This is a genomic window from Paenibacillus sp. sgz302190 (assembly GCF_059820445.1).
The window spans coordinates 1-57,671 of sequence record NZ_JBZYAO010000043.1; the positions used below are offsets into that span (position 1 = coordinate 1).

Genomic DNA, 57,671 nt, shown 5'->3' on the forward strand with positions numbered 1-57,671 from the left:
GCGGCAACGTGTGGAGCTGACGAATACTAATCGGTCGAGGGCTTAACCTATACAATTTAACTCACACTTTACGCAAGTTTCGTATCTAGTTTTCAGGGTGCAAGTCAGCCTGAGGAGTTTGATTGATGTTTCCTGGCAGAAACATCCTGTTTGGTGATGATGGCGGAGGGGATCCACGCGTTCCCATCTCGAACACGACCGTTAAGCCCTCCAGCGTCGATGGTACTTGAACCGAAGGGTTCTGGGAGAGTAGAACGTTGCCAAGCACTATAAAAAGCCCTCTTGAGAGAAATCTCGGGAAGGCTTTTTTTGTATTTCCGGCAGGTCAGCCTGTATGCAAGTGAAACCCGGGCACAGCGCTATTCTCGTTGCATTTTGCACAATGAAAGACTCGGTTTATATCCCGGACAGCGTCTGCCATTGGACGGGAAAAATCCCCCTGAGTGGGCCCCAAGCATTGCACAAAATCCAGCGGAAGCGCCCATCACCGTGATTGAGTCCTTTCATAGCATAAGCTGCCCGGTCCGGTCCAGCCCTGATCTGCCGAGCAGTTTCGCGGGCCGGAAGCGGAGCGATGCCGCACCACTATACCTCGCATCCTTCTAATCACTGCATATAGCAGGAGGTATCTTTACTCGTAATTTTGATAAGTCCCATTTTGCGGAAAGGGCGGAAGCGAAAGAGCATCCAGAGGCGAGGCATCAGCATCCATATATGGAAGATGGCGAAATATTTAAGCCAAATTGTCGGAATCCAGGGATATAGTAAAAGGATTGCGACTAATCCGATCCAGAACAAGTGCAGCTGCACTCTGCTTACAAGCCGAATCGAGGCATTGCCTTCAGGCAAAATCCCGCACCAGAATATGCCCCACCTGAAAGACCAGCCTCTCATAGCGCTGCCGATTGTGTACTGAAAGAAGATACGTATCAGAAGCGCATGAAAGACGACGAGAATCGGGTAGCTAAGCACTAGCGGCAGCCAATCATGGAGGTCCAGATTATAGCAGAGGAGAAGGAGTAAGAATATAAAGTACAGGACTATTTTATAAATAGAGTGGTACATTCTTTTCATTAATTTATAGCTGTAAATCGTAGAATCTTTAGACAGATTCGGATCTTGATTGGACATGATGACCTCCATAAGGCAAGTAACAAAGCGGATATACCCTATATCGGCAAAATCCTTTAAAAATATGAGCGCCAAGCTAGTTTAGGAGAAACAAGATTTGGGTATACTAGCAGGAAAGAATCAGGGTTGAGGTGAGCCTAATGGAAGAGAATCAGATGGGGATCTGTATGATTTGCGAGCGGCAGCGTACCGGAGGTATTCGGATCATTTCCGTTTTTTTGTGCGATGATTGCAGCAGCGAGATGGTGCGAACCGATGTCAGAGACAAAAAGTACCCTTTTTTTGTGCGGCAGATGAAAAAGGTTTTCCTCACAGGCAAAGCGAGGACTTATATGTGAGGTATTCGTATGTTTTTAAAGCTTTCTTCGGGAAGCTTTTTGTTTTTTAGGCTTCTTTCCTCTACTATATAAAAAGAGCAGCGAGGAGAGGAGCAAGCTATAATGTCGAAGCAGCCGCTGGACCGGTCAAGGGCTCCGCTTTTTGAGGCGATGATTGCGCATGAGCGAACCAAGCCTGTCAGCCTCCATGTGCCTGGGCATAAATCAGGCAAGGGCGTTTTGCCGGAGGCGAGAAATCACTATGAAGCGATAATGTCCATAGATTATACGGAAATTACGGGGCTTGACGATCTGCATCAGGCCGAGGGGGCGATTTTGGAGGCGGAGCGGCTGGCCGCGGATTGTTTTGGGGCGGAGGAGACTTATTTTCTCGTCGGAGGCAGCACGGCCGGCAATTTGGCCATGATTACGGCCGTATGCGGCCGCGGCGACTTGATTCTGGTGCAGAGGAATGTGCACAAATCGGTCATACACGGGCTTATGCTTGCAGGCGCAAGGGCTGTGTTTGTGTCGCCGGTGTGGGACCCGGGAATGGGGGTTGCGGCGGGAATTCATATCGACGATGTGAAAAAGGCGCTGGCGGATTATCCCGAGGCAAAAGCATTGCTCGTAACGAACCCCAATTACTATGGCATGGGCATAGATTTGAAGCCGATCGCCGAATTGATGCATGAGCAGGGGAAGCCTCTGCTGGTGGATGAAGCCCATGGAGCGCATTACGGCTTTCATGAGGAACTGCCGGCTTCGGCTTTGTCGAGCGGCGCCGATGTTGTCGTGCAGTCCACACATAAGATGCTGACCGCCATGACGATGGGCGCGATGCTGCACGTACAGGGGCCCCGGGTGGACCGGGCTGCGTTGAAACAGCGTTTGGCCATGCTTCAAAGCTCCAGTCCTTCTTATCCGCTCCTGGCTTCGTTGGATTTGGCGCGCAAACGCATGCATACGGAAGGAAGAGCTTGGGTGAAGCAAGGGCTTCAGACGGTCAAGCGGTTTAGAGCCCTGCTGGATGAGCTGCCGCAGTTGGCATACGGCTCGCATGATTTTCCAAGCTGTGGCGGGAATGGGTATACGACGGCCGATCCATTTAAAATATGCATCTACGATGCGACAGGCACATTGTCAGGGCCGGAGTTAAGAGATGCGATGGAGGAGCAAGGCTGTTTTGTGGAAATGGCGGATGCCAGGCAGGTGCTGCTGCTGTTTACTCCGGCATCAACGGAAGCAGATGTAAACCGCGTATATCAAGTTTTATGCAACATTTGTTCAAGCGGCAAGCTGCGTAAGCAGGAACTTCAAGCCGCTATCTCGAATATAAATAACTTACCCTCATTCATGCCAAATTCGCTGCCTGTCGCGTTTGATTTGCAAAATTTGCGGAATGAAGGTCAACCGTACATGGATACAAGCTCCGTCGCCGTCCAACATGCAATAGGCAAGCGCTCCGCGGAAATGGTTATTCCCTATCCGCCCGGAATTCCGTATCTTTACCCGGGTGAAGTCGTTACGGCAACAACAGCAGAAGCTTTGCAGCAGTTGGCGAGCAGCGGGATTCGATTTCAAGGAACAGCATTCGGACAGACACAGAGGCTTAAGATATACTCGTAAACCATCACAGGCAAGTGGTACAGCAGATGCAGGAGGGTCAGAGTGAAAGGAATATTTATTACGTTTGAAGGTCCGGACGGCGCGGGAAAGACGACGCAGCTGCGCATGTTGGGAGAAGCGCTGCGGGAGCTCGGACACGACGTTGTAGTAACAAGGGAACCGGGCGGTACGTCAATCAGCGACAAGGTCCGCAGTCTTATTTTGTCGCCTGAGAATCAAGAGATGACGGATCAGGCCGAGGTACTGCTCTATGCGGCTTCGCGGGCGCAGCATGTTCATGAATTGATCCTGCCGGCTCTTGCGCAGGGGCGTATCGTGCTTTGCGACAGGTTTATCGACGCCAGTGTCGCCTATCAGGGCTACGGGCTTGGCGTCGATGTAGTTATCGTCAAGACGATCAACCATTACGCGAGTTCAGGTTTGCAGGCGACACGAACGTATATTTTGGATGTGCCGGTAGAGATAAGCCAGTCGAGGCTTCATCAGCGGGCGTTCGGCTCGGGTGCGGAGCAGCAGTTGGACCGAATCGAGCAAAAAGGTTTTGAGTATCACAACCGGGTACGGGCCGGATTTCATCAAATTGCCGCCGATCAGCCGGAGCGAGTCAAAGTCGTAGATGCCAATCGGGGCGAAGAAGCGATCGCCGAAGATATTTTGGCTGATTGTAAACGTTTGCTGAAGGTACATCTTTCCGGCTAAGGCAATAAACCCAAACATAGTTTATAATGAAGAGGAGGAATCACCCATGAAGCTGGTCGTTGCCGTTGTTCAAGACAAAGACAGTAACCGTCTTTCCAATGCGCTCATCAAAGAAGGATTCCGCGCCACGAAGCTGGCAAGTACGGGCGGCTTTCTGCGAGCCGGAAATACTACATTTATTATAGGAACGGAAGATGAGAGAGTACAAGAGGTGCTGCAAGTTATTCGCGCCAATTGTAAAATTCGGGAGCAGCTTGTCACACCGGTATCGCCTATGGGAGGAACGACGGATTCCTACATTCCATTTCCTGTGGAAGTTCAAGTGGGTGGCGCCGCGGTGTTTGTTTTGCCGGTCGAGCGGTTCGAGCATTTTTAAGCAGGAACGATTTTATTTTAAATACAAGGATGGATGAGCCTTGAAAATTAACCCGGGGTGGCAGCCCATTGGAAAAAACGTCAAAGTAACCGATAACGTCCCGACTCCACAGACGGCACCCCGGAATTTCTCCGACTTGATGCATCAGAACGACGAGAAAGTGACGCAGGAGCAGCTGACGAAAATGATGCAGCAGATTTCGCTGCAGGGCGATCGTCTGGCCCGATCCATGACGGTGAGGGAGCTGCGCCAGTACAGGCTGCTCGTCAAGCAGTTTCTGGAAGAGACCGTTCGCCGCGGAGTCAGTTTGCGAGATACGAAAGGCTGGGACCGCCGCGGCCGTTCGAAGCGGTATAAGCTGCTGGAGGAAATCGACCTTGGGCTCTTGGCTCTGGCGGACGAGCTTCTGGAAAGCGAGCAGGGACGTATCGACATTTTGCATAAAATCGGGGAAATCCGCGGTATGCTGATTAACCTGTTATTTTAAACGGAGAGAACTAATATGTCCTTTCATGCCATTCATGGCCAAGCTGCGGCCAAGCGGCTGCTGCAAAACGGCTTGCGGCAGGACAAGCTGTCCCATGCCTATATATTCAGCGGGCCTGTAGGAACAGGCCGCACCGAAATGGCGTTTGCGCTGGCGAAGGCCATTTACTGCAAAAACAAGTCCGACGATGCGTGCGGCGAATGCCTCGAATGCCGTAAAGTCGAGCACCGCAATCATCCGGATTTGCACGTGGTGGAGCCTGACGGGGCTTCGATCAAAATTGAGCAGATCCGCGAGCTGCAAAAAGAATTCGCCTACAGGGCGACGGCCTCGGGCACTAAAATATACGTTTTACAGCAAGCCGACAAAATGACGGTACAAGCGGCTAACAGCTTGCTGAAGTTTCTGGAAGAGCCGACTTCGCGCGTGGTCGCCATTCTGATTACGGAGAACGGCAATGCGCTGCTGCCGACGATTCAATCCCGTGCGCAGTGGATTTCGTTCACGCCGATGCCTCGCGACGAGATGATCGCCGCCCTTTTGCAGGAGGGCCATCCTGCCGGGCTGGTGCATCCTGCTGCCTATTTGACGGCAGGATTGAAGGCCGCCAGAGAGCTCATAGGCTCGAATTGGTTTGCAGAAATGAGAAGCGTAGTGTTACAATTAGCGAAGGAGACGCTGACCCGTTTCCCTTCTTCGATGATTACCGTGCAGCAAAAGATTATGAAAACAGAGCTGGCGGATCACGTGTCGAGCCTTTTCGACCTGCTGATTCTCTGGTTTAAAGATATGGTACAGCTGCGCCTGGAGCGCAGAGATAAGCTGATTTACCATGATCAGCTGGACTGGATGGGCTCCCTTGCATTCAGTCGGGACGTGTCAGATTGGGTGCGAATGATGGAGCAGGCCGTAGATCTGCAAAAACGTCTGCGTTTTAATGCCAATTCACAGCTGGTTATGGAAAAAATGCTCGTGGAGATGCAGGGGGTGTAACATGTTGTATTCGGTAGTAGGCGTCCGCTTTAAAAAAGCGGGTAAAATATATTATTTTGATCCGATCGATTTGCCGATCGAAAAAGAAAATGCCGTTATTGTTGAAACGGCGCGCGGTGTGGAATACGGGAAAGTCGTCGTCGGCAAAAAAAACGTCAAAGAAAACGATGTCGTGCTGCCGCTCAAAAAGGTAATCCGGATCGCGGATCATACAGATGCCGATTTGGTCGAAGAAAATAAGAAAGCTGCCAAGGACGCGTTTCAAACGTGCCAAGAGAAGATAAAAGATCACAATCTGAAAATGAAGCTCGTCGATGTGGAATACACGTTTGACCGCAATAAAATTATTTTTTATTTTACAGCGGAAGGGCGCGTCGATTTTCGCGAGCTGGTTAAAGATTTGGCGAGTATTTTTCGGACTCGCATCGAGCTGCGCCAAATCGGCGTCCGCGACGAAGCCAAAATGCTTGGCGGCATTGGCCCCTGCGGGCGAATTCTTTGCTGCTCGTCGTTTTTGGGCGATTTCGAGCCGGTTTCCATCAAGATGGCGAAAGATCAAAACCTTTCGCTCAATCCAACGAAAATTTCAGGCTTATGCGGCCGTTTGATGTGCTGTCTGAAGTACGAGCATGACAACTATGAAAGCGCCAAGGAGTCGCTTCCGACAGTCGGAAGACACGTGATCACTTCTTTAGGAAACGGCAAGGTGCTCGGACTGAATTTGAGCGAGCGCACCGCTAAAGTTCAATTGTTTGATCTTGGCAAGGTAATGGACCTGCCTTTCGATGATGTGGTAGAACAAGAGTAGACGTCTGATTTACGGGTTCGCGGATGAACGGCCGGACAGGCATGCATGGCTACTAGAGGTGAAATCGTGGATAAACAAGATATTTTCGAGCAGATCGATGAAATCGAAGACAGGATGGGTGCCACCTATGCCGAGCTCGGCGCTCTTAAGAAGAGAGTCATAGCCCTGCTTGAAGAGAACAAGCGGCTCAGCATAGAGAATGCTCAGCTGCGAAAGCTGATCCGGCAGGAGGAAGCCGATGCCGAGCAGCCGGAAGGAGCAGGCATAGAGGAAGTTCCGGTCATTGGCGCAGGATACGATAACCTGGCGCGTCTTTATAATGAAGGCTTTCATATTTGCAATGTTTATTACGGGCACCTTCGAACGGAAGGGGACTGTCTGTTTTGCTTATCCTTCTTAAATAAATAGCTCGTTTGACCGTAGGGAGACAATTCCTTACGGTTTTTTTCGATCAAGAGGATCATGAAAGGAACTGAAAGCCAAAACTTATGACTCAAGTATCTTTATTACCTACGGAACGAATCGACGATTTATTGACGCATGATTTAAAAATAATCCAGAGCGATCAAGTGTTCAGCTTTTCGTTGGATGCTGTGCTGCTCGCGCGATTTTGCTCGGTATCGCCCAAAGGCCGCATGTTGGATTTGTGCACGGGCAACGGCGTCGTTCCGCTTCTGCTCAGCACACGCAGCGGCGCGGAGATTTGGGGCGTGGAAATTCAGGACAGACTGGCGGATATGGCGGCGCGCAATGCGCTGCTGAACGGATTGGAAGAGCGTCTGCATATGATCCGGGGGGATTTGCGGACGATTCACCAGACGCTGGGGCACGGAGGATTCGATGTCGTCACCGTCAATCCGCCTTATCTGCCCGTACCCAATGGCGAACAGAACGTGAACGAACATATTGCGGCGGCAAGACATGAAATCCACTGTACGCTGGAAGATGTCATAGCGGCCAGCGCCAGGCTGGTGAAAGCCGGAGGAAAAGTGGCGATGGTGCACCGGCCCACCCGGTTGATTGATATTTGCTGCCTGATGAGGCAATACCGCATAGAGCCGAAACGGATTCGCTACGTGCATGCCCGCGCCGGCGAAGAAGCGATGATGATTCTCATCGAGGGCATGAAAGACGGCAAGCCGGAGATTCGCACGCTCCCGCCGTTAATCGTCTACACGGAAAAGGAGCAGTACTGCGAAGAACTGATGGAAGTTTATTACGGAGGCAGGGCCTCTTTACAGTAAATGAGGGAACCCAAGTTGAGCCAGAATGTAAATGTGCAAAAAAGCTACGCGGCCGACCAAGGAGGCGCGGGAACGCTGTATCTGGTCGCCACGCCGATCGGCAACCTCGAAGACATGACCTTCCGCGCGGTCCGCACGCTGAAGGAAGTGCATCTGATTGCCGCCGAAGACACGCGGCAAACGCGCAAGCTGCTGACGCACTTTGAGGTCGCAACGCGACTCGTCAGCTATCACGAACACAACAAGCAGGCAAGCGGACCGGAGCTCGTCCGCTTGCTGCTTGAGGGGCAGAGCATCGCGCTGGTCAGCGATGCTGGGCTTCCGGCCATCTCGGATCCAGGTTACGACCTGGTGAGGATGGCCGTAGAGCAAGGCGTGCCGGTGGTGCCTATCCCCGGCGCGAATGCGGCCCTGTCGGCGCTGATTGCATCAGGCCTGCCGACAGACCGCTTCACCTTCGTCGGTTTTCTCCCCAGGGAGAAAAGGGAGCAGACGAAGGTGCTGGAGGAGCTGCAGCAGGTGCGGGGCACCCTGCTGTTCTACGAATCGCCGCACCGCGTCGAGAAAACACTTGCCCGCATGGCGGAAGTGTGGGGGGCGGAGCGCCGGATTTGCCTCGCCCGCGAGCTGACGAAGCGGTACGAGGAATTTGTCCGCGGCACGATCGCGGAGTGCCTCGGGCATTTGACGCAGCATCCGCCGCAGGGCGAATATTGCGTCATCGCCGAAGGCGCATCGGAGGCGGATGCGCAGGCGGCGGGCGCCGCTTGGTGGGAGGCGCTCGGGCTCGGCGAGCACGTCGAGCATTACGTCGAGCGCGGCAGCGAGCGCAAGGAAGCGATGAAGCTCGTGGCGGCGGACCGCGGCTTGTCCAAGCGGGACGTGTACAACGCGCTGCTGGAGCGCTAGGAGTCTGGCGGGCGGAGTTACTGTCATTTTACTATGCCTTCTACGTGGTTCATCGGACAGACTCCCAGGAGTCCGTCTGATGAACTCCGCCCGCCAGACCCCTGGCCGGCGACGGGCTGCCCCGGCCGGAGCTTCATCCTCGGTGGTCTCTCGGTTTTCGCATCCGGTTTTCCGCCTCCGGCTCCGGCCCGGATTCCCGGAAATATTCCGGACAAAAAAAGATCTCTAATCCGCGGCCGAAGCCGACAAATTAGAGATTAGAGGAGATATGAAAAAGGTTAGAATTACCTAAAGGGAATGTGATATTTCTATTATATACTATTTTTCTTATTTTGTCACAGGTGTTGGCATTTCTGATAAACAAATATGGCAAACAATTTTTCCTTTGAAATAAGTAACGTTCTCGGCGTTGCCGCAGAAAATACATGCAGGCTCATATTTCTTCAACATAATGCGTTCACCGTCAACATAAATTTCCAATGCGTCTTTCTCGCCAATGCCAAGCGTACGGCGAAGCTCGATTGGAATAACAACGCGTCCTAATTCATCAACTTTTCTCACGATACCGGTGGATTTCAACATATATGAAGGTCCCCTTCCCAATTATGAAGTCTATTAAAGTTTATCGTCATGTTTCGACAATATTTTCATTACTTATGATACCAACCATTCCCAAAATAGTCAACCATATTTTCTTAAAATTATACCTCTAAACGTAAAAAATTTCAATTTTCAGCTTTAGTTCATAAAACACAAACCCCTTATACAATAAGGATTTGTAAGTAATATCTTACATAGGCTAGCACAAAAAAGCGAAAAAATATCGTTAACCCCGGACTGGCATCATACTTTGAAAACTGGAATCTATAATTCGACTATTTTCGACAAATCATGTCGAAAGTTCCGGAATGAATTTGTCGAAAGAATGTCGAAATAATAATAGAAAGGTTGTGGCCCCGTATGAAAGAAGAAAAAGTGTTTAAAGATCCGGTTCATAAATACATTTATGTGCAGGACGACACGATCTGGGATTTGATCAACACCCGGGAGTTTCAACGATTGCGCCGGGTCAGACAGCTTGGCACCTCCTATTTGACTTTTCATGGCGCCGAGCACAGCCGTTTCTCCCATTCCCTTGGAGTCTATGAAGTGACCCGAAAAATCATTTCCCAATTTGAACGCAACCATTATGAAGACTGGCCGAAGGAAGAACGGCTGCTCTGTCTTTGTGCGGCTCTGCTGCACGATCTGGGGCACGGCCCCTTTTCCCATTCCATTGAAAAAGCGTTCGGCACGCGCCACGAGGATTGGTCCTGCCGGATCGTTCTGGGGAATACGGAAGTCAACGAAGTGCTGCGCCGCGTATCCCCCGATTTTCCCAAGCAAGTCGCCGGGGTCATCTGCAAATCGTACAGCAAGGAAATTGTCGTGAGCCTTGTATCCAGCCAGCTTGATGCCGATCGCATGGATTACTTGCTGCGGGACGCTTATTTTACGGGCGTGAACTATGGTACGTTTGATTTGGAGCGGATTTTGCGCGTGATGAGGCCGTACAAGGGCCATATCGTCGTCAAAGAGAGCGGGATGCACGCGGTCGAGGATTATTTGATGTCCAGATACCAAATGTACTGGCAGGTTTATTTTCACCCCGTTACCCGCAGTGCGGAAATTTTACTGAACAAAATTTTTCAGCGGGCCAAATATTTATATGAAGAGCAGTACGCGTTCGCTTTCATGGTCGAGCCTATTTTGCATCTGATTCAGAACAAGCTGTCCCTGGAAGATTATATCCTGCTTGACGAATCGGTGATGCAGACGATGCTGGTGTTTTGGAGCTCGGAGAGCGATGCGGTTTTGTCCGACCTGTGCAAAAGGTTCCTGAACCGCAAGCTGTTCAAATACAGCGCGTTTGAAGACGTCGACCAAAAGGTGTTTCAGCATATGGAGCAGGCGATGCTTGAGCTGGGACTCGATCCGGCCTCTTATATGGAAATCGATTCTCCGTCGAACCTTTCCTATGATGTATACAGGCCCGGTGAAAACGATGAGAATTTGCCGATCCTGCTGCTCAATCACAAAGATCAATTGACGGAAATTACGCAAAAATCGGATATCGTCCGCTCGATCAGCGGCATTCACAGAGGAAAGCACCGGGTTTATTACCCGGAGGAGATCGTTCACCGTTTGAGCGCATCCGCTTACCCGGACGTAAGGGCATTGATCGGACTGCGGGAATAGAACAAACAATCACGAAGGAGCTTAAACCATGCTGACAGATACACATGCTCATTTGAATGCGAAGCAATTTGACGAGGATCGGGAGGAGATGATTCAGCGGGCGCTGGATGCAGGCGTTACGCGGATCGTAAATATCGGTTTTGACCGCGAGACGATTCCGACGTCGATCGAGTTGGCGGAGCGGTACGATTTTATTTACTCGACGGTAGGCTGGCATCCGGTGGAGGCCAAGTTCATGCAGCCGGGAGATCTGGAATGGATCGAGGAGCTGTGCAAGCACGAAAAGGTGGTCGCCATCGGAGAAATCGGCCTGGACTATTACTGGGATACTTCGCCGAAGGATGTGCAGGATCGCATATTCCGCGAACAGATTCGTTTGGCGCGCAAGCTCGGCATGCCAATCGTCATTCATAACCGGGATGCGCACCAGGATGTTTTGCAGGTGTTAAAAGAGGAGAAGGCGGCGGAAGTGGGAGGGATCATGCACTGCTTCTCGGGCAGTTGGGAGACGGCCAAGCAGTGTCTGGATATGAATTTCCACATTTCGTTCGGCGGGCCCGTCACGTTCAAGAACGCCAGACAGCCCAAAGAGGTGCTGGCGCAAGTGCCGCTTGACCGGCTGCTCATTGAGACGGACGCCCCTTATCTGACTCCGCATCCTTACCGCGGCAAGCGCAACGAAACGGCGTATGTCCGGCTTGTCGCCGAAACCGCCGCGGAAATTCGCGGAATCAGCCTGGAGGAACTGGCGGCTATTACGACAGGGAATGCTATTCGGCTGCTAGGTCTCAAGTAGAGCGGCGCGATATTTGCGGCGGAGCACAACGCCGCAGATGAACGAGACCAGCAGGAGGCTGCCTGCAGGGACAAGCGCGTATACGGCCGCAGAGCGCAGCAGGAGCGGAATCGTAAGCACACAGATTTGGGCAAGCAGCACGCACCAGATGAGAAAAGCGATCGATCCGGCTTTCGTCATCCGGTTCAGCGGGTACATTTCCAGCCAAAACGTATAGCGGTGCGCACGCTCGATGCCGGTCAATTGAACGGTGGAAATCAAAATCACGATGAGAAAAGCGGCTGCCCTGGCCACATCGCCGGAGACAACGAAGATGGCGAGCGCCCCGAGCAGTGTAATCCGCTGAACGATGCCGAACAGCTCCGTGCGCAGCAATGTTTTGGCATACAAGTATAAATAGGATGCGTCCTGCTTGAAAGGGATATAGCGCGTAATTCCGCTAATCCAGCTGCGGCGCGCAATCCTCGTCGGCAGCTGGGGCACATCGACGAACCAGTTGAAGAACATGTACAGACGAGCCTGCTGCTGCTTCTCTTTGGCAATGAGATAATCCCAGCCGATCGTATAGACGGCCGCAAAACGGGCTGCCGCCAACCAGAGCAAAATCAGAACGAGCGCGGCTGCGCTCGCCCAAAAGAAGCTGCGGTCGAACTGCACGGCGACGATAACGAGCGACGCTACCCAGCGGAATACGACGGAGGCCGTTCTTGCATAGGTGTGAACGAAGCGGCTCTCATACCAACCGGCCAATATGTTGGCGAATTTGACCAGCAGGATCAGCATCAGCATCAGGACGAACGGCTGAGCGGCCGCACCCTCGCAGTGACGGTACAGGGGCCACAGCACGACAAGCGCAATCAGCGACCAGAAGGCTTGCAGCGTAAAGCTGTAAAGAAGCGCGCTGCGAAAGTAAGCGCCCATCTGACGCTCGATCCGCAGCAGGAACATGCGGTCCGCGTCCCGGACCAGCGTTCGAATCGGGCTCGACCCGAGCAGCGGAACAAGCAGCAGCAAAGCGATCCACAGATACGGATAATTTGTCGGAAGCTGCTGCAACGTTTTGGCATAATAATAGGAAGAAATAATGACAAGAAACAACATGAAGCCGACAAAGTTGCTGCGCGCCGCGTAGAGCCAGTACCCCGAAGCTTCCTTTAAATACCGCCCCAGGCGCTGCTGCCATAAACCAGTGATATTGACCTCCATGTCCTTCATACCGAATCACCTTGAACCAGCTCGTAAAAAATGTCGTCGAGCGACGCTTTGGCAAGCCCGGTTTGCACCCGCAGTTCGCCCAAATCTCCCTGGGCGGCCATTTTGCCGCGATGCAAAACGACATAGCTGTCGCAATATTTTTCAATCGTTGACAAAATGTGCGAGGAGATGAGGAAGCTGGCTCCTCTTCGCTTCATGCGGACCATAAGCTCAAGCAGCGAGCGGATGGCCAGCGGGTCAAGCCCGAGAAAGGGCTCATCGATAATGTACAAGGCGGGCTCGATCAAAAACGCATTCATGATCATTACCTTCTGCTTCATGCCTTTGGACAGATGGCTGGAAAAGCTGTTCAGCTTGTCCTTCATTTGGAACTCTTCCAAAAGCGCCTGGGATCGGGTCAGGAACTGCTCCTTGGTCAGCCCGTATGCCATGGCCGTCAGCTCCAGATGCTCGCGGATGGTCAGTTCCTCGTAAAGCTCGGGCGATTCGGGAACGTAAGCGTACGCTGCTCGGTAGGCGAGCGGGTCTTCCGCCAGGGTGAGGCCGCTGACGCGGATCGTGCCTTTTTGCGGATGAAGCAGGCCGAGAATATTTTTGATTGTCGTGCTTTTGCCTGCGCCGTTGAGTCCGATCAAGCCCATCATTTCACCTTGGCGGATTGAAAAAGTAAGTCCGTGCAGGACAGGTTTTCCTGGAAGATATCCCCCGTAGAGGGAGTCGACTTGTAGAATGGGGTTCATCGAAAGGCCTTCCTTTTCAGCAAATTATTGGCATTTTTGAACCAATTTCACCCATCCCCATTATAAACAAAATTGCTATTAAAGCCTAATTTAAACGTAAGAATTGCGAAAAAAAGCGTCAGAATACGTTATAATGAGAAAAACGTACTAAAGACCAAGATTTATAGCCGGAAATGTTTATTATTTCCGAATTCCGCCCTTTTTAGCGGGCGATAATCCCTTTACAGGTTTAGATTTACAGCGTAATATACTTTTCATAATAACTTAATAACCAATTTGCCAAATTTCCATTCGCTGAGTTCCATTTATGGGAACGGGGGAACCGCTGCAAACATTCGGAAGCACATGCAACCGCCGAATGCCAGCAGAATGAATATCAGGGGTGAATCCAACGACAACGAGCAAGCAGCTTGTTGTCCAGGTAGGGCGACTCTCACGTCCGAATCCGTCAGCTAACCTCGTAAGCGTACCGAGAGAGGTAACGATTGTCGTGTCTGGTTGTATTTTTCTATGCATACAAGGCCACGGGAAGAGTCCTCTTTCCGCTGGTCTTTTCATTTTTTCGAGATAGTGCAGGCTAGATGATCATAGGATGAAAAGCGAAGGAGGTGGGACTACCGCAGCAGCGTCCGGTAATGGCCGCGTTGTTGTCGGGTGAACTCCGCTGCAAAGCTGGAGAGGCTTATTAAGTTAATCACAAACTGACCTTAGTCGCGTCTAATTTAATCATGCGTAACACACGGGCGGCGAGGCTTTGAAGGAGGACCGAAGAAGTGGGCAACATCTCTTTAACCGAGACCCATGTAAGTCGATCATCCAGCATGTCCTTGGCACTACGATGGAAGCATGAAAACTTGCGTTTGATTTTAAGCCTAGGTATGATTTCAATCGCTATGACTTTCATGTTTTTGGTGTTGTTGTACGGTACGGCTACCAAGAGCGTATCCGTAGTTGTGAATGGACAAGAAACCGTTGTGCATACGAAGCAATGGGTCCTGCAACGCCTACTGGATGAACAAGCCATTAAGATTGGTGAACACGATCAAGTTTCTGCAGCGCTCACGACTCCGATCAAGGGCGGAGAGAAATTCGTGATCGATCATGCGTCACCGATTCAATTGACTGCTGATGGAAAGACCACCACTGTTTACACAACTGCAAGAACGGTTGAAAGTGCATTGCAGGATTTACATATTGCACTTGGGGAGCTTGACCGAGTCACTCCTGAACCGGCATCTTCGCTTTTACCCGGCGATACAGTCAAAGTTGTCAGGGTAAAGAAAGAGCAGAACGAAACAACGGAACCGATCGCGTTCGATACCGAGAAGAAGAACGATGCATCGCTGCTCAAAGGCAAGGAACAGGTCGTCCAGGAAGGCAAAGAGGGCGTTCTGTTGAAAAAAATGGAAAAAGTATTCGAAGACGGCGTTTTGGTTTCCGAAGCAGTTGTAGATGAACAGGTTCAAACGGAAAGTGTGAAAAAAGTCGTTGCCATCGGCACGAAAAATCCGGTCGTCGCTTTATCGGCCTCATCCCCTAGCGTGGATGAAATTTCAAAGAATGGCGTCAAATTCGGCTACAAACAAATTCTCAAAAACGTGAAACTCACCGCATATTCGGCGGGAGTGGAGTCTACCGGCAAATCCGCGGACAGCCCCGGGTTTGGCAAGACGTTTACAGGAACTACAGTCACCGAAGGCAGAACGATCGCGGTAGATCCGAAGGTTATTCCGCTCGGATGGTGGGTGTACATCGACGGTATTGGCTTCCGGCGCGCTGAAGATACAGGCAGCGCCGTGAAAGGGCAAACGATCGACGTTTACTTCGAAGATGAGAGCTATGCCAACAAATTCGGCACGAAGAACGGTTATACCGTCTATGTCGTAGGGCCGAAGAAGCCGACTGAGAATTAAGGGGTAATCCGGTTTCTGCATGGGCAGAATGTATATATAGATAGATAGGTCGTTCACGAATGGCAAAAGAAGAGGAGACCCCTCTTCTTTTTGTGCGTACAGGGAAAGGAACGTTGTATGATAAAAGAAGTTATCGTTGTCGAGGGCAAAGACGATACCGCAGCGATTCGCCGGGCCGTGGAGGCGGATACGATCGAAACCGGCGGCTCCGCAATAGGTCCGGCCGTGTTGAAACGGATCGCGCTGGCTCAGGAGCGGCGCGGAGTTATTATTTTGACCGATCCGGATCATGCAGGGGAGCGGATCCGCAAAATCGTGGCGGCGAAGGTGCCCGGCTGCAAGCATGCCTTTATTACGCAGGAGCAGGCGGAGTACAAGGGCGACATCGGGGTTGAGAACGCGTCGCCGGAGACGATCCGGCAGGCGCTGAGCAATTTGCGGACGGAGTATGAAGGAGCCGTCTCCCTGGTCACCTGGGAGGACCTGATGGCGGCGGGACTCATCGTCCACGCCGAAGCGGCCTCCCGGAGGCTGGAGGCAGGCAAGGCGCTCGGCATCGGCTACTGCAACGGCAAGCAATTTTACAAGCGCTGTGCGATGTTTCAAATCACCCGCGAGGAGTTTGAAGCGGCGGTAGAATTACTAAATAAATGAGGGCTGTGACATGAATACTTCCAACCGGGCGCTTCCTGAGGATGTCGCTACACCGAACAGAACGAAAGAAATACTTAAGAAGCACGATCTGGTGCTGAAAAAGAGCCTCGGACAAAATTTTCTCGTAGACCAGAATATTTTGCACAAAATCGTGTCCGCCGCCGGGCTCGGCCCGGACAAGGGCGCGCTGGAGATCGGCCCGGGCATCGGGGCGCTCACCCAGCAGTTGGCCAAGCAGGCTGGGCGCGTCTTGGCCATCGAAATCGACCAGCGTCTGCTGCCCATCCTGGGCGAGACGCTGGAGCCGTACCCCCATGCCCAGGTCGTGCGTGGGGATGTGTTAAAGCTGGACCTGCCGGAGCTGTTCCGGCAGCATTTTGCCGGTGTTGGCGGCATCAGCGTTGTTGCCAACCTGCCTTATTACATCACGACGCCGATCATTATGAAGCTTCTCGAAGAGAAGCTTCCGCTGGAAAATATCGTCGTGATGATTCAAAAAGAGGTGGCCGACCGCATGGCGGCCCGCCCGGGCACCAAAGACTACGGCAGCCTCAGCATTGCCGTGCAGTTCTACTGCGAGCCGGAGCTTGTCACGATCGTGCCGCGCACCGTCTTTGTCCCGCAGCCGAACGTCGATTCCGCCGTCATCCGGCTGCGCGTACGGCAAACCCCGCCGGTCGAGGTGGCGGACGCCGACTTCTTCTTCGAAGTCGTCCAGGCATCCTTCGTCCAGCGGCGCAAAACCCTTTACAACAACCTGGCTGCGCGGTTCTTTGCCAAAGACACCAAGGCTGAGCTGGAGGCGCTCCTGCACGGCATCGGCATCGAGCCTTCGCGCCGCGGTGAGACGCTCAGCATGGAAGAGTTCGCGCGCTTGTCGTCGGCCCTCCGCGCGCACGGCTGCAAATAAACCCGCACCAAATGCCCATCCCCGCCATAGGATAGCCCTAGGAGGGGATTGAGCGATGAGGCAAGGAGACTTTGTTACCCGAAAATCCTATGGCGGAGACGTCATTTTCAAAATCGAACGTATCGAGCAGGTGAAGGCCGTGCTGCGGGGTGTCGATTACCGGCTGCTTGCAGATGCGCCCCTGACGGACTTGCTTGCGATTGGCGGCGTCACGCCGGATCATCTCCGGTCGGGCACCCCGCAATATCGGGAATCGCTGCGACGAATTGAAATCGCCAGGGAGCAGCAGCAGGAGAAGAATCAGCACTCCGGCGTCAGCTATTTTGAAGTGCCGGGTAAAATACTGCATGTGGACGGAGACCCGGCCTATTTGCGCAAATGCATGCAGCTGTACGGAGAGCTTCGCGTGCCTGCGGAGGGCTTTTACGTCCCCGAAGCCCAGATGCCGGATGCGCTGTATCGGCTGCTGCCGCAAGTTAAGCCGGATATCGTCGTCATTACCGGACATGACGGCATAATAAAAAACCGTAAAAACCGCGATATCAACAACTTGAGCAGCTACAAAAATTCGCTTCATTTTGTGAGCGCGGTTCAGGTCGCCAGGCAGTACGAACGCGATCGCGATTCCTTGATCATTGTGGCCGGAGCCTGCCAGTCGCATTTTGAAGCGCTGCTGCGGGCCGGAGCGAATTTTGCCAGCTCCCCGGCCCGCGTGCTGATTCATGCTCTGGACCCCTTGTGCATTGCGGCTAAGCTGTCCTATACGTCGGTCAAAGATACCGTTTCCATGCTGGACATCGTCAGCTTGACGGTTACGGGGTTAGACGGATTAGGCGGAGTCGATACGCGAGGCAGCTACCGGATGGGGATTCCCGGCATTCAGCACTCGCAGGCAAATGTGTGAAACTCAACGACCGCCATTCATACAGTTGTGAAACCGCGCGTTGTGAGCTGCGCTCGGTGCGTATCCATTCAAGCGCCCAGGCGCGAATCGACTTGTGCAAAGTCCATTCGCGTTTGGGCGCTTTTTCTTTGGTTTTGTTCGCCGTGTGGGCGGCATCCGTTTTCGGTGCTAAATGCCTCCGTATATGTCGAAAATATATTTCATGAAAAAAAGTGAATAATTTACAATCTTTGGAGGCAACCTAAACACCAAGCAAATTTAAAATTAGGCGGATATGCCGTTGACAACAGGATTGTCGGGCTGATATAATATTTGGTCCTAATTTGACATTTTGGCCGCGATCGGTTATAATTAACAAGGAAAGAGGTGGTAGTTGACAATGGCAAAAAATGCGCTGTTGGAAATTAAACGCAGTTTGGAGCCCCATGTCGGGCAGAAGATCATGTTGCGAGCAAATGGTGGTCGGCGAAAGACTATCGAGCGTTCCGGTGTTTTAGAAGAAACCTACCCTTCTGTATTTATTGTTAAGCTGGAAGAGTCCAACGCATTTAAGCGGGTCTCCTACAGCTACGCGGATATCTTGACGGAATCCGTGGAAGTGACCGTTTGCAACGATGACGGACAAGTCCGTATCACCTATATTCAACATTAGCTTAATGCATTGTCATAACGGCAGGCCCGCATAGGGTCTGCTTTTTGCTTTGCATGGAGTTGGCGATAATGCGGCACACTATCCGTACATTCCTATTTTACTTCAGGAGGGATAGCGATGGGACGCAGAAGAAGCATTATGTCGGAAAGTTTCAAATATGAGCTGGCCAAGGACCTTGGCTTTTACGATGTGGTACAGCGGGAAGGCTGGGAAGGAATCCGCACGAAGGACGCAGGCAACATGGTCAAGCGGGCGATTCAGATTGCGGAGGAGGCGCTGGCCAAGCAGTACTCGCCAGGGGCCCCGGTAAGCCAAGGCTCTGGAGGCTATGCGCAGCCGTATGCGGGAGGAGTGGTCAGCAGTGCGCAGCCGTACGCCGGAGGGACGGTCGGCGGCGCGCAGCCGTATGCCGGAGGAGCGGTCGGCAGTGCGCAGCCGTACGCCGGAGGAACGGTCAGCAGTACGCAACCGTACGCCGGAGGAGCGGTCAGCAGTGCGCCGCCGTACGCCGGAGGAACGGTCAGCAGTACGCAACCGTACGCGGGAGGGACGGTCGGCAGTGTGCAGCCGTACGCCGGAGGAACGGTCAGCAGTGCGCAGCCGTACGCCGGAGGAACGGTCGGCAGTGCGCAGCCGTATGCCGGAGGGACAAGCAGCTTTGCACAGCAGAGCCAGGGTCTCCAGCCAGGTGGTGGCAGTTACGGATACGCGGCGCAGGAGGCTCAAGGGCTCCAGGGGAACCAGGTAGCTTCAGGCGTACAGGGGCAGACAGGGTATTCATATGCGGCCAGGCAGCCGCAGCAGCCGTTCTGAATCACCGGCATTGCGTACGGATCACCTGCGAAAGTTAAATTGTCCAGCGATACTTTGTTAGGGCAGCCAGAGGTGACCCATAATTGTGGGTACGGCCATTCGTGAAGCGGCTTGGCAAAGCGAAAAACCTGCGAAAGTGCAGGCTTTTTCTGTTTATGGGGTTCATTTTGAGGAAAAGCCTGCAATTGTGCAGGAATTTCTGGGCAAAATGAGTCTGAACCCAAATGTTCGCTGAAAAACCTGTACATTTGCAGGAATTTTTCGTTGCCGGCGTACCAACAGGCAAAAACCTGCACATATGCAGGAATTTTTCGTGGCTGGCGCATCATCGAGTAAAAACCTGCACTTTTGCGCTTTATACGAAAATAGAACGCAGTAGACCTGACTATTTTCATTCTGCAGGGTGACGTCCACGACGTCATGGGGGTTTTTGCGGGTTTTCTTCGCGCTGCCAGGCAGATGTACTGCCGGCTCTGGCGGTGCGTGTACACGAGCAGTTCATCCTTATGCGGCCGGATGGGCTTGGCCTCAAAGCATTCCGGCAGCTTTTGCCGCTGCCGCTCAGTGCTCTGACCTCTTGGCTCAGTCTGCTTATTATAAGCGGCATTCCGTGCATAATCGGTGGGTTTCCCCGAAGCGCACAGGTTTCTTCGTAAAACCCCGCACTCTCTGCCCACAGGCTGGCGTGAGCTATCCGGCCGCATTTGGCAACCGGCTTCGCCGCCATCCAGCGGCGAGAACCGCTGGGGCCATCGTTCCGACGAGCTGTGTCGAATGCTTTAGCTTTTCTTTTGCGCTTTTGTTATAATGTTTTAACGGCAAACGAGCAAAAGAAGGTGATCGGATGAAGATTTTTGAAAAAGCACCGGCCAAAATCAACTTATCCCTTGATGTTTTACATAAAAGAGAAGACGGTTATCATGAAGTCGAAATGGTCATGACGATGGTGGACCTGGCGGACCGGATCGAAATGCAGGAGCTGCCGCGCGACACGATCATCATTTCCTCCCAGGCGGGGTATATTCCGCTTGACGAAAAAAACTTGGCTTTTCAAGCCGCCAGGTTGATCAAGGATCGGTACGACGTCAAACAGGGCGTTTACATCCATCTGGATAAAAAGATTCCGGTAGCCGCAGGGCTGGCGGGAGGAAGCAGCGATGCGGCGGCTACGCTGCGCGGGCTCAATCGGTTATGGAAGCTGGACATTCCGGTGAAAGAGCTGCAGGAGCTTGGAGCCGAGCTGGGCTCGGACGTTCCTTTTTGCGTGACGGGCGGCACGGCGGTTGCCCGGGGCAGAGGGGAGAAGCTGGAGCCGATCGCCTCGCCTCCGCAATGTTGGGTTGTGTTGGCCAAGCCCCCGATCAATGTGTCGACTTCGGAAATTTACGGCAAGCTGAATGCCCGCGAAATCAAGCGTCATCCCTCGACGAGAGTTATCCTGGACTCGATTCGCGACAAGCAGTTCGATCAGCTGTGCCACGGGATGGGCAATGTGCTGGAGGAAGTGACGCTGGAACTGTACCCGGAGGTGCGGCATTTGAAAGAATGCATGCAAAAGCTCGGTGCAGACGGGGTGCTGATGTCGGGCAGCGGGCCGACGGTTTTTGGCCTGGTATCCAAGGAGGCCAAAATTCCCCGCATCTACAACGGGTTGAGAGGATTTTGCAAAGACGTATATGCAGTGAGAATGTTAACGTAAAGAGCAGATACGGGCCGGTTTGTTTTGAAAAAGCTCCTTTTTGGGGCTTTTTTCGTTTTTTATGAGCGAAATTGGGGATTTTCGCAACAAAACGGCCGTTGTATGCGTATTACTATATGTAGGCAACGACAAATCAGATTGGCAAAGGAGGGCTGCCATGACTGAACTGTATTGGGGTTGTTTGGCCGGGGGCGTGTTGTTTGCTATTGTCAGCGTGCTGTTCGGCGATCTGATCAGCCATGCCTTGGACGGCTTGTTCGATTTTTTGTCTCTGGATATTGTAAAGCCAATGGTGCTGGCGAGCGCTGTAACCGGTTTCGGAGGCGCCGGCATACTGCTGGAGAAATACGCGGGAATAGGCTCGGTGGCCGCATTGCTGCTGGCGCTGCTGATAGCCGTTCTGCTCTCTGCGGCCGTCTATTTCGGGTATGTCAAACCGATGGAGAACACCGAGAATTCAACCGGCTATTCCATCAGGCAGCTAAACGGCAAAATCGGTGAGGTTACGGTGACTGTGCCCGCCTCGGGATTCGGGGAGGTGCTGGTCCGTGTAGGGGCCGGCAATACGAATCATACTGCGGCCAGCTTTGATGGCATCGAGCTTCCATCCGGCTCCAGAGTAGTGGTGGTGGAAGTGAAGGACGGAACTCTGTATGTGTCTAGTTTGCAATAAATGACGAAGGGGAGATGAAGCTATGCCTGATTTCTTAGTTGTACCCGCTCTTGTAGTCGGAGTTATCGTTATATTCGGTCTCGCTTTCTGGGCCCGTTACAAAACGGTCGGACCTGACGAGGCGATGATCATAACCGGTTCTTTTTTGGGGAATAAAAATATTTCCACCGACGAATCCGGAAGCAAAATCAAAATCGTCCGCGGAGGCGGCGCGTTCATATGGCCGGTTTTTCAGCAGTCGGAGTTTTTGTCGCTGCTTTCTCACAAGCTGGATGTATCCACGCCGGAGGTGTATACCGAGCAAGGGGTGCCCGTTATTGCCGACGGGGTCGCGATCATCAAAATCGGCGGAGCCGTCGAAGATGTGGCTACAGCCGCCGAGCAGTTCATGGGCAAACCGATCGAATCCCTCAAGGGGGAGGCGCAGGAGGTGCTGGAAGGGCATCTTAGGGCGATTCTCGGCTCCATGACCGTCGAGGAGGTGTACCGGAACCGCGATCGTTTTGCCCAGGAGGTGCAGGGGGTAGCGGCGCGGGATTTGAAAAAGATGGGGCTGCAAATCGTTTCCTTTACGATCAAAGATGTCCGCGACAAGCACGGCTATCTGGATGCGTTAGGGAAGCCGCGGATAGCCGCGGTCAAGCGGGATGCAGAAATCGCCGAAGCGGAAGCGGTGCGCGATGCGCGGATTCAAAAGGCGCGCGCCGAAGAGGAGGGGCAGAAGGCCGAACTGCTGCGGGATACGAACATCGCGGAGGCGGGCAAGGAGAAGGAATTGAAGATCGCCGCCTTCAAGAAGGTGCAGGATACGGCCAAGGCGGAAGCCGATCAGGCGTATCACATCCAGGAGGCCCGCGCCAAGCAGACGATGGTCGAGGAGCAGATGAAAGTCGAGCTCGTGCGGAAAGAGCGTGAGATCGACCTGCAGGAGAAAGAAATTCAGGTCCGCCAGAAGCAGTACGACGCGGAAGTGAAAAAGAAAGCGGACGCCGACCGCTATGCCGTCGAGCAGGCGGCGGAAGCCGACAAAGCGAAGAAGATGCGCGAGGCGGACGCCCGCCAGTACACGATCGAGGCTGAAGCGAAAGCGAATGCGGAGCAGCGCAGACTCGAAGGCATGGCCATCGCCGACGCGGAGCGGGCGAAAGGTACGGCAGAAGCGGAGGTCATCCGCTTGCGGGGGCTGGCTGAAGCCGAAGCGAAGGAGAAGCTGGCGGAGGCGTTCCAGAAATTCGGGGAGGCTGCGATCCTCGATATCATCGTGAAAATGCTTCCCGAGCTTGCCGGCAAAATCGCCGAGCCGCTCAGTTCTATAGATAAGCTGACCGTTGTGGATACCGGAAGCGGCGACGGCGCGGCCAGAGTGAGCAACTACGTAACGAAGCTGATGTCTACAGCGCCGGAAATGTTGAAAAGCGTGTCAGGCATCGACGTGGAGGAGATTATTAAAAATTTGACAAGCAAGGCGGGCTCGTCCGCAGACAGCTCGGCGCCCCGGCAAATTCGGGGTGACGCGCCGAACGCAAGCGAAGGGTAGCCGAGCCGCCGCGATTTTCTGCATCGGCCCGTTTCTCTTAGGGGAACGGGCTTTTTTGGCATTGACAAATGTTATTTTTATGTCACATTTATGTCAAATTAATTTTCACGGCGAAGCTTGAATAAATACGTATAAAAATGGTATATTTTCTTTATATTATTCGGATTCTGGGGGGGAAGGCGATGAAAAAGTTAAAAAGGAGCGCCAGGCTGGTGGAAATGACGCAGTACTTACTATTCCGCCCCCATTCGTTGATTCCTTTAACGACTTTTGCCGAGCGTTACAATTCAGCTAAATCCTCGATTAGCGAAGATTTGGCGATCATTAAAGAAGTGTTTGAAGAAGAAGGGCTTGGTGAACTGCATACGCTGGCCGGAGCGGCGGGGGGCGTGAAGTTTACGCCAAAGATGCCGAAGGAGGCGTCACTGCGTTTTATACAAAACCTGTGCCTGCAGCTGCAGCAGCCGGAGCGCATTTTGCCCGGAGGCTATTTGTATATGTCGGATATTATGGGACAGCCGCACCATTTGAATGAGATCGGCAAAACTTTTGCCTCGGCGTTCGCCGGTCAAGACTTGGACGTGATTATGACGGTTGAAACCAAAGGCATTCCGCTTGCTTATGCGACAGCCACTTATATGAATCTTCCCGTCGTTATTGTACGCAGAGACGGCAAGGTGACGGAGGGTTCTGCCGTAAGCATCAATTATGTATCGGGCTCCAACAAACGGATTCAGACGATGTCGCTCGCCAGACGCGCGCTAAAGGAAGAATCCAAGGTGCTGATCATCGATGACTTCATGCATGTGGGCGGCACGATTCACGGCATGATGGACCTGTTAAGCGAGTTCAAGGCTTCCGTCCAGGGCGTAGGGGTGTTCATGGAATCCTGCGAGGTGGATGAGCATTTGGTAGACCATTATGTATCGCTTGCACGGATGTACGGGGTGGATTCGAAAACGAAACAGATTACCGTAGAGCCGGGCAATTACTTTGACGATGCAAAAGGAGACTTGTAAACATGGAATATATCGCGACTTCAGCGGCTCCGGCCGCAATCGGGCCTTATTCGCAGGCGGTTAAGCTGGGCAATCTGCTGTTTACGTCGGGACAAATCCCGCTCGGTACGGACGGTCAGATCGTTCAGGGCGGCATCAAGGAACAGGCGCATCAAGTATTCGCCAATTTGAAGGCTGTATTGGAAGCGGCGGGCACCGATTTTTCGCAGGTGGTCAAGGCGACCGTGTTTTTGAAGGACATGAATCAGTTTGCAGAGCTGAACGAGATTTACGCTTCCTATTTTGGCGATCACAAACCGGCTCGTTCGACTGTCGAAGTGGCCAGACTGCCAAGGGATGTTTTTGTCGAAATTGAACTAATTGTTGGAATTTCTGTCGAATCTTGATCGAAACATTAAGAACGCATAAAATTATTCAATTTCCCGAAAAAGGAAGAAGGAATTTGCACTAAAATGTGGAATTATACACCCAAGTCCTAGCGATGGAAAAAGGTGGTGAACACAAGTGCAAATTACAGATGTAAGACTCCGCCGGGTTAATTCCGAGGGGAGAATGAAGGCGATTGCTTCCATTACCATCGACAACGAGTTCGTCGTTCACGATATTCGTGTGATTGACGGAAACAACGGTATGTTCGTGGCTATGCCAAGCAAACGGACTCCTGACGGGGAGTTCCGCGATATCGCTCATCCCATTTCTTCAACGACTCGCGAAAAAATTCAAGCTGCGGTTTTGGCTGAATATGATCGTGCAGCAGCTGAAGAAGAAGTAATCGAAGAAGGCGCTTAATTGTTCAACATCTGGAGAGCCCGCCGGGCTCTCTTTTCTTTTTGTGGGAATTGAGCTATATTTGGGGATGAACCGACTTTCATATCACGATTTACGATAATGCGCGTATACTAGGATTTATTTTAATAAGTTTATAAATAAAGGGGTTGGATGTCAGTTGAAATTAATGGCAATCGTACTGGCGGCAGGTCAGGGTAAACGGATGAAATCGAAGCTTTATAAAGTGCTCCACCCGGTTGCAGGCAAGCCGATGGTAGGTCACGTTGCAGATACGTTAAGGGATATGCAGGCGGAAAGGACGCTCGTCGTCGTTGGCTACGGAGCGGAGGCGGTACAGGCATACCTGGGCGATAAGGTGGAATATGCGCTGCAATCGGAGCAGCTCGGGACCGGCCACGCGGTTTTGCAGGCCAAAGACGCGCTGGGCGCCGAGGAAGGCACGACTATCGTCATCTGCGGCGATACGCCGTTGATTTCCGAAGGGACGCTGCGGAGCATGCTGGAGCTGCACAGCCAGTCGGGGGCGGCGGCGACGATTTTGACGGCCAAGCTCGATCAACCGCATGGATACGGACGCATCATCCGCGGGGAAGACTCCCGCGTGAGCCGCATCGTGGAGCAGAAGGATTGCAGCAGCGAAGAAGCGGCCGTTCAGGAGATCAATACGGGGACGTACTGCTTCGACAACCGCAAGCTGTTCGATGCGCTCGCTGCGGTGAAAAATGACAACGCCCAGAAAGAGTACTATTTGACGGATGTTATCGGCATTTTGACGGGGCGCGGCGAGATCGTGCAAGGGTACTGCATGGCGGACAGCGCGGAGTCGATCGGGGTGAACGACCGGGTAGCGCTTGCCGAGGCGGAGCGTTTGATGAAGGAAAGAATCAATCGCGCTCATATGCTGAACGGCGTAACGATCGTCGATCCGGCGGGTACGTACATTGAAGCGGGAGTGACCATCGGAGCGGATACGGTGCTGCTGCCGGGCACGATTTTGCGCGGCCAAACGTCGATCGGCGAGAATTGCACGATCGGCCCGCAAACGGAAATCAACGACTCCACGTTGTTAGATGAAGTTACCGTGAAGCAGTCCGTGCTGCAGGACGCTTTTGTCGACAGCGACGCAAGCGTCGGTCCGTTCGCTTATTTGCGGCCGGGCGCGAAGATCGGGAAGCATGTCAAAATCGGCGATTTCGTCGAAATCAAAAACGCGACGCTCGGCGATGGAACGAAGGTATCGCATTTGAGCTACGTAGGCGATGCGGTTGTAGGCACCAATGTCAACATCGGCTGCGGCGCGATAACGGTCAATTACGACGGCTTCAACAAAAGCCTGACCGAGATCGAAGACGACGCTTTCGTCGGCAGCAACGTGAACCTGATCGCGCCGGTTAAAATCGGCAAAGGCGCCTATGTGGTCGCAGGCTCCACGATTACGCATGCGGTTGAGGACGGAGATTTGGCCATCGCCCGCGAGCGGCAAACCAACAAGCCCGGCTACGCTGATAAGATCAAAGCGCGGATGCAGGCGAAAAAGAACAAAAAAGGATAGAAGGCAACAGGGAATTGGATGGAACTTCCTGAGATTGGGCACGCTACTGATTAGCGGTTAAACCTACTCTCAGGAGGTTTTTTTCATATGGCATTAACGTTAAAAGCGGACGCGCGCCAAGGCACGACCAAATCCGAAATCAAGCAGCTGCGCGCAAAAGGCAAAATTCCCGGCGTTGTCTACGGCAAAAAAACCGGGAATCTCGTCATCGCGATCGATCAAAAGGAGCTGCTTGCGCTGCTGCGCAAAAATCCGCACGCGATCATCGAGATGGAACTTCCGAACGGAGGCGGCAAACAGCCGGTCATGATGAACGAGCTGCAGAGAGATAAAGTGAACCGGGAGCTGCTGCATGTCGATTTTCATCAAATCAGCATGGATGAGCCGGTCAAAACGGTCGTGGCCCTCGATTTCGTCGGCGAAGCCGAAGGGGCCAAGGAAGGCGGCATCGTTCAGGTACAGCTGCACGAGCTGGAAATTCGCTGCCTGCCGCAGCACATCCCGGCCACCATCCCCGTCGACATTTCCGGGCTGGGCCTCGGGGACAACCTGCTGGTCAACCAGATCTCGGTTCCGGAGGAAATCGAGGTCAAATCGGACCCGAACGAGCTCATCGTAACCGTGCTGGCTCCTCAGAAAGAGACCGAAGCCGTCGAGGATCCGGCCGCTTCGCAAGAAACGAAAGCTTCCCAGGAGTCGATTGCCGAGGAAGCGAAGGAAGAACAGACCACGTAAGCACAACGCCAAAAGGGTGCCGCTCCGCTTGGGGAGGCGCCCTTTTCATTGCCGCCGTGCTGCGATGCTTGATTTCCTCGGGGATGAGGGGGCTATACTTTAATAGCCTGGACGTGAAATAAAATCGTGTAAAGTTCGGTTATAGAAGGTATTGTTGACTTTAATAAAATGTGTGGAGTACACTTCTACAAAGCCTATATCCTTGTGGGCGGTTTGATAGTATACTTGGACGGGGACGCTTGCGTCTACATGATCCTGAAAATGATGATCATGAGTTAGTTTTTGACCATTATCGTACATAAGCGTTGTCTCACCTGCATTTTTTAAATTTTTGCTGCTTCATAATAATATGACAATGCGTTCGGGAACTTCGTTCCGGCGGCAGGATATATTTTTTTGTAAATAATTTGTTTTATTGGAGGAAGGATGCAGCGTGAAATGTTTTATCGGGCTGGGCAATCCCGGCAAGCAGTATGAGCTGAACCGCCACAATATCGGGTTCATGGCAGTGGACCGGTTCGCGGCGAAATGGGGCATCGGCTCGTTTCAAAATAAGGGCAGGGCGCTGCTCGGAGAAGGCAATGTAAACGGAACGAAAGTGTATTTGCTCAAACCGATGACTTATATGAACCTGTCGGGCGAAGCGATGCGCGCTTTTCTCGATTTTTATAAGGCCGATCTCGATGACGTGACGATTATTTACGACGATATGGATACGGCTTTCGGCCAAATCCGTCTGCGTTATCAAGGAAGCGCCGGCGGGCATAACGGCATCAAATCGATTATCCAGCACGGGGGGACGCAGAGCTTCAACCGGATTCGGATCGGCGTATCCAGACCTGCGCCGGGTTACAATATCGCCGATTACGTGCTGTCCAACTTTTCCAAAGAGGAAATGCGCTCGATCGAGCAGGTGCTTGATCTTACGTGCGATGCGATGGAGTACAGTCTGGACAATTCGTTTGAGCGGACTATGGCGAAATTCAATAAATAGGGGCCGGAGCCGCGCAGGAAGCTGCAGCGGCGTTGGCTAATTTCTCCTGCAAATGGCCATACTAGGATATAAACGGAAGGCGGGCTGCGCAAAGATTGGGCCGCTTTCCGTGTAATAGGCCATTTGAAGGGGGCATACACTATGTCAATCAAGTATATTTGCAGGCATTGTCTCACCTTTGTCGGGGAAATCAATCAGGCTGCGATTACAGAGCAGCAACTGGGCTTCCATTTCTTGACCCCCGAAGAACGGAGAGATATAATATCGTATAACACGGATGGAGACGTTACCGTAAAGGTCGTCTGTGATTATTGCCGTGAAGCGCTTGAGGCTAACCCGGAGCTTTCGCTGCTGGCCAGCCCTCTGCAGTAGTCATGGTTGATGAAGGGAACAATAGCCTAGGCAAGCATGCCGAGGCTTCTTTTTGTGAGAGGAGTGTCATTGTTTGCAAGCTTTAGTTCAAGCTTTTTCTGCGGATGCCGATTTTCAAACGATTGTGTCCGGCGTTCGCTCCGAGATGAAAGAGCAGCTCATTGCCGGTCTCACCGGCTCCTCTCGACAAGTGATGATCGCCGCACTTGCGCGCGAATTGCAGCGACCGCTATTCATTATTACCCACAATATGTTTTCCGCACAGAAGATTTTCGAGGATTTGCTGGAATGCCTGTCGGAAGACGAAGTGCTGTTGTATCCGTCCCAGGAAATGATGGCGACCGAAGAAGCGGCGGCGAGCCCGGAAATGCTTGCGCAGCGGATCGATGCCCTGACCAAGCTTGCCGGAGGGTACCGCGGCGTGGTAGTCGCACCTTTTGCCGGAGTCAGAAGATTGCTGCCGGTCAAACAGGTGTTCGAGGATTCGCGCGTCACGATCAAGGTTGGAGATACGGTTCATTTGGATGAGCTGCTGGGCCGGCTGACGGCGCTGGGCTACGAACGGGTGGAACGCGTAGAATCCAAGGGCGAAATGAGTGTTCGCGGGGGAATACTGGATTTGTATCCGCTCACATCCGATCATGCCATTCGGATTGAGCTTTTTGATGTCGATGTCGATTCGATTCGCACGTTTGATGTTAGCGACCAGCGCTCGGTCGATAAATTAGAGGCGGTGACAATTCCGCCATGCCGGGAGATTCAAGCGGATGGAAAGCGATTACAATCTGCTGCCCAACATGCTTATGAGCTGCTGCAGGCGCAGTTAGAGAAAATGACCGATCGCGCGGCGAAGGATAAACTGCTGGAAGGCATCGGCCACGACATCGAACTGCTTCGCGAGGGGCAGACGTTCCCCGGCATTTATAAATATATATCGCTTTTATATACGGAAAGACAGACCCTGATGGACTACATGCCCACAGATGCGGTGCTGATCATCGACGAGCCTGCCCGTCTGCTGGAGACGGCGAAGCAACTGGAACGCGACGAGGCGGAATGGATGATGCACGCGCTGCAAGAGGGGAAGAGCTTGCCGGCTTTTGTGCTCTCCAAATCGTACGAATCGCTGCTTCACCGCAGGCCGTTCCCGACGCTGTACGTGTCGCTTTTCCTTAGACAAGTTGCGGGCGTTCAGCCGCAAAATATCGTGAATTTCGTCTGTCGGGTCATGCAAAACTTCCACGGGCAAATGAATCTCTTAAAATCGGAGATGGAGCGCTGGAAGAAGAACGGAAGCAAAGTCATTCTTCTGGCGAACGGGGAAGAGCGGTCGGAGCGGGTGAAGCGCGTGTTTCACGACTACCAGATCGAAGAGCCGCTGATTGTGGACGGCAACCTGCAGGCCGGCTTTGAGCTGCCTTCGATTCATTTGGTCGTTATCACGGAAGGCGAAATCTTCACGCAGAAGCAGCGCAAAGCGCGCAAAGTGGAGAAGAAGCTGGAGAACGCCGAGCGGATCAAAAGCTATCAGGAGCTGAAAATCGGCGATTATGTCGTTCACGTGAACCACGGCATCGGCAAATATGTCGGGATCGGCACGCTGGAAGTCGGCGGCATTCACAAAGACTACCTGCATATTATGTATGCTGGCGGCGACAAGCTCTCGGTGCCGATTGACCAGATCGATCTGATCCAGAAATACGTAGGCTCGGAAGAGAAAGAGCCGAAAGTTTATAAGCTTGGCGGCGCCGAATGGGCGCGGGTCAAGAGCAAGGTGCGGGCTTCGGTCAAGGACATTGCCGACGATCTGATCAAACTGTATGCCGATCGTCAGGCGACCTCGGGTTACGGGTTTAGCAAAGACAGCGCCTATCAAAATGAATTCGAAGCGATGTTCCCGTATGACGAAACGCGCGATCAACTGAGGGCGATTGAGGAAATCAAGGTGGACATGGAGAAAACGCGTCCGATGGACCGCCTGCTGTGCGGCGACGTAGGCTACGGCAAAACGGAGGTGGCCGTTCGCGCGGCGTTCAAGGCAGCCATCGACGGCAAGCAAGTGGCGGTGCTGGTGCCGACGACGATTTTGGCGCAGCAGCACTATGAAACGTTCCGCGAGCGGTTCTCGGGCTATCCGTTCAATGTGCAGGTGCTCAGCCGCTTCCGCTCCAAAAAGGAGCAGACGGAAGTGATGAAGGGCATCAAGAAAGGCACCGTCGACGTCGTGATCGGCACGCACCGGCTGCTGTCGCAGGACGTGCAGTTCAAGGATTTGGGGCTGCTGATCGTGGACGAGGAACAGCGGTTCGGCGTATCCCATAAGGAGAAGCTGAAGCGGCTGAAGACGAACGTGGACGTGCTGACGCTGACTGCGACGCCGATTCCGCGGACGCTGCACATGTCGATGCTCGGCGTGCGGGATTTGTCCGTCATCGAGACGCCGCCGGAGAACCGTTTTCCGGTTCAGACGTACGTCGTCGAGTACAGCCCGGGCCTGGTCCGGGAAGCGATCGAGCGCGAGCTTGCCCGCGAAGGGCAAGTCTATTTTCTTTACAACCGTGTTCAAGGAATTACGCAAATGGCGGACCAAATCTCCATGATGGTGCCGGACGCGCGCGTGACGGTTGCCCACGGGCAGATGGGCGAGCAGGAGCTGGAAAAGACGATTCTCGATTTTCTCGACGGAGAATATGACGTGCTTGTCAGCACAAGCATTATCGAGACCGGCGTCGACATCCCGAACGTGAACACGCTGATCGTCCACGATGCGGATAAAATGGGGCTTTCCCAGCTGTACCAGCTGCGCGGACGCGTCGGACGCTCCAACCGGATCGCCTACGCCTATTTTACGTATCAGCGCGATAAAGTGCTGACCGAAGTGGCGGAAAAACGTCTGCAAGCGATTAAAGAGTTTACAGAACTGGGATCAGGCTTTAAAATTGCCATGAGGGATTTGGCCATCCGGGGCGCCGGAAATTTGTTGGGCGCGGAACAGCATGGCTTTATTGCTTCTGTGGGCTTTGACTTGTACTCGCAAATGCTCGCGGAAGAAATAGCCAAGCGCAAACAGGAAATCGAAGGCGAGGAAGCTGCGCCGGGACCCGAATGGAATACGCAAATTGACATCCAATTGGACGCTTACCTGCCGTCCGACTACATCTACGACAGCATGCAAAAAATCGAAATCTACAAAAAAGTGGCTGCCATTCGCACACTGGAAGAAGCCGCGGATCTGCACGACGAGCTCGTCGATCGATTCGGGGATCTCCCGCAGGCCGTGTTCAACTTGTTATCGGTGGCTCGTTTGAAAGCATACGGTTCGGAGTACCGGATTGAAACGATCAGCCAAAAAGGGGATGATTACCAGATCAAGGTGCATACCGACCAGAACGACAAACTTGACGGGCAGAAGCTGTTCTCCCTGTCTAATCGCTTTGAAGGCCGCATCAAGCTTGTAGCGGGGCCGCAAATTCATATCCTTGTCCGCTGCAAGGGGCTTACGCCGGAAGCTTCCATCGAATTGGTGGAAAAATTTCTGGTACAATACAAGGAGGTTTTGAAAACGAAGGGAGAATTGCAAGATGTTGCCAAATAATACCGGTAAATCAATGTTCTATTCGAAAAAATGGATCCTAACTATGGTGGTGCTGCTGCTCGCAATTTCCGTTCTCAGCGCATGCGGCCAGAAGAAGGCGGAGGGCGGCGCAACCGCTTCTCCGGCCGCTACGGCTGCTGCCGCGGCTAATCCGGCGGACGTTATCGCGACCTACAAAGACGGGGGTAAAATTACCCGCAGCGAATTTGACTCTTTTATCAACGTGAACAAAATGTTCAGCCCGCAGCTTGCGCAATATATGAGCGACCCTGCCTTCCAGCAGGACATGCTCAATCGATTGGTGACATTCCGCGTGCTGTCCGCGCGTGCCGATGACAAAACGAAGGAAACCGCCGATAAGCAGGTTGCCGAGCAAATGAAGTCCTTCCAGGACTATTTCGGCAAAATGGAAGGCGGCGTGGACAAACAGCTCAAAGACAACAATGTCGAGCTGAAGGATATCGAATCGTTGATGAAAATGAGCTTCTATACGATGGGCAGTATGGAAAGCAAAGTGACCGATCAGCAAGTTCAGGATTCGTACAATAAACAAGCGGCTCAGCATGCTTTTGACGTTGTGACGGTAAGCCACATTCTGATCAGCTTGAAAGATTCCGCAACGCAAAAAGACATTCGCACCAAAGATGAAGCTTTGGCACGAGCCAAAGAAGTGAAGGACAAGCTCGATAAAGGCGGCGACTTCGCCGCGCTGGCCAAAGAATATTCCGATGATCCGGGTTCCAAGGACAAAGGAGGCACCTATAAAGATGCGGACGTGAACCAATGGGTTCCGCAATTTAAGGAAGCGGCTCTCACGCTGCCGATCAACAAAATCAGCGACCCGGTTGAATCCGACTACGGGTATCATGTCATGAAAGTGGAATCCAGAACGACCAAACCGCTGGATGATACGATGAAAACGCAAATCAAATCGCAATTGGCGGAAGGTTCGCTTTCGGACTTCGCGGAAAAAGAAGTTCCGGGCATGATTGAAACGAACAATCTGCCTAAGCCTACAGCAGCTCCGGCAGCAACTCCCGCAGCAAGCCCGTCTGCAGCGGCCAGCCCTGCGGCAAGCGCAGCGCCTGCAAAGTAATGTGTTCGAATGACCGCCGTCATGCGGGAAACACGGCGTGCACCGTGTGACAGAATTTCCAGGATGTCCCTTTTGGGGCATCCTGTTTGTTTTTGACATAAATGGACAAGATAACGTCAGCAGCATGCCAAACTACTTAATGAAAGTCGCTTTCAAGCGTGCTGGAAGTTAGTTGGTGAAGCGTCTGCATAAAAAATAGGCCGGGAAGAATACTATGGGTAGAATTCGAATTCCCTCCAATCCAGAATAAAAAGTTGTTATGCTCCAGTCGTATCCAATTCTTCATGAGGAAAGTGAGGCATCTAGAGGTATGAAGGCAACTGGAATTGTCCGTCGGATAGATGATTTAGGGAGAGTTGTCATTCCCAAGGAGATACGGCGCACACTTCGCATCCGCGAGGGAGACCCGTTGGAAATTTTCGTGGACCGGGACGGCGAAGTCATTCTCAAGAAATACTCGCCGATCGGCGAGCTGGGCGATTTTGCCAAAGAATATGCGGAGTCCTTGTTTGAAAGCACAAACCATGTGACTATGATTTCGGATCGGGATTCGGTCATCGCGGTGGCCGGAGGTTCCAAGAAAGACTATTTGGACAAATCGATCGGTTCTGTCGTGGAAACTTGTATGGAGAACCGCAAAGCAGTGCTGGAAAGCAGCAGCGGGCAGTACGAGATTATCAAAGACGCCAGCGACACTTATTCTTCTTTTGTGATTGCGCCTATCGTGGCGGGCGGCGATCCGATCGGCTCGGTCATTTTGATCAATAAGGACGAAGGCGTCAAGATGGGTCAATTGGAAGTCAAAATGGTGGAAACCGCAGCAGGCTTCCTGGCGAAGCAAATGGAGCAATAAGCAAGGCGTCTGTCCGATGAACAAGCAATTTCATCGGACAGACGCCGGGAATCGGTACAACAACAGAATATTCGGAGAACGCAGCTTCCTTGTCGAGAAAAATTTTCATCGGAGAGGAAGCTTTTTTTGTCGGAAGAGGAGGATTTCGTTATAATATTTCTTAAACGGCATTTCGTTAGAATGCAAGCAATGGGGGATTCATTGTGGAGGACACTCAAGCGGATCGGAGCGCCCGCACGGGGGAAGATCTGCGCCGGGCCCAATCGGGATCAGGACTGCTGCGGGGGGCTGCCGTGCTGGGAGCCGCTGCCGTATTGTCCAAGCTTTTGGGCACCTTGCAAAAGATTCCTCTGCAAAACTTGGCCGGGGATACGGCTTTTGGCATTTATAATGCGGTTTATCCGCTGTATATTCTTATTTTGTTTGCGGCGACGGCCGGGTTTCCGGTGGCTGTGTCCAAATTTGTCGCCGAGCGTGCCGCCGCAGGAGATCCGCAGGGGGCCCGGCGAATCGTTTATGTTTCTTCGCTGCTGTTGATGGGAACGGGCGCGCTACTATTTGTGCTGTTGTACATGGGCGCCGGACAGATCGCCGCCTGGATCGGCATCAGCCAGACGGAGCGGGCTATTCGCAGCGTATCCTTCGCACTGCTGCTGTCGCCGGTGATGGCTGTGCTGAGGGGATATTTTCAGGGGCATCACGACATGGTGCCGACAGCGGTCTCGCAGGTCATGGAGCAGCTTATTCGGGTAATAACGATGGTGGCGCTGCTGCTCTATTTTGTCGCCTTGTCGGCTAACGAGGAGTGGATCGCCGCCGGGGCGACGTTCGGTTCGGTTACAGGAGCGGGTGCAGGCTTGCTCGTCATGCTCATATACTGGCGCAAAGACCGGAATGCCCGATCCAAGCATCCCGCGCCGGAACGGGCGGTGGCTGGGGAAAATCTGAGCAATGCACAGTGGGCATGGCGCATTGCGGCTTACGCCATTCCGGTCTGCCTGGGAGCGATCGTCGTGCCGATTCTGAATCTGGTCGATACGTTCACGATGCCCCGTTTGCTGGATGCGTCGCTGATGAACGAAGCCGAGGCGATGCGGCAGTTCGGTTTGTACAACCGAGGCTTGCCCCTCGTCCAGCTAGTCGTCATGGTCGCCTCGTCGATGTCGGCGGCGCTTGTCCCGGCGATTGCCGAAGCGAACATGAAGGGGCAAGCAGGACTTATCCGCTCGCGGGCTGAGATGGCGGTCAAGCTTGCCTGGCTGATCGGCCTTGGCGCCTCCTTCGGGCTCGCCTTTGCGGCGGTGCCGATCAACGTCATGCTGTACGCGAGCAGCGACGCCAGCTGGACGATGGCCGTGCTCGCTTTCACGGCCCTGTTCAGCACGCTGAACGCGGTCACCGCCAGCGTGCTCCAGGGCGCCGGCGCGATCCGCACGCCGGCGAAAGCCCTGCTCATTGCCGCCGCGCTCAAGGCGCTCGGCAATGTGTGGCTCATGCCCCGCTGGGGCATCGAAGGCGCCGCGATTAGCGCGGTCGTCGCCTATGCCGCTGCCGCGGGGCTGAATCTGGTGCAGCTGGCACGCTGCACCGGGGCGCGCTTTCCGCTGCGGCAGTACGCCGCAAGGCCCACGCTGGCCGTGGGCCTGATGGGCGTCTGCCTCGCAGCGCTGCAGTTGTTGGCGCGGCCGGCGCTCGCGGCCGCGCATGTGCCGGAGCGATGGGGCTGGAGCGCCATCGCTCTGGTGAGCGTAGCCGGCGGCGCAGCCGTCTACGCGCTTGCGCTGCTGCGCAGCGGCAGCATCAGCCGCGAGGAGCTGCGGCTGATGCCGGAGCTGGACCGGAAGCTTGCTCCGGTCCTGGCGAAGCTGCTCCCGCCGCCGCGCCCCGGCGGGGACAAGCCATGAGCGCCCCGCAGCGCGCGAGCTCGCGTGGGGCTGGCTTGCCCAGCCCCCGGGCGACGCCGNCGCCGCGCCCCGGCGGGGACAAGCCATGAGCGCCCCGCAGCGCGCGAGCTCGCGTGGGGCTGGCTTGCCCAGCCCCCGGGCGACGCCGCGGAGAAAGCGCGCGTGCACGAGGCGTCTCGGCACGCCCGATCGTGAGCGCCCCGCAGCGCGCGCGTGCATGAGGCGTCTCGGCGTGCCCGGTCGTGAGCGCCCCGCAGCGCGCGTGCACGAGGCGTCTCGGTGCCCCGGCTGGGGGAAAAACCTGCGAAAGTGCAGGCTTTTTCTGCGAAAATGGTTCATTTTGGCGAAAAGCCTGCAAATGCGCAGGAATTTTCTCTCAAAATGGGGCTGAGCCCCTTGTACTCGATGAAAAGCCTGCACATTTGCAGGAATTTTTCGCAGTCGGCGTATCAACGAGCAAAAACCTGTACTTTTGCAGGTTTTTCTGCGCGACTAAGAGGCAAATGGCGGCTATGGGTCTGGCGTGCGGGTTTTTGGGTAGCTTGGATGTTGCAGGTGTTTTCTGGCATTTCCGGTCATTCTCCGGGCTCTCAAGCTTTCGCTGGCTTGCTCCAGATTCGTCCGGATATTCCCGGCCTTCTGCGACTTACCCAGCATACACAGTCATCACTAGCATTCAGCGACTTACCCAGCATACACAGTCATCGCGAGCCTTCTGCGGTTAACCCAGCATTTACAGTCATTGCAGCATTCTGTGGCATACCCAGCATTCTCAGTTTCGCGAGCCTTCTGCGACTTACCCAGCACTCTCAGGCATCGCCGGCATTCCCCGCGCTGCTAGTGATACGTCCGTTCTAGCAGATGGTTTTTTCACCCATCTCATTTTCCCGGGTTTCTGCGGGCGATGATGCGGGGACACAGGCGGTATCTGGCCGGCCGTAGTCCAACGTATTTAAATCCAGAGGGGACGGGGTGCAGCATGATAGCTGCCGCCCCCACGCGACAACGTTCTTTTTTGCACTGGGCGAAGGGCAACTGCCTTTATTCAGCCCATGTTTATACCCAATAGGAGGTGTCATGTACACATGACTCATACATATGCGCCTATCACGGTTGTCGGTCTGGGAACCGGCGACGAGGACCAGCTCACGCTGGGCGTCTGGAAGAAGCTTCAAGCGGCGTCCCGGGAGCAGGCCGTCGTGTATTTGCGGACCGCGGATCATCCGATGGTCGCCATGCTGGATGCGAATCGGATACCTTACCGTACGTTCGATGACAACTACACCGCGCACGCTTCGTTCGAGCAGGTGTATAAATCGATTGCAGACCAATTGATCGCGGCGGCCAAAGAGCAGACCGCGGAGGTGATCTATGCTGTGCCTGGTCATCCGATGGTGGCGGAATATACGGTGCAGCTGCTTAAGGAGCGCTGCCCGCAGGAGCGGATTACGCTTTCTTTGTTGGGCGGCGAAAGTTTTCTGGACCAGGCTTTCCTGCGGTTCGGCTTCGATCCGATCGAAGGCTTTCAGCTGTTGGATGCGACGAGCCTGAACCGCTATAGTTTGAATCCGCGTTTGCATACGGTGATCGGGCAGGTGTACGATACTTTGACGGCATCGGATGTCAAATTAAGTCTTATGGAGGCGTACCCGGATGATTACCGCGTCGTGGTCGGCCATTCTCTCGGCGTTGCCGGAGCTGAGCGGATCGAGGAAGTGGAGCTTCACGAGCTGGATCATCTCAAAGGCTACGGCAACCTGTCTCTGGTGTGGGTGCCGCGCAGCGAGGAAGATAGGATCTACTACCGTTCCTTCGGTCGTTTGCATGAAATCGTGCAAATTTTGCGCAGCCCGGAAGGCTGTCCGTGGGATCGGGAGCAGACTCATGCCAGCCTCCGCAAAAATCTCATCGAAGAGGCTTACGAAGTGCTGGAGACGATCGATGAGGACGATCCCGAACATATGTGCGAAGAGCTGGGAGATCTGCTGCTGCAGGTGATGCTGCACGCCCAGATGGAGGAAGAGGTCGGGACGTTTACCGTCTACGATGTTATCGCGGGGCTGAACGAGAAGTTGATTCGCCGCCATCCGCATGTTTTTGGCGAGAATAAGGCGGAAGACGCGGACGAGGCTCTTGTGAACTGGAATGCGATCAAGGCGGAGGAAAAGCGGAAAAAAGGCATCGACATCGCGAAGCAATCCGTTTTGGACGGCGTTCCGCGCGATTTGCCGGGGCTGATGAAAGCTTGGAAGCTGCAGAAAAAAGCGGCTGCCGTCGGCTTCGATTGGACGGAAATCGATGAAGTGCTGGGCAAAGTCGAGGAGGAACTCGGCGAGCTGCGGGAAGCGATGGCAAGCGAAGGGGACGACGCCGGGCAGGAGAGGCTGGGAGAGCTTGGGGACCTGCTTTTTGCTATCGTCAACCTTGCGAGATTTCTCAAAATTGACCCGGAAGAGGCCATTGGCCGGACAAACCGTAAATTTGTGCAAAGATTTTCATATATTGAAGAGCAGTTACGTTTAAGAGGACTTTCTTTTGACCAGACTGAGTTATCAGAGATGGAATTTTACTGGCAGGAAGCAAAAAAAATTGCAAACCTGGATCATTGACAGAAGGATTTTAGCGAAAAAAGCAGAATACATAGTTTGGTGTCAAGGTTGAAATGGAATGTAACCGAAATGGTACATAGAAGACTCGCTCTTCAAACATTTTAGGAGGTAAAGAAAACCCATGAACAAAACAGATCTGATCAACAACATCTCAGAAAAAAGCGGACTAACGAAGAAAGACGTAGAAGCTGTACTGAACGGATTTTTAGGTGAGGTTACAGACGCGCTTTCATCCGGAGATAAAGTACAACTGATCGGTTTCGGAACTTTCGAAACTCGCAAACGTTCCGGCCGCACGGGCCGCAACCCGCAAACAGGCAGCCCGATCGTGATCGCAGAGTCCAAAGTTCCAGCTTTCAAAGCCGGCAACAAGCTTAAAGACGCTGTAAAATAATGCGGCTCGATAAGTTTCTCAAAGTATCCCGTCTGATCAAACGCCGTACTGTGGCCAAGGATGTATCCGACCAAGGACGCGTCTGGATCAACGGAAGAGACGCCAAACCGAGCACCGCCGTGAAAGTCGGGGACGAGCTGGCTATCCAATTCGGACAAAAGAAAGTGACGGTTCGAGTGGAGGCCCTCACGGAGTCGACCCGCAAGGAAGACGCCGCCCAAATGTACACGCTGCTCAAAGAAGAAGCATATCAACCTGAATAAGAGCCTTGAAGAGACTAAGAGATTAGTCTCTTTTTTGTTGCTTTTCTGTTCTAAATTCGGACATCCCTCCATAAGGTAGTGATAGATGAAGGAGGGGTACAGGCCATGATGGAACCCGTGAAAAACAAACGGCAGGAAATCAAAATGCTGAATCGCAAGCTCTTGGAGATCTCCGGAGTTTTAAACGTAGAAAGCTTTGATAGTGAAGAGTTTCTCCTCGAAACGGAAATGGGCTTTTTGATGATCAAGGGCCAGAATCTGCATATCAAAAATTTGAGCTTGGAACAAGGATTAGTCGCCATTGAAGGGGTAGTCAACGAACTTTCGTACGTGGACGGAAACTCCCAGGAGAAATCCAAGGGATTTTTAGGTAAGCTGTTCAAGTGACGCTAAACGTCCAGTTTTATACGCTGGCGATGATGTTCCTCAGCGGGCTTGCCCTAGGTACGATCTACGATGTGCTGCACGTGCTTTCGGGCAAGCTGCGGCTGCCGCGGTGGACCATCCCGATCATTGACGTCTTGTATTGGATTGTGGCGACAATCCTCGTATTTCGAACGCTAGTACATAGTAACGAAGGGCAAATTCGCTTTTTTGTGTTTCTTGGTCTCGGCATCGGGGTATGTTTTTATTTTGCTTTCCTCAGCATCTGGATCGTACGGCTAACGGGGTTGATCGTTCGGATTGTAGTCGCGGTGTACCGTTTTATCCGAAAAACGGTCGAAATTCTCATTATTAAACCGATTATAGGCTTATATCGGCTTGTCGTGATTATTTTAGGAATTTTGGTGACTGTAGCTATTTTCCTGTATAAAATTGTGCTACAATTACTCTATCCTATGTGGAGACTGTTCCTCTGGATGACTCGGCCTGTGCGTAAATTTATGGTGCTTCCCGGTTGGCTCAAGAAGTTTGGGAGCAAGGTGGCGGCTTTATACCGCAGGTTATTCTCGAAGTAGGAGGCATTCCCATTCATGCAAGCTCAAGCAGCCGTATCAACGAATAAGCGCAGCAGCAAAGGTTCTAAACGGAGACTTCGCTTTCTCATGGTCCTTGTATTGTGCTTCATGAGCTGGGCGGGTGTCACGATTTTCGATCAGATCGCCAAGCTCTCTGCCAAGAGTTCAACGGTTCAGGATATGAAGCAGCAACTTGCCGATGCCAGGAAGCTGAATGAGGACACGAAGAAGGAAATATCCCGACTTCACGATGACGAATACTTGGAGCAGATTATTCGGAGAGATTTTCATTATATTAAAAGCGGAGAGACGCCTTTGAGCGTTTCGAAGTCGCGTTAGTATCGTCTGAAAAAGTGAGTCAATTGCCTTGTTGACCGAGATTTGCGCATCGGTTATAATCGGCGTAGCCAGTGTTTTCAACATTTTAAGGGAGGAACATTTTACTTTATGGCAATTGAAGTGGGCACCAAGTTAGAGGGAAGAGTGACAGGGATTACTCACTTTGGAGCATTCGTCGAGCTTGCTGAAGGAGTTACCGGTCTTGTTCACATCTCAGAGATTGCAGACAATTATGTGAAAGACGTTAATGACCATTTAAAGCTGGATGACAAGGTCACGGTCAAAGTGATTAACGTGGACAAGGATGGAAAGATCGGATTGTCGATCAAGCAGACGATTGATAAGCCTGTTGAGGAAAGACCGGCTCGCCCTGAACGACAAGGTGGCGGCAGCTATCAAGGACGTCCCGGCGGAGATCGCGGAGGCTTTCAAGGCAATCGTCCGGGTGGCGGCGAACGCAGTGGCCCTCCGGGCGGTGGAGGATTCAATCGCGGCGGAGACCGTGGAGGTCGAGGCTTCAATAAGCAGCAGGGCGGCAGTCGGCCGTTTTCGTTCGAAGATAAAGTGTCCCGTTTCCTAAAAGACAGTGAAGAGCGGATTTCGTCTCTGAAGAAGAACACCGAGTCCAAACGTGGTGGAAGAGGCGGAAGAAGAGATTAATATAGCATGAACCAAAACCACATTCGCTACGGCGGGTGTGGTTTTTTTGCGTGGAATGTGGTCCGACCGACCGCCGTCTGCGGTGAAACACCGCGCGTTGGGAGCTGTGCGCGGTGCGAAAGCATGGGCAGAAAAACCTACAGATTTCAGGCGCCCAGAAACCCATACGCCAGAGCTGGTCACACAAATCTATCTGGGAGCTGCGCGCGGTGCGAAAGCATGAGTAGAGAACCCCACAGATTTCAGGCGCCCAGAAACCCACATGCCAGAGCCGATTGCACAAATCTGCCTAATGCGCGAAGAAAGCCTGCAAAAGTACAGTTTTTGCGCGATGGATACGCTGACTACGAAAAATTCCTGCAAATGTGCAGGCTTTTCGCCGCGGATCTAGGTTCAGATTCATTTTCGCGGAAAATTCCTGCACAATCGCAGGCTTTTCGCCAAAACGAACCACTTTTGCGAAAAAAACCTGCACTTTTGCAGGTTTTCTTCGCGTTCCCAAGTAGAGATGGACCAACTCTTAAGGCTCGAGTTTTTCGGCAATCTCACCCTCGCGGCTTTTCCGGCTGCCTAGCCGCTGCTTCGCGGGCGGGTGGTTTGCCGTCGTGGAAGCGGCTCGGGCGCGCCATTTTTGGTACCGGCAAACGACCATACCGCATATCATCACCAAATTACCGCTCATCCAGGGGCACATATTAGTGGTATACCGTTGCACCTAATACAGTGCCGGGTCTAATAGTACAGCGCCGGGTCCAATTGGGGTTGATCGTTCGATAGTTTCCAGAGTTTGGATCTGACATGATGGAGTTCGGGTTTTCTAGCAAGCGTTCCCGCGCCGGGGTGAGCCTGCAGTCGACATCAATTTACGGAAATCCTCCGCATACGCAAGGATAAAGTTCGGGCGAAAAAGACTTTTCGCGGAGCCAAGAACCCGAAAAAGCAAGGCTGGGCTTGGGCTGAGGGCTGGCGACAAAGCTGACGGGGCTTGTCGGAAATTTCTTTTACTCTACCAACTCATTCTGACAAACTTTCTGCTAGATTGTCTCTATACTAGAGAAACAATAAGAGCGAATGGAAGGTGTTAAGAACATGCAGAGAAGAAACGTTATCACATCAATCGGCGGACATTGGTCGGGATTTTGGCATAAGGCGAAAACAGGAACTCGCAGTGCTGCACTTGAGAATCGGTTCGTACAAGCATTTGTTGCCAAGAAATGGGCGCTGCTGCTCATAGTGATGGGTTTCCTGCTCGGAAGAGCGATGATTCTGGAACAACTGTCGCCATTTGGTCTTGCGTTTTTTGCCGTCATTTATTTCACAAGAAGAGATTTGCTGCATTGGGTGGGAGTTGCCGTCTTTGCAGGCAGTCTGCTCTCGCTGAGCCCTCATTCGGGCTACATTGTCACCGAGATGCTGGTCTTTTTACTCATACAAAAAGCTTGCGAAAAATACGAGCGAACGGATATTTCGCTGGCCCCGCTGCAGGTGTTCGCCTCCACGTTTCTCGTGCAACTGTTCGCCGCTATGGTTGTTTCCAATCTGACGTGGTACTCGGTCGCCATGATTGCCGTAGAATCGGTGCTCAGTCTGGTGCTGACGCTGATCTTCATTCAGGCGATACCGGTTTTCACGCTAACCCGCAAAAATTATCATTTAAAACACGAAGAAATCATCTGTCTGATCATTTTGCTCGCTTCCGTCATGACGGGAACGGTCAGTTGGTTCATCGGCCCCGTTACTTTAGAGCACGTGCTGTCCCGTTACTTGATTCTCCTGTTCGCGCTGGTGGGCGGGGCGCCGTTCGGAGCTTCCGTCGGTGTCATTACCGGGCTGATTCTCAGTCTGGCCAACAGCAGCGCCATCTACCAGATGAGCCTGCTTGCTTTCTCCGGTATGCTGGCCGGCCTGCTCAAGGAGGGCAACCGTCTGGCTGTGGCTTTCGGGATGCTGCTGGGTTCCTCCATTTTATCGATCTATTTGGGAACGAATCGGGATATGATCAATTCCACGTGGGAATCGCTGGCGGCAGTTGCGCTCTTTTTGCTGACTCCGCGCGGCTTTATCCAGATACTCGCCAAATACGTGCCCGGCACGCAGGAAAATTTGAAATCCCAGCAGGACTACGCCAGGCGGGTGCGGGATATTACGGCCGGGCGCGTGCAGCAATTTTCGGAAGTATTTCGGCAGCTGTCCCGCAGTTTCAAGCTGATTACTACGGAAAACGCCGAGGTTCGCAAGGAGGAGGACGTGGGGCATTTTATGAATGCCGTGGCGCAAAAGACCTGCGAAACTTGCTGGAAAAAAAGCCAGTGCTGGGATCAGAAATTTTATCAGACGTACACCTATATGACCGATATGATGTCAAGTATTGAGGCGAAGGGGGATATGACGAAGAAGCATATTTTGCCCGAGTGGAAAAAAATGTGTATTCGCACGGATCAGGTGCTGGAAGTGATGAAGCAGCAATACGGCCTCTATAAAAACGATTTGCACTGGAAAAAGCAAATACTCGACAGCCGCCAGCTGGTTGCGGATCAGCTTTCAGGTGTTTCCCAGGTAATGGAGGACTTGGCCAAAGAAATCAAACGCGAAGGACAGGAGCTGTTCCTTCAGGAGGAGCAAATCCGCAATGCGCTCGAAGAGCTCGGCTTGTCCATTCACAGCATCGACATTATCAGCCTGGACGAAGGGAATGTCGACATCGAAATCATCCATCAATATACGAAAGGATTTGATGAATGCCGCAAAATCATCGCGCCGCTGCTCAGCGAAATTCTCGGCGAGAACGTCGCCGTGAAGAGCGAGCAAATGCATGAGCGCGGCGAAGGCTACAGCACAGTCGTATTCGGCTCCGCCAAGGAATACGAGGTCGAAACCGGCGTCGCCGGCGCAGCCAAGGGCGGCGACCTGCTTTCGGGCGACAGCTTCAGCACGGTGGAGCTGGGCAACGGCAAGTTCGCCGTGGCGCTGAGCGATGGCATGGGCAACGGCGAGCGCGCCAGGGCGGAGAGCCAGGCGGCGCTGACGATACTGCAGCAGCTGCTGCAGTCGGGCATGGACGAGAAGCTCGCGATCAAGTCGCTGAACTCGGTGCTGATGCTGCGTTCCTCCGACGAGATGTACGCGACCGTCGACATGGCTTTGGTCGATATGTACAACGCGAATACGACGTTTGTGAAGACCGGGTCGACGCCGAGCTTTATTAAGCGCGGCAGTGAAGTGATGATGATCTCGGCGAGCAACTTGCCGGTTGGCATCGTGCAGGACATCGAGGTGGATCTCGTGACCATTCCGCTGCAATCCGGCGACATCCTGATCATGATGACCGACGGGATATACGACGCCCCGGGCCATGCCGTCAACAAAGAGATGTGGATGAAGCGCATGGTCCAGGAGATCGATACGAATGTGCCGCAGGATTTTGCGGATTGTTTGCTGGAGCGGATTTTCCGCCATCATCACGGTGATATTCAGGATGATATGACTGTAGTCGTGGCGCGGGTAGAGAAGCACCAGCCGGAATGGGCGACTTTCCGCTGGCCGGGTTTTACGCGCCTGGAACGCCCGAAGACGGTGAGCTGATAGCGAAAGGAGGAGCCACATATCATATAAAAACAACACAGGCTGGTCCGGGTTATCGGTCCCTATTCGCAGGGGCCGACCGGGGCCGGCTTTTTGCTGCATCAGCCGATCATCGGATCGTTGTAAAATACCGCTATAATCTCCCGTTTCTATGATTAGACTCTCTCATTCGTGGCAAAACTAGAAGTAAAGGCTGCTAGAAGTCTGTCCGAAATGACTGCTTATTTGCCGCTCATGCCGCATAAAATCCGTCATTTCGCATACACATACGTTCTGCTGCATTCCTTGGACAGACAGCTGGAAAGCGAACTTTTCTTTTGCCCGGGAGGCTGGTGATCATGATGAAACAAATTTTGCTTATTACGGACGGATGCTCGAATGTGGGAGTCAGTCCCGTTGTAGCGGCTGCGGAAGCGCATGCCGAAGGAGTTACGGTCAATGTGATCGGCGTCGTCGATCAAGGGGAGCTGGGCATGCTGGGCTCGGAGGAGATCAGAGAGATTGCCTTGGCAGGAGGCGGTATGAGCCGTATCGTGAACTCGCAGCAGTTGTCCCAAACCGTCCAGATGATGACGAGAAAAACGGTCACCCAATCGATTCAGCAAGCCGTCGGCAAAGAATTGCAGCATATTCTCGGTCATGACCAGTTGGAACAACTCCCGCCGCCGAAGCGCGCCGAAGTCGTGCAAGTGATCGACGAAATGAGCGAAACGTCCTCTCTGCAGGTCGCTCTGCTGATCGACGCAAGCGCGAGCATGAAGCCTAAGCTGGCCGCCGTCCGCGAGGCGATCCGCGACCTGCTGCTCAGTCTCAGAGCCCGCTCAGGTAAAAGCGAGCTTGCAGTTTTCCACTTTCCGGCAACGAAAAATCGCGGCGAAGAATGGGAAATGGATCTGGGCTGGACGAATGAACTTGCAAATCTGGACAAGATGTTCTATAAAATAAACATGAAGGGTACGACTCCGACAGGTCCCGCATTGCTGCAAACGCTGCAGTTTATAACGGGGAAACCTTGTCCACAACAGGCCGAGGATGGGATGTTGAGTGACTACGTGGTATGAGGACGCGTTTCGTCCGGGAACACAAATCCATGGTAAATGGAATGGCCGTGTCTACCATGTAGAACGTTTATTAGGCGCCGGCTCCAATGGCATTGTAGCTCTTGTCCGCAGGGGCGGGGCGAAATATGCGCTTAAAGCCGGGTACGAAACGGTCGATCATCAATCGGAGATCAATTCGCTGCATGCCTTGTCGCTTACGGAAACGTCGTTTAAAAATTTTTTGGTCGATGTCGACGATATGATCGTTCAGGGAAAAAAAATCCCCTTCAGCGTTATGCGTTATATCGAGGGCATGACGATGTCGGACTTTTTACATAAGTATGGGCAGGATTGGATTTATGTGATCGGCACCAAACTGCTTAAGAAGCTGACCGAACTGCACAAAAGCGGCTATGTGTTCGGCGATCTGAAGATGGAGAATATGATCGTCTCCGGTTACGGCGATGTCGACCTGATCGATTTCGGCGGAGTGACGCCCAAAGGCAGAGCGATCAAACAGATGACCGAAGTATACGACCGGGGCTTCTGGATGGCGGGCGAGCGGAGTGCGGAAGAGAGCTACGATTTATTTTCATTTGCAATTCTTCTATTAAAAGCATTGGACCGCAAAAATCGTTTTGCCGCCTTTCCGCAAACCATTCCGCAGAACCGCGACCTGGAACAGCTGTATGTCATCATTCGCGAGAATCCGGCTGCGGTCCACATCGCCCCTTTTTTGTATAAAGCGCTCGGCGGTCAAATGAACACTTCTCAAGAAGCCTACAGATATTGGACCAGCTTGATCGCAAGCAGGAAACTGGCTCCCAAATCGATGAAACTGCCGTGGCTGAAAATATGCTTCGCGGCTTCCTTATTTATTTTTGGAGCGACCCTTTATATATATTGGTAGGAACTGGATGGGGCAAAAGGAAGGAACGGCGAATGGACACACATCTTGTAGCCAAAGTGGAACAAAATATTAACGATAAGCATCTGATCGGCCGGGGAAATGGGGTTGTCGTTGCGGTTTCAGGCGGACCTGATTCCGTGGCGCTGCTGCATGTCCTTTTTGCGCTTTCGGGTACCTACGGCTGGAAGCTGATCGTCGCGCATGTGAACCACCGCTTTCGGGGAGCCGAATCCGACGAAGAGGCGGACTACGTCGCCGAATTGGCTGCAGCCTTAAGCCTCCCGTGCGAAATCGGCAGCATTGACGTGCCGGCCTACATCGAGGAGAGCATGCTCAATGCCCAAGCCGCGGCGCGCGAGAAGCGTTACGAATTTTTGCATGCCGTGGCCGAAAAATACGGGGCGCAGCAGATCGCGCTGGCCCACCATGCGGACGATCAGGCGGAGACGATCATGATGCGCCTGCTGCGCGGCACGGGCCCGTCGGGGCTTGCCGGAATGCCGGAACGCCGGCGCGAAAAAAAAGTGGAACTGATTCGTCCTTGCTTACGTATATACAAATCAGAACTTGTGCAGTATTGTTTGCAGCGTGGGCTTGCATACTGCCAGGACAGCAGCAACGATTCGCGCAAATATTTTCGCAATCAGGTACGGCTTGATGTGCTGCCGATGCTGGGACAATACAACGAGCAGCTCCCCGAAGCATTGAACCGTCTGGCGGAAATGATGCAGGCCGAAGACGACTATTTGGAAGCAGAGGCCGCTGAGGCTTTGAGGCGGACCGTAACCTTGCAGCCGAGCTCCTGCCGGTTCGCCAAGCCGGATTTTGTCCAGCTGCACATTGCTTTACAAAGGCGTTTGATTAAACTAATATTAAACTATCTTTCTTCATGGACGGAAAGGCACGATTTCTCAAGAATGGAAGCGATTCGCCAAGCCATTCTGCAGGATCGTTCGCCCTGCACGGTTATGGCCGTTCATGAACAGCTTTATTTTGTGAAGGAATATGATACCGTCCGATTTCAGCGCGAGGCTCCGGCCTCTGCAGCTTTTGCGTACGAACTGCCCCTGGAAGCTTCGGAAGCCGGCGAACTGCCGCTGCCTGAAGCCGGAGCGAGGCTCAGCTATCAAGTGAAAACCGCTGATTTTCAAGGCGGGGCGCATTCGCCCGTCATGGAGGCGTGGTTCGATCTCGATCGGGTCGAGCTGCCGCTTGTTCTAAGAAGCAGAAAGTCAGGGGATCGCATTGAACCTCATGGTTTAAACGGGTCCAAAAAGGTAAAAGATATGTTCATTGATGCGAAAATGCCGCCTAGTCGGCGCGACGCCATCCCTTTGCTTGTCGATGCATCCGGCCAGGTACTGTGGATTGCAGGCTTTCGAAGGTCGGGGCATGCTTTGATCCGGGAGGACACAGTGCGCGCGCTTCATATGAAGCTGATGCTGAATTAGCAGAGTAAATTTCGTTCGTCCAGAATGTAAATTTATAAGGTTTCATAATATAAACTAGGAGGTTCATCCTTGTACAGCGACATTCAGGAAATTCTTTACAGCGAAGAACAAATTCAAGACAAGATCAAGGAATTGGGGGAGCGGATCTCCAGCGATTACGAAGGCAGAAATCCTCTCGTAATTTGCGTTCTCAAGGGCGCCTTTATTTTCATGGCGGATCTTGTGAAGCGCATCACCGTGCCTCTTGAGCTCGACTTCATGGCCGTGTCCAGCTACGGACAATCGACCAAGTCGTCAGGGGTCGTCAAGATCATCAAGGATCTGGATGTACCGGTCGAAGGGCGCCACATTATCATCGTAGAAGACATCATCGACAGCGGCCTGACGCTCAGCTACCTGATCGATGTATTGGAGCGGCGCAACGCGCTGTCCATTTCGGTCGTAGCTTTGTTCAACAAGCCTGCGCGCAGAACGGTAGAGCTTGAACCGGATTACGCCGGATACGTGCTGCCGGACGAGTTTGTCGTCGGATATGGACTGGACTACGCTGAGAAGTATCGCAACCTTCCTTTTATCGGTATATTGAAGCCCGAGATCTATAACTGCTAATATCACGTCCCATTGGCTTGTCCAAACCGGCTTTGTTGTGATGCTTCGCCAGGATGTGGTAAAATAAAAAAAGTGTGCCGTTCGAGAGGAGGTTGGGGATGAATCGAATTATCCGGAATACCGGTTTTTATTTGCTTATTTTTTTGGTTACGGTAGGTATCGTTCATTTTATAAGTACCCAAAACGAACAGAAGGATTTAATTACTTACGACAAGTTCCGCCAAGCGGTAATTAACAAAAACGTAGAGTCCGTTACGTTGAAATTCGACGGATATACGTATTTGGTTAAAGGTAAGTACATCAATCCTCCAACTGCCGACAAGAAAAATTTTGAGACGCATGCTCCTTACGAACCTTTGGTCGTGCAGCTCATTGAGGCTAACGGAGTTCCTACCGAAGCGTATGAAACGATGGAAAGGGACAGCGTATGGATCAGCTTCCTGACCTCGATTATTCCGTTTGTCATTATTTTCATCCTGTTCTTTTTCCTTCTGAATCAGGCTCAGGGTGGCGGCGGCAAAGTCATGAACTTTGGCAAAAGCCGTGCCCGCTTATATAACGAAGAGAAAAAGCGCGTCACGTTCGAAGATGTGGCGGGGGCCGACGAAGAGAAGCAGGAATTGGTGGAAGTCGTGGAATTCCTCAAGGATCCGCGCAAGTTTGCAGCCGTAGGCGCAAGAATTCCGAAAGGGGTCCTGCTCAACGGGCCTCCGGGAACAGGTAAAACGCTCCTTGCCAGAGCGGTAGCAGGAGAAGCCGGCGTTCCTTTCTTCAGCATCTCCGGTTCCGACTTTGTGGAAATGTTCGTCGGTGTCGGCGCATCCCGTGTGCGCGACTTGTTCGAGAATGCGAAGAAGAATTCGCCTTGTATTATCTTTATCGACGAGATCGACGCAGTCGGCCGTCAACGCGGCGCCGGATTAGGCGGCGGCCACGACGAGCGCGAACAAACGCTCAACCAATTGCTCGTAGAGATGGACGGCTTCGGCGCGAATGAAGGCATTATCATCGTCGCGGCAACGAACCGCCCCGATATTCTTGACCCGGCGCTGCTGCGCCCAGGACGTTTCGACCGTCAAATTACGGTAGACCGCCCGGATGTGAAGGGCCGCGAAGCGGTGCTGAAAGTGCATGCGCGCAACAAGCCTTTGGCAAAAGACGTCAAGCTGGACTCTTTGTCCCGCTATACAACCGGATTTACAGGCGCTGATCTGGAAAATCTGTTGAACGAAGCGGCGCTGATCGCGGCAAGACGCAACCGCAAGGACATTTCGATGGCGGAAATCGAGGAAGCTTTCGACCGCGTCATCGTCGGTACGCAAAAGAAAAGCCGCATTATCAGCGATAGCGAAAAACGCATGGTCGCTTACCACGAAGCCGGCCACGCCATTATCGGCTACTATGCGGAGAACGCCGACATGGTGCACAAAGTTACAATCGTTCCGCGCGGACGCGCCGGCGGTTATGTAATGATGCTGCCCAAAGAAGGCGAAGACCGCATGATGCAGACGAAGAACGAGCTGCTGGATAAAGTCACGGGCCTCCTGGGAGGCCGCGTTTCCGAGGAGCTGTATATCGGCGAAATCGGCACCGGAGCTTACAGCGACTTCCAAAAAGCGACGGGAATCGTCCGCCGCATGATTATGGAATTCGGCATGAGCGACAAGCTCGGACCGATGCAGTTCGGCAGCAGTCAAGGCCAAGTGTTTTTGGGCCGCGATATCGGACATGAGCAGAACTATTCGGATGCGATTGCTTACGAAATCGATCAGGAGATGCAGCGTTTCATTCGCGATTGCTACGAACGCGCCCGCGAAATTTTGACCAAGTATGCGGATCAGGTCCACCTGGTCGCCAAGACGCTGCTTGAGAAAGAAACGCTCGACAAGGACGAAATCATTAACCTTCTGGAAAAAGGCTCGCTTGATCCTACTTCAGAGGATGAAGAAGTGAAGGTCAACATCCATAGCCAAAGTCAATCCAGCGAAAGCAACAAGCTTGAGTTCGAAAAGGATAAAGACAAAGAGGCAGGACCGGACTCTTCCGAAGAGTAACGAGCCATACCAATTTGCAAATCCGGTGTACACATGAGGTGTACCCGGATTTTTTCGTTTTTTTCGACATATTTGCGCATTGACAGGGGATGCTGTAATGTGTAAATTAGGTGTAAATCTTTATTTTCAGAACAATTAGATCATACTACTAGCACGAGACATATCAGGTCCCACATAGGGGAGGATGCACTCATGGAGGCTCTAGCCTTGGAAAGAAAAGCGGAGCAGAACCGCGAATTGAAAGAGCGGCTGCTGCAGCTGAAGAAAGAACGCAACGCCATCATTCTTGCTCATTATTATCAGCGGGACGAAGTACAGGAAGTAGCCGATTTCCGGGGGGATTCCTTTCTGCTTGCGCAGAAAGCGGCTGAAACAGATGCAGATGTAATCGTATTCTGTGGCGTGCATTTCATGGGGGAAAGCGCCAAGATTTTGGCGCCGAACAAGAGAGTCATTATTCCGGATGAACGTGCCGGCTGTCCGATGGCCGACATGGTCAACGTGGAAGGGCTCCGGGCTTTGAAGCGCCAGCATCCGAACGCGAAAGTCGTTGCCTACATTAACACATCCGCGGACGTGAAATCGGAGACGGACATTTGCTGCACGTCGGCCAACGCCGTGAATGTCATCAATTCGGTAGATTCGGATGAGATCATCTGGGTACCGGATAAAAATTTGGGCGACTATGTATCAAAATTCACAAGCAAAAAAATTATTATCTGGGAAGGCTACTGCAATACGCATGATATGCTGACCGTCAAAGATGTCGAAGAAATGAGAGCGCAGCATCCGAACGCCCAATTCGTCGTTCATCCGGAATGCCGGCCCGAAGTCGTTAAGCTGGGCGATTTTGTCGGAAGTACGACCGCGATCATTAAATATTGCAAAGAATCGGATTGCCAGGAATTCATCGTAGGTACGGAAGACGGAACAGGGTATCAGTTGAGAAAGGATAGTCCGAATAAGCAGTTTCACTTTGCTACCAAATATTTGGTTTGTCCTAATATGAAGGTGAACAATTTGAAAAAAATCGTTCGCGCCCTCGAAACGATGCAGCCGGAAATCTACGTTCCGGAAGATGTGGCCGATAAAGCAAGATTATCCCTAGAGCGCATGTTACAAGTGAAGTAGCATGCGCTACTCTCTTGTAAACCCGTGTTTCTGTACCCCCGCCAAGCAGCGGGACAAGCTTCCAGGGCTTGCTCGGCTTTGCGGGGTCACTTTGTAAAAGACAGGTGAACCGGCATGATACCCAGATATCTCATAGACGTAGATTTAGATTCGATTCCGCATATACAGACGGATGTCATTGTAATTGGCGCAGGCATAGCGGGCTTGTTTACTGCGATCCGGGCAAGCGAGAACAAAAAAGTGCTAATGATCACGAAGAAGTCGCTGCTCGACAGCAATACGCGATACGCGCAGGGCGGCATAGCCGCGGTTATTTCGGATGAGGATTCTCCGGAATACCACATGCAGGACACGCTGATTGCAGGCGCGGGGCTTTGCTCCCGCGAAGCTGTCGACGTGCTTGTCCACGAAGGTCCGGACGGGGTTCAGGACCTGATCCGGATGGGCACCCAGTTCGATCTTGAGAACGGGGAGTTCGCTTTGACCAAAGAAGGCGCTCACAGCCAGCGCCGTATTTTGCATGCGCACGGCGATGCGACCGGCGCCGAGATCGTTCGGGCCTTGTCGGAGCGGACGAAGCAGGATCCGAACATCGAGATTTGGGACGATCATTTTGTGATCGACCTGATTACGCATGAGGGGGAGTGCTACGGCGCCCTCGTGCAAAAGCCTGACGGTCAGCGGATATTCGTGCGCGGCAACGCAACCATTTTGTGCTCCGGCGGTGCGGGACAGTTGTTCCGCTACACGACGAACCCGGACATCGCCACCGGCGATGGCATCGCGATCGCTTACCGCGCCGGCGCGCACATCCAGGACGTGGAATTTATCCAATTCCACCCTACTGCGTTGTGCTACCCGGGCGCTCCGCGCTTCCTCATCTCCGAGGCGGTGCGCGGTGAAGGCGCATACTTGCGCAACATTAAAGGGGAGCGCTTCATGGAAAAATATCATCCCCAACTGGAGCTTGCGCCGAGGGATGTCGTAGCCCGCGCCATCGTCGATGAGATGGAGCAAACAAAGTCGACATTCGTCTATATCGATATCACGCATGAAACGGAAGAATTGGTCAAGCACCGCTTCCCGACCATTTATGAATACTGCGTGCAATACGGTCTGGATCTCAGCACGGACTGGATCCCCGTAGCGCCTGCCGCGCATTATATGATGGGCGGGGTCAAAACGGACTTGTACGGAGAGACAGCCGTTCGCAGGCTGTTTGCCTGCGGCGAAGTGTCCTCTACAGGTGTACACGGCGCGAACCGACTGGCCAGCAATTCGCTTTCGGAAGCGATCGTATTCGGCAGACGCATTATCGAACGCATCCGCGAGCTTCCTCCTTTGGAAGGAAATCCGGTGATTCTGGCGGAATTGCCAAGAACCGAGAATCCGAAGCAAGCGGTTGTCGAGAAAAAGCTGAAGCTGCAAAAAGTAATGCTTCGTTATGCGGGGCTAAAACGCTCGGCCAAAGGTTTGCAAAAAGGTTATGAAGAGCTCGCCCGGCAGCTGCCGGTTTACGATACCGTTATGAGCAAGCGGGAAGAATACGAATTCGCCAATTTGCTGAATTGCGCGCTGCTTACGACGATGGCCGCCCTCCAGCGGGAGGAAAGCCGCGGCGGGCATTACCGCGAAGATTTTCCGGAGCGGGATGACCGGCATTGGGCGAAGCATATTGTATTCAAGCACGGGGAAGATAGGGTTGAGGAGTGGATTTAGCATGTTGGATGTCAATATGGAGCTGATTCGCAAGAACATTCGGCTGTGGCTGGAAGAAGATATCGGCACGGGCGACGTGACGACTTTGCATACTATCCCTTTGGAACACGAATCCAAAGGGATTATACACGTCAAAGAAGACGGCATCGTCTGCGGCTTGCCCATTGCCCGGGCCGTTTTCGCGGAAGTAGATCCTTCGCTTCGGTTTGAACCGAAAGCCGTGGAAGGATCGTCTGTTAATAAAGGGACTGTTCTAGCAGAAGTGGAAGGCAATACCAGAAGCATTTTGCTCGGCGAGCGGTTGAGCCTTAATCTGATGCAGCGGATGTCGGGAATTGCGACAAGAACGAGGGAATTTGTGAATGCGCTCGAAGGACTGCCGACAAGGCTTGTCGATACGCGGAAAACGACACCGGGACACCGGCTGCTCGAGAAATATGCGGTGCGCGTCGGAGGCGGGCATAACCATCGCTTCGGGCTGTATGATGCGGTTATGATCAAAGACAATCACATTAAAGGTTCCGGCGGCATTTCCCAAGCCGTACAAGCAGCGCGCCGCAACATTCCGCACACGATGAAAATCGAAGTGGAAGTCGAAAACTTCGACCAGCTCCATCAAGCTTTGGAGGCAGGCGCGGATATCATCATGCTCGATAACATGAAGCCGGACATGATGAAGGAAGCTGTTGTAATAATTAAAAGCAAAGCTCCGCATATTGTAGTAGAAGGTTCCGGTTCGGTTACGCTGCAGACGATCAAGGCGATGGCGGCAGCGGGTGTCGACGTTATATCCGTAGGCCGGCTGACGTATTCCGTAACGGCTTTGGACATTAGTCTGGACCTGAATGAGCGGAAGGAGACCACGCAATGATTCTTGTTGTAGATGTCGGGAACACCAATATCGTATTGGGATTGTACCAGGAGCGCTCTTTGCTTCATCACTGGAGAATCAGTACGAACCGCTCGGCGACGGTCGATGAATACGGAATGCTGCTGCACAGCCTGTTTCGCCACTCGGGAATTGCATTCGCCGATGTGGAAGGCGTCATCATTTCCTCTGTAGTCCCTCCATTGATGTCCGTTATGGAAAACCTTTGCCTTCATTATTTAAAAAGAACGCCTTATATTGTAGGGCCCGGCATCAAAACGGGCTTGAACGTTCGCGTCGATAACCCGAAGGAAGTTGGCGCGGACCGCATTGTGAATGCGGTAGCGGCGCTTGAGCTGTACGGAGCTCCGTGTATCATCGTGGATTTTGGCACGGCGACGACCTACGATTACATCGATCCTGCCCAGCAACTGATAGGCTGCGCGATAGCGCCCGGGATCGGCATTTCAACGGAGGCTCTGTATCAAAAGGCGGCTAAGCTGCCCCGCATCGAGCTCGTCAAGCCGAAAAGCGTCGTGGGCCGCAATACGGTAGCGGCTATGCAGGCCGGCATTATTTTTGGCTATGTGGGCCAGGTTGATGGTATTGTAGAGAGAGTGAAGCATGAATTTCAGGTCAATCCGACAGTTATAGCGACGGGCGGCTTGGCGGAGCTGATTTCCAGCGAGTCGCGTACGATTCAAATCGTCAACCCGCTGCTGACGCTTCAAGGCTTGCAAATGATTTATGAAAAAAATGCATGAACATAGAGAGGATTTACCAATGAGCGATTATCTGATACGAGGAACGGCACTGGATGGGAGAGTTCGGGCATTTGCAGTGCAGACCACTTCCATCACCGAGGAATTGCGGCAAAGGCACGGGACGACGCCGACGACGACAGCCGCATTGGGGAGAACGGCGGCTGCGGGGCTTTTGATGGGGGCTATGCTTAAAGGCGAAGAGAAGCTCACCATTCAAGTCAAAGGCGGCGGGCCTATCGGTCAAATCGTCGTGGACGCCAACGCCAAAGGCGAAGTTCGGGGATACGTCGACAACCCCGATGTAGACCTGCCGCTCAATGCGGTAGGCAAGCTTGATGTCGCAGGCGCGGTAGGGACAGACGGATTTTTGTATATCACCAAAGATTTGGGCTTGAAAGAGCCTTACAAAGGAAGCGTTCCTATCGTTTCCGGCGAGCTTGCCGAAGATTTTACTTATTATTTTGCCAAGTCCGAACAGACGCCTTCTGTCGTTGCTCTCGGCGTATTGGTGGATGTCGACTATACGGTAAAAGTTTCCGGAGGCTTCGTCATTCAACTGCTGCCGGGCGTCACCGATGAAGAGATCGGGGGGATCGAAGCTGCGCTCAGCGGTCTGTCTTCGGTCACGACGATGCTGGATAGCGGCAAAACGTTGGAAGAAATTTTGCAGACGGTGCTGCCTTCGCTTCAGATTTTGGACTCCCAGAATGTGGTATTCCGCTGCAAATGCAGCCGGGAACGCGTGGAACGAACGCTGATCAGCCTGGGCAAAGACGAATTGCGGGAAATGCTTGAAGAAGACGGAACTGCGGAAGTGGTATGCCATTTTTGCAACGAAACTTACCGGTATGAACGCGAAGACTTGCAGCGGATGATAGATCTGTAGCGAGTCGCGACTTTTGAATAAAGAGGGAATCAGGATGCGGGACGTAAAGCGATTATGGGGAGTCATCGGCCTCCTGGCCGTATGTACTCTTGTGCTCAGCTTCTTTTTGATCGCCCGTTCCAAGAGCCAACCAGAACCAGGTCATTCATCCGAGCCGCAGCAGCACATCGAGAACGACACCGAGCGGGTAGTTGCCAAAATAGGGAATCGTGAGATTACGATTGGAGAGCTTCAAAAGGCACTTGAGCGCCAATACGGCGCAGAGCTGCTCAAACAGATGCTGGATCGAGAAGCGGTGCGTCTGGAAGGAACCGAAACGGGCATTGCGGTCAGTGATGCGGAAATAGATCGCGAGCTGAGAAGGATGCAGCAGGGGTACGACAATGAGGAGCAGTTTTACAAATCGATGAAAGACCAGCTCGGCATGACCAAAGAAGCGCTGCGCGAAGATGTCAGCAGCAAGCTTTTGCTTGAGAAGATCGCTACCAGGAACATTAAAATTTCGGATGCCGAAGTCGATACCTATATGGCCGCGCATCCGGAAGAGTTTCGGCAGGAAGTGGAGCTGAACATCCAGCAGATCATCGTTTCGACGAAGGATCAGGCGAACAAAGTGCTGACCGATCTGGGGAAAGGCCAGAGCTTTGCCACCCTGGCGAGGGACCGTTCGCTGGACGACGCGACGAATAACAGCGGCGGAGACTTGGGCTGGGTCGAGGACAACGATCCATTTGTTGCGGCTCCCGTACTGGAAGCGGCCAAAAAACTGAAGCCCGGAGAAACCGGCAAGCCCGTGGCCGTCGATAAGGGCTATGCGGTCGTCAGGCTGAAGGACCGGCGGGAAAAGCCGAATCCGGACAAATCTTTTATCCGCGATAATGTTCGGAAAGAGCTGGCTCTGCAGGAGGCGCCGGCCCTGAAAGATTTTGTCGAAAAGCTTCGGGCCAAATGGGGCGCGGCAGTAATGGATGCCCAATTTCAGTAAGTTTTTGAATAAAATCCGGTTGACAATCTGTAGTGCGCATTGATAAGATGAATATATTAATGCCGACTGATTAACTCGGAAATTATTTTTCTCATTCAGGAAGGGGCAGTAGCGCATGGCAAAATTAGTGCAAAATATTACTCAATTAATCGGGGATACGCCGCTTGTTCGTTTGAACCGCGTAGTTCCGGAAGGCAGCGCG

Annotated in this window: 56 protein-coding genes, 1 rRNA gene, 1 pseudogene and 1 riboswitch (1 of these 59 running past the window's edge); of the genes and pseudogenes, 54 read left to right on the top strand and 4 right to left on the bottom strand. The window is 52.9% G+C overall.

What is annotated here, in order from left to right; all coding sequences use genetic code 11:
• The first annotated feature begins 149 nt into the window (after window positions 1–149).
• Window positions 150–266, top strand: a 5S ribosomal RNA gene (gene rrf, locus AC6RNO_RS30980).
• Window positions 267–606: 340 nt separating this feature from the next.
• On the opposite strand, the gene AC6RNO_RS30985 is transcribed toward rrf, so the two are convergent.
• A complete protein-coding gene (locus AC6RNO_RS30985; protein WP_474686904.1) occupies window positions 607–1,131 on the bottom strand; it encodes a hypothetical protein in 525 nt (174 codons plus the stop codon).
• A 167-nt stretch (window positions 1,132–1,298) separates the two neighbouring features.
• On the opposite strand from AC6RNO_RS30985, the gene AC6RNO_RS30990 reads away from it, so the two are divergent.
• The 10 genes from AC6RNO_RS30990 to rsmI all read left to right on the top strand — a co-directional run bounded on the left by AC6RNO_RS30990 (window position 1,299) and on the right by rsmI (window position 8,593).
• Complete coding sequence (locus AC6RNO_RS30990) at window positions 1,299–1,469, top strand: sigma factor G inhibitor Gin (RefSeq protein ID WP_497107860.1); 171 nt, start codon at window positions 1,299–1,301, stop codon at window positions 1,467–1,469.
• Window positions 1,470–1,571: 102 nt separating this feature from the next.
• Window positions 1,572–3,077, top strand: a complete 1,506-nt coding sequence (locus tag AC6RNO_RS30995) for an aminotransferase class I/II-fold pyridoxal phosphate-dependent enzyme (protein WP_497107846.1) — start codon at window positions 1,572–1,574, stop codon at window positions 3,075–3,077.
• A gap of 42 nt (window positions 3,078–3,119) precedes the next feature.
• Window positions 3,120–3,776, top strand: coding sequence for a dTMP kinase (tmk, locus tag AC6RNO_RS31000; protein ID WP_497107847.1), 657 nt, complete (start codon window positions 3,120–3,122; stop codon window positions 3,774–3,776).
• 46 nt (window positions 3,777–3,822) lie between these two features.
• Entirely contained in the window at window positions 3,823–4,152 is a 330-nt protein-coding gene (darA, locus tag AC6RNO_RS31005; RefSeq protein WP_474686897.1) for a cyclic di-AMP receptor DarA, read from the top strand.
• 40 nt (window positions 4,153–4,192) lie between these two features.
• The gene (locus AC6RNO_RS31010; RefSeq protein WP_474686895.1) at window positions 4,193–4,639 is read left to right on the top strand and encodes a YaaR family protein; all 447 of its coding nucleotides are present in this window, start codon (window positions 4,193–4,195) and stop codon (window positions 4,637–4,639) included.
• 15 nt (window positions 4,640–4,654) lie between these two features.
• Window positions 4,655–5,632, top strand: a complete 978-nt coding sequence (gene holB, locus AC6RNO_RS31015; protein ID WP_497107848.1) for a DNA polymerase III subunit delta' — start codon at window positions 4,655–4,657, stop codon at window positions 5,630–5,632.
• 4 nt (window positions 5,633–5,636) lie between these two features.
• Window positions 5,637–6,440 (top strand): PSP1 domain-containing protein, encoded by an 804-nt coding sequence (locus AC6RNO_RS31020; RefSeq protein WP_474686906.1) that lies wholly within the window; start codon window positions 5,637–5,639, stop codon window positions 6,438–6,440.
• A 66-nt stretch (window positions 6,441–6,506) separates the two neighbouring features.
• Window positions 6,507–6,848, top strand: a complete 342-nt coding sequence (yabA, locus tag AC6RNO_RS31025; RefSeq protein ID WP_474686892.1) for a DNA replication initiation control protein YabA — start codon at window positions 6,507–6,509, stop codon at window positions 6,846–6,848.
• Window positions 6,849–6,928: 80 nt separating this feature from the next.
• A complete protein-coding gene (locus AC6RNO_RS31030; RefSeq protein WP_497107849.1) occupies window positions 6,929–7,684 on the top strand; it encodes a methyltransferase in 756 nt (251 codons plus the stop codon).
• Window positions 7,685–8,593: a 16S rRNA (cytidine(1402)-2'-O)-methyltransferase gene (gene rsmI, locus AC6RNO_RS31035; RefSeq protein ID WP_497107850.1), complete on the top strand. Its 909-nt coding sequence runs from the start codon at window positions 7,685–7,687 to the stop codon at window positions 8,591–8,593.
• A 327-nt stretch (window positions 8,594–8,920) separates the two neighbouring features.
• On the opposite strand, the gene AC6RNO_RS31040 is transcribed toward rsmI, so the two are convergent.
• Window positions 8,921–9,175, bottom strand: coding sequence for an AbrB/MazE/SpoVT family DNA-binding domain-containing protein (locus tag AC6RNO_RS31040; RefSeq protein ID WP_188178304.1), 255 nt, complete (start codon window positions 9,173–9,175; stop codon window positions 8,921–8,923).
• Window positions 9,176–9,553: 378 nt separating this feature from the next.
• Between AC6RNO_RS31040 and AC6RNO_RS31045 the strand changes: the two genes are divergently transcribed.
• On the top strand, window positions 9,554–10,831 hold the full coding sequence (locus AC6RNO_RS31045) for an HD domain-containing protein (RefSeq protein ID WP_474686886.1): 1,278 nt from the start codon (window positions 9,554–9,556) through the stop codon (window positions 10,829–10,831).
• 28 nt (window positions 10,832–10,859) lie between these two features.
• Window positions 10,860–11,627, top strand: a complete 768-nt coding sequence (locus AC6RNO_RS31050) for a TatD family hydrolase (protein WP_497107851.1) — start codon at window positions 10,860–10,862, stop codon at window positions 11,625–11,627.
• Here the strand turns inward: AC6RNO_RS31050 and AC6RNO_RS31055 are convergent.
• Complete coding sequence (locus AC6RNO_RS31055) at window positions 11,613–12,842, bottom strand: ABC transporter permease (RefSeq protein WP_497107852.1); 1,230 nt, start codon at window positions 12,840–12,842, stop codon at window positions 11,613–11,615. The genes AC6RNO_RS31050 and AC6RNO_RS31055 overlap by 15 nt on opposite strands.
• Window positions 12,839–13,582, bottom strand: a complete 744-nt coding sequence (locus AC6RNO_RS31060) for an ABC transporter ATP-binding protein (protein ID WP_474686881.1) — start codon at window positions 13,580–13,582, stop codon at window positions 12,839–12,841. Before AC6RNO_RS31060 ends, AC6RNO_RS31055 begins: the two co-directional genes overlap by 4 nt.
• Before the next feature lie 282 nt (window positions 13,583–13,864).
• Window positions 13,865–14,065: riboswitch (cyclic di-AMP (ydaO/yuaA leader) on the top strand.
• A 290-nt stretch (window positions 14,066–14,355) separates the two neighbouring features.
• On the opposite strand from AC6RNO_RS31060, the gene AC6RNO_RS31065 reads away from it, so the two are divergent.
• The 41 genes and pseudogenes from AC6RNO_RS31065 to cysK all read left to right on the top strand — a co-directional run.
• Window positions 14,356–15,495, top strand: coding sequence for a resuscitation-promoting factor (locus tag AC6RNO_RS31065; RefSeq protein ID WP_488438136.1), 1,140 nt, complete (start codon window positions 14,356–14,358; stop codon window positions 15,493–15,495).
• A gap of 117 nt (window positions 15,496–15,612) precedes the next feature.
• A complete protein-coding gene (gene rnmV, locus AC6RNO_RS31070; RefSeq protein ID WP_488438135.1) occupies window positions 15,613–16,149 on the top strand; it encodes a ribonuclease M5 in 537 nt (178 codons plus the stop codon).
• A 10-nt stretch (window positions 16,150–16,159) separates the two neighbouring features.
• The gene (gene rsmA / locus AC6RNO_RS31075) at window positions 16,160–17,059 is read left to right on the top strand and encodes a 16S rRNA (adenine(1518)-N(6)/adenine(1519)-N(6))-dimethyltransferase RsmA (protein ID WP_497107853.1); all 900 of its coding nucleotides are present in this window, start codon (window positions 16,160–16,162) and stop codon (window positions 17,057–17,059) included.
• 55 nt (window positions 17,060–17,114) lie between these two features.
• Window positions 17,115–17,963: a sporulation peptidase YabG gene (yabG, locus tag AC6RNO_RS31080; protein ID WP_497107854.1), complete on the top strand. Its 849-nt coding sequence runs from the start codon at window positions 17,115–17,117 to the stop codon at window positions 17,961–17,963.
• A 379-nt stretch (window positions 17,964–18,342) separates the two neighbouring features.
• Window positions 18,343–18,615 carry a biofilm formation stimulator Veg gene (gene veg, locus AC6RNO_RS31085; RefSeq protein ID WP_474686874.1) on the top strand — a complete coding sequence of 91 codons (273 nt, stop codon included), beginning with the start codon at window positions 18,343–18,345 and terminating at the stop codon, window positions 18,613–18,615.
• Window positions 18,616–18,732: 117 nt separating this feature from the next.
• A pseudogene (locus tag AC6RNO_RS31090) lies at window positions 18,733–18,903 on the top strand (small, acid-soluble spore protein, alpha/beta type); the annotation flags it as partial.
• Window positions 18,904–19,513: 610 nt separating this feature from the next.
• Window positions 19,514–19,663, top strand: a complete 150-nt coding sequence (locus AC6RNO_RS31095; protein ID WP_488438134.1) for a hypothetical protein — start codon at window positions 19,514–19,516, stop codon at window positions 19,661–19,663.
• 609 nt (window positions 19,664–20,272) lie between these two features.
• A complete protein-coding gene (ispE, locus tag AC6RNO_RS31100) occupies window positions 20,273–21,127 on the top strand; it encodes a 4-(cytidine 5'-diphospho)-2-C-methyl-D-erythritol kinase (RefSeq protein ID WP_474686871.1) in 855 nt (284 codons plus the stop codon).
• Window positions 21,128–21,284: 157 nt separating this feature from the next.
• Window positions 21,285–21,800, top strand: coding sequence for an NfeD family membrane protein (locus tag AC6RNO_RS31105; RefSeq protein ID WP_474686870.1), 516 nt, complete (start codon window positions 21,285–21,287; stop codon window positions 21,798–21,800).
• Window positions 21,801–21,822: 22 nt separating this feature from the next.
• Window positions 21,823–23,337, top strand: a complete 1,515-nt coding sequence (gene floT, locus AC6RNO_RS31110; RefSeq protein WP_474686869.1) for a flotillin lipid rafts scaffold protein FloT — start codon at window positions 21,823–21,825, stop codon at window positions 23,335–23,337.
• 182 nt (window positions 23,338–23,519) lie between these two features.
• Window positions 23,520–24,356 (top strand): pur operon repressor, encoded by an 837-nt coding sequence (gene purR, locus AC6RNO_RS31115; RefSeq protein ID WP_474686868.1) that lies wholly within the window; start codon window positions 23,520–23,522, stop codon window positions 24,354–24,356.
• A gap of 2 nt (window positions 24,357–24,358) precedes the next feature.
• Window positions 24,359–24,742 carry a RidA family protein gene (locus AC6RNO_RS31120; protein WP_474686866.1) on the top strand — a complete coding sequence of 128 codons (384 nt, stop codon included), beginning with the start codon at window positions 24,359–24,361 and terminating at the stop codon, window positions 24,740–24,742.
• Between the two features lie 118 nt (window positions 24,743–24,860).
• The gene (gene spoVG, locus AC6RNO_RS31125; protein WP_036655543.1) at window positions 24,861–25,145 is read left to right on the top strand and encodes a septation regulator SpoVG; all 285 of its coding nucleotides are present in this window, start codon (window positions 24,861–24,863) and stop codon (window positions 25,143–25,145) included.
• Between the two features lie 157 nt (window positions 25,146–25,302).
• The gene (glmU, locus tag AC6RNO_RS31130) at window positions 25,303–26,697 is read left to right on the top strand and encodes a bifunctional UDP-N-acetylglucosamine diphosphorylase/glucosamine-1-phosphate N-acetyltransferase GlmU (protein ID WP_497107855.1); all 1,395 of its coding nucleotides are present in this window, start codon (window positions 25,303–25,305) and stop codon (window positions 26,695–26,697) included.
• An 87-nt stretch (window positions 26,698–26,784) separates the two neighbouring features.
• The gene (locus AC6RNO_RS31135; protein WP_474686863.1) at window positions 26,785–27,432 is read left to right on the top strand and encodes a 50S ribosomal protein L25/general stress protein Ctc; all 648 of its coding nucleotides are present in this window, start codon (window positions 26,785–26,787) and stop codon (window positions 27,430–27,432) included.
• A 433-nt stretch (window positions 27,433–27,865) separates the two neighbouring features.
• Entirely contained in the window at window positions 27,866–28,426 is a 561-nt protein-coding gene (gene pth, locus AC6RNO_RS31140; protein WP_474686861.1) for an aminoacyl-tRNA hydrolase, read from the top strand.
• 141 nt (window positions 28,427–28,567) lie between these two features.
• Window positions 28,568–28,798, top strand: a complete 231-nt coding sequence (gene fin / locus AC6RNO_RS31145; RefSeq protein WP_488438131.1) for an anti-sigma-F factor Fin — start codon at window positions 28,568–28,570, stop codon at window positions 28,796–28,798.
• A gap of 73 nt (window positions 28,799–28,871) precedes the next feature.
• The gene (mfd, locus tag AC6RNO_RS31150) at window positions 28,872–32,393 is read left to right on the top strand and encodes a transcription-repair coupling factor (RefSeq protein ID WP_474686858.1); all 3,522 of its coding nucleotides are present in this window, start codon (window positions 28,872–28,874) and stop codon (window positions 32,391–32,393) included.
• The gene (locus tag AC6RNO_RS31155; RefSeq protein ID WP_497107856.1) at window positions 32,380–33,489 is read left to right on the top strand and encodes a peptidylprolyl isomerase; all 1,110 of its coding nucleotides are present in this window, start codon (window positions 32,380–32,382) and stop codon (window positions 33,487–33,489) included. Before mfd ends, AC6RNO_RS31155 begins: the two co-directional genes overlap by 14 nt.
• 310 nt (window positions 33,490–33,799) lie before the next feature.
• Window positions 33,800–34,342, top strand: coding sequence for a stage V sporulation protein T (spoVT, locus tag AC6RNO_RS31160; protein WP_474686855.1), 543 nt, complete (start codon window positions 33,800–33,802; stop codon window positions 34,340–34,342).
• A 203-nt stretch (window positions 34,343–34,545) separates the two neighbouring features.
• Window positions 34,546–36,246, top strand: a complete 1,701-nt coding sequence (locus AC6RNO_RS31165; RefSeq protein WP_497107857.1) for an oligosaccharide flippase family protein — start codon at window positions 34,546–34,548, stop codon at window positions 36,244–36,246.
• A gap of 1,085 nt (window positions 36,247–37,331) precedes the next feature.
• Complete coding sequence (yabN, locus tag AC6RNO_RS31170; protein ID WP_497107858.1) at window positions 37,332–38,855, top strand: bifunctional methyltransferase/pyrophosphohydrolase YabN; 1,524 nt, start codon at window positions 37,332–37,334, stop codon at window positions 38,853–38,855.
• 121 nt (window positions 38,856–38,976) lie between these two features.
• Window positions 38,977–39,249, top strand: coding sequence for an HU family DNA-binding protein (locus tag AC6RNO_RS31175; RefSeq protein ID WP_474686992.1), 273 nt, complete (start codon window positions 38,977–38,979; stop codon window positions 39,247–39,249).
• Complete coding sequence (locus tag AC6RNO_RS31180) at window positions 39,249–39,512, top strand: RNA-binding S4 domain-containing protein (RefSeq protein ID WP_474686991.1); 264 nt, start codon at window positions 39,249–39,251, stop codon at window positions 39,510–39,512. Before AC6RNO_RS31175 ends, AC6RNO_RS31180 begins: the two co-directional genes overlap by 1 nt.
• A 105-nt stretch (window positions 39,513–39,617) precedes the next feature.
• The gene (gene yabP, locus AC6RNO_RS31185) at window positions 39,618–39,899 is read left to right on the top strand and encodes a sporulation protein YabP (protein ID WP_474686990.1); all 282 of its coding nucleotides are present in this window, start codon (window positions 39,618–39,620) and stop codon (window positions 39,897–39,899) included.
• Window positions 39,896–40,471 carry a spore cortex biosynthesis protein YabQ gene (yabQ, locus tag AC6RNO_RS31190; protein WP_474686989.1) on the top strand — a complete coding sequence of 192 codons (576 nt, stop codon included), beginning with the start codon at window positions 39,896–39,898 and terminating at the stop codon, window positions 40,469–40,471. Before yabP ends, yabQ begins: the two co-directional genes overlap by 4 nt.
• A gap of 15 nt (window positions 40,472–40,486) precedes the next feature.
• Entirely contained in the window at window positions 40,487–40,810 is a 324-nt protein-coding gene (locus tag AC6RNO_RS31195; protein ID WP_474686987.1) for an FtsB family cell division protein, read from the top strand.
• 108 nt (window positions 40,811–40,918) lie between these two features.
• Window positions 40,919–41,470, top strand: a complete 552-nt coding sequence (locus tag AC6RNO_RS31200) for a S1 domain-containing RNA-binding protein (protein ID WP_474686986.1) — start codon at window positions 40,919–40,921, stop codon at window positions 41,468–41,470.
• Window positions 41,471–42,559: 1,089 nt separating this feature from the next.
• The gene (gene spoIIE / locus AC6RNO_RS31205; RefSeq protein WP_474686984.1) at window positions 42,560–45,052 is read left to right on the top strand and encodes a stage II sporulation protein E; all 2,493 of its coding nucleotides are present in this window, start codon (window positions 42,560–42,562) and stop codon (window positions 45,050–45,052) included.
• 341 nt (window positions 45,053–45,393) lie between these two features.
• Window positions 45,394–46,113 (top strand): vWA domain-containing protein, encoded by a 720-nt coding sequence (locus tag AC6RNO_RS31210; RefSeq protein WP_488438145.1) that lies wholly within the window; start codon window positions 45,394–45,396, stop codon window positions 46,111–46,113.
• On the top strand, window positions 46,097–47,002 hold the full coding sequence (locus AC6RNO_RS31215) for a protein kinase domain-containing protein (protein WP_474686983.1): 906 nt from the start codon (window positions 46,097–46,099) through the stop codon (window positions 47,000–47,002). Before AC6RNO_RS31210 ends, AC6RNO_RS31215 begins: the two co-directional genes overlap by 17 nt.
• A gap of 32 nt (window positions 47,003–47,034) precedes the next feature.
• The gene (tilS, locus tag AC6RNO_RS31220; protein WP_497107859.1) at window positions 47,035–48,453 is read left to right on the top strand and encodes a tRNA lysidine(34) synthetase TilS; all 1,419 of its coding nucleotides are present in this window, start codon (window positions 47,035–47,037) and stop codon (window positions 48,451–48,453) included.
• 69 nt (window positions 48,454–48,522) lie between these two features.
• A complete protein-coding gene (hpt, locus tag AC6RNO_RS31225; protein ID WP_474686981.1) occupies window positions 48,523–49,062 on the top strand; it encodes a hypoxanthine phosphoribosyltransferase in 540 nt (179 codons plus the stop codon).
• A gap of 98 nt (window positions 49,063–49,160) precedes the next feature.
• Window positions 49,161–51,116, top strand: a complete 1,956-nt coding sequence (gene ftsH / locus AC6RNO_RS31230) for an ATP-dependent zinc metalloprotease FtsH (protein ID WP_488438125.1) — start codon at window positions 49,161–49,163, stop codon at window positions 51,114–51,116.
• Between the two features lie 192 nt (window positions 51,117–51,308).
• Window positions 51,309–52,247 (top strand): quinolinate synthase NadA, encoded by a 939-nt coding sequence (nadA, locus tag AC6RNO_RS31235; protein ID WP_474686979.1) that lies wholly within the window; start codon window positions 51,309–51,311, stop codon window positions 52,245–52,247.
• A gap of 114 nt (window positions 52,248–52,361) precedes the next feature.
• Complete coding sequence (gene nadB, locus AC6RNO_RS31240) at window positions 52,362–53,966, top strand: L-aspartate oxidase (RefSeq protein ID WP_488438124.1); 1,605 nt, start codon at window positions 52,362–52,364, stop codon at window positions 53,964–53,966.
• Between the two features lies 1 nt (window position 53,967).
• Entirely contained in the window at window positions 53,968–54,837 is an 870-nt protein-coding gene (nadC, locus tag AC6RNO_RS31245; RefSeq protein ID WP_488438123.1) for a carboxylating nicotinate-nucleotide diphosphorylase, read from the top strand.
• Entirely contained in the window at window positions 54,834–55,598 is a 765-nt protein-coding gene (locus AC6RNO_RS31250) for a type III pantothenate kinase (RefSeq protein WP_474686976.1), read from the top strand. Before nadC ends, AC6RNO_RS31250 begins: the two co-directional genes overlap by 4 nt.
• A gap of 19 nt (window positions 55,599–55,617) precedes the next feature.
• A complete protein-coding gene (gene hslO / locus AC6RNO_RS31255) occupies window positions 55,618–56,484 on the top strand; it encodes an Hsp33 family molecular chaperone HslO (protein WP_488438122.1) in 867 nt (288 codons plus the stop codon).
• A 34-nt stretch (window positions 56,485–56,518) separates the two neighbouring features.
• On the top strand, window positions 56,519–57,469 hold the full coding sequence (locus AC6RNO_RS31260) for a peptidyl-prolyl cis-trans isomerase (protein ID WP_488438121.1): 951 nt from the start codon (window positions 56,519–56,521) through the stop codon (window positions 57,467–57,469).
• 115 nt (window positions 57,470–57,584) lie between these two features.
• Window positions 57,585–57,671, top strand: partial view of a cysteine synthase A gene (gene cysK, locus AC6RNO_RS31265; RefSeq protein WP_488438120.1) — the beginning only. The gene runs 852 nt beyond the window's last position; only the first 87 of its 939 coding nucleotides appear in the window; its start codon is at window positions 57,585–57,587; its stop codon lies off the right edge, out of view.

Coding starts and splice junctions, on each gene's coding strand:
- yabG (WP_497107854.1), top strand. CDS start 17,115: ATGAGGCAAGGAGACTTTGTTACCCGAAAATCCTATGGCGGAGACGTC.
- tilS (WP_497107859.1), top strand. CDS start 47,035: ATGGACACACATCTTGTAGCCAAAGTGGAACAAAATATTAACGATAAG.
- holB (WP_497107848.1), top strand. CDS start 4,655: ATGTCCTTTCATGCCATTCATGGCCAAGCTGCGGCCAAGCGGCTGCTG.
- nadB (WP_488438124.1), top strand. CDS start 52,362: ATGATACCCAGATATCTCATAGACGTAGATTTAGATTCGATTCCGCAT.
- darA (WP_474686897.1), top strand. CDS start 3,823: ATGAAGCTGGTCGTTGCCGTTGTTCAAGACAAAGACAGTAACCGTCTT.
- fin (WP_488438131.1), top strand. CDS start 28,568: ATGTCAATCAAGTATATTTGCAGGCATTGTCTCACCTTTGTCGGGGAA.
- rnmV (WP_488438135.1), top strand. CDS start 15,613: ATGATAAAAGAAGTTATCGTTGTCGAGGGCAAAGACGATACCGCAGCG.
- AC6RNO_RS31260 (WP_488438121.1), top strand. CDS start 56,519: ATGCGGGACGTAAAGCGATTATGGGGAGTCATCGGCCTCCTGGCCGTA.
- AC6RNO_RS31105 (WP_474686870.1), top strand. CDS start 21,285: ATGACTGAACTGTATTGGGGTTGTTTGGCCGGGGGCGTGTTGTTTGCT.
- veg (WP_474686874.1), top strand. CDS start 18,343: ATGGCAAAAAATGCGCTGTTGGAAATTAAACGCAGTTTGGAGCCCCAT.
- AC6RNO_RS31060 (WP_474686881.1), bottom strand. CDS start 13,582: ATGAACCCCATTCTACAAGTCGACTCCCTCTACGGGGGATATCTTCCA.
- AC6RNO_RS31200 (WP_474686986.1), top strand. CDS start 40,919: ATGGCAATTGAAGTGGGCACCAAGTTAGAGGGAAGAGTGACAGGGATT.
- AC6RNO_RS31250 (WP_474686976.1), top strand. CDS start 54,834: ATGATTCTTGTTGTAGATGTCGGGAACACCAATATCGTATTGGGATTG.
- AC6RNO_RS31135 (WP_474686863.1), top strand. CDS start 26,785: ATGGCATTAACGTTAAAAGCGGACGCGCGCCAAGGCACGACCAAATCC.
- AC6RNO_RS30990 (WP_497107860.1), top strand. CDS start 1,299: ATGATTTGCGAGCGGCAGCGTACCGGAGGTATTCGGATCATTTCCGTT.
- spoIIE (WP_474686984.1), top strand. CDS start 42,560: ATGCAGAGAAGAAACGTTATCACATCAATCGGCGGACATTGGTCGGGA.
- purR (WP_474686868.1), top strand. CDS start 23,520: ATGAAAAAGTTAAAAAGGAGCGCCAGGCTGGTGGAAATGACGCAGTAC.
- AC6RNO_RS31055 (WP_497107852.1), bottom strand. CDS start 12,842: ATGAAGGACATGGAGGTCAATATCACTGGTTTATGGCAGCAGCGCCTG.
- AC6RNO_RS31195 (WP_474686987.1), top strand. CDS start 40,487: ATGCAAGCTCAAGCAGCCGTATCAACGAATAAGCGCAGCAGCAAAGGT.
- AC6RNO_RS31030 (WP_497107849.1), top strand. CDS start 6,929: ATGACTCAAGTATCTTTATTACCTACGGAACGAATCGACGATTTATTG.
- nadA (WP_474686979.1), top strand. CDS start 51,309: ATGGAGGCTCTAGCCTTGGAAAGAAAAGCGGAGCAGAACCGCGAATTG.
- AC6RNO_RS30995 (WP_497107846.1), top strand. CDS start 1,572: ATGTCGAAGCAGCCGCTGGACCGGTCAAGGGCTCCGCTTTTTGAGGCG.
- floT (WP_474686869.1), top strand. CDS start 21,823: ATGCCTGATTTCTTAGTTGTACCCGCTCTTGTAGTCGGAGTTATCGTT.
- hslO (WP_488438122.1), top strand. CDS start 55,618: ATGAGCGATTATCTGATACGAGGAACGGCACTGGATGGGAGAGTTCGG.
- rsmI (WP_497107850.1), top strand. CDS start 7,685: ATGAGGGAACCCAAGTTGAGCCAGAATGTAAATGTGCAAAAAAGCTAC.
- yabP (WP_474686990.1), top strand. CDS start 39,618: ATGATGGAACCCGTGAAAAACAAACGGCAGGAAATCAAAATGCTGAAT.
- AC6RNO_RS31050 (WP_497107851.1), top strand. CDS start 10,860: ATGCTGACAGATACACATGCTCATTTGAATGCGAAGCAATTTGACGAG.
- nadC (WP_488438123.1), top strand. CDS start 53,968: ATGTTGGATGTCAATATGGAGCTGATTCGCAAGAACATTCGGCTGTGG.
- AC6RNO_RS31180 (WP_474686991.1), top strand. CDS start 39,249: ATGCGGCTCGATAAGTTTCTCAAAGTATCCCGTCTGATCAAACGCCGT.
- AC6RNO_RS31175 (WP_474686992.1), top strand. CDS start 38,977: ATGAACAAAACAGATCTGATCAACAACATCTCAGAAAAAAGCGGACTA.
- AC6RNO_RS31045 (WP_474686886.1), top strand. CDS start 9,554: ATGAAAGAAGAAAAAGTGTTTAAAGATCCGGTTCATAAATACATTTAT.
- spoVT (WP_474686855.1), top strand. CDS start 33,800: ATGAAGGCAACTGGAATTGTCCGTCGGATAGATGATTTAGGGAGAGTT.
- AC6RNO_RS31210 (WP_488438145.1), top strand. CDS start 45,394: ATGAAACAAATTTTGCTTATTACGGACGGATGCTCGAATGTGGGAGTC.
- AC6RNO_RS30985 (WP_474686904.1), bottom strand. CDS start 1,131: ATGTCCAATCAAGATCCGAATCTGTCTAAAGATTCTACGATTTACAGC.
- ispE (WP_474686871.1), top strand. CDS start 20,273: ATGAAGATTTTTGAAAAAGCACCGGCCAAAATCAACTTATCCCTTGAT.
- AC6RNO_RS31120 (WP_474686866.1), top strand. CDS start 24,359: ATGGAATATATCGCGACTTCAGCGGCTCCGGCCGCAATCGGGCCTTAT.
- AC6RNO_RS31040 (WP_188178304.1), bottom strand. CDS start 9,175: ATGTTGAAATCCACCGGTATCGTGAGAAAAGTTGATGAATTAGGACGC.
- AC6RNO_RS31155 (WP_497107856.1), top strand. CDS start 32,380: ATGTTGCCAAATAATACCGGTAAATCAATGTTCTATTCGAAAAAATGG.
- yabN (WP_497107858.1), top strand. CDS start 37,332: ATGACTCATACATATGCGCCTATCACGGTTGTCGGTCTGGGAACCGGC.
- ftsH (WP_488438125.1), top strand. CDS start 49,161: ATGAATCGAATTATCCGGAATACCGGTTTTTATTTGCTTATTTTTTTG.
- rsmA (WP_497107853.1), top strand. CDS start 16,160: ATGAATACTTCCAACCGGGCGCTTCCTGAGGATGTCGCTACACCGAAC.